This is a genomic window from Pseudoalteromonas sp. MMG005 (assembly GCF_018101015.1).
Lineage (GTDB): Bacteria > Pseudomonadota > Gammaproteobacteria > Enterobacterales > Alteromonadaceae > Pseudoalteromonas > Pseudoalteromonas aurantia.
Genome location: NZ_JAGJEK010000016.1, coordinates 1 through 57,671, shown reverse-complemented (window position 1 = coordinate 57,671; position 57,671 = coordinate 1). Strand labels below are relative to the sequence as shown.

47 protein-coding genes and 1 tRNA gene (1 of these 48 running past the window's edge) are annotated in these 57,671 nt (G+C 41.3%); 27 read left to right on the top strand and 21 right to left on the bottom strand.

Features of this window, described 5'->3' with window-relative positions; translation table 11 throughout:
• The 6 genes from pyrE to J8M01_RS13750 all read left to right on the top strand — a co-directional run.
• Positions 1-275, top strand: partial view of an orotate phosphoribosyltransferase gene (gene pyrE, locus J8M01_RS13775; protein ID WP_211058386.1) — the end only. The gene continues 370 nt to the left of window position 1, outside the view; 275 of the gene's 645 nt are visible here — the last part of the coding sequence; its start codon lies beyond the left edge, outside the window; the stop codon is at positions 273-275.
• Between the two features lie 367 nt (positions 276-642).
• Positions 643-2,025 (top strand): UDP-N-acetylmuramate:L-alanyl-gamma-D-glutamyl-meso-diaminopimelate ligase, encoded by a 1,383-nt coding sequence (gene mpl / locus J8M01_RS13770; protein ID WP_211058385.1) that lies wholly within the window; start codon positions 643-645, stop codon positions 2,023-2,025.
• Positions 2,026-2,053: 28 nt separating this feature from the next.
• Positions 2,054-2,677: a flavin prenyltransferase UbiX gene (locus J8M01_RS13765; protein WP_211058384.1), complete on the top strand. Its 624-nt coding sequence runs from the start codon at positions 2,054-2,056 to the stop codon at positions 2,675-2,677.
• 1 nt (position 2,678) lies between these two features.
• Positions 2,679-3,599 (top strand): ABC transporter ATP-binding protein, encoded by a 921-nt coding sequence (locus J8M01_RS13760; RefSeq protein WP_192506075.1) that lies wholly within the window; start codon positions 2,679-2,681, stop codon positions 3,597-3,599.
• 2 nt (positions 3,600-3,601) lie between these two features.
• A complete protein-coding gene (locus tag J8M01_RS13755) occupies positions 3,602-4,369 on the top strand; it encodes an ABC transporter permease (RefSeq protein ID WP_211058431.1) in 768 nt (255 codons plus the stop codon).
• Complete coding sequence (locus J8M01_RS13750) at positions 4,369-5,034, top strand: SAM-dependent methyltransferase (RefSeq protein ID WP_192505986.1); 666 nt, start codon at positions 4,369-4,371, stop codon at positions 5,032-5,034. Before J8M01_RS13755 ends, J8M01_RS13750 begins: the two co-directional genes overlap by 1 nt.
• Here the strand turns inward: J8M01_RS13750 and J8M01_RS13745 are convergent.
• Positions 5,031-6,896, bottom strand: a complete 1,866-nt coding sequence (locus J8M01_RS13745) for a GGDEF domain-containing protein (protein ID WP_211058383.1) — start codon at positions 6,894-6,896, stop codon at positions 5,031-5,033. The genes J8M01_RS13750 and J8M01_RS13745 overlap by 4 nt on opposite strands.
• A gap of 302 nt (positions 6,897-7,198) precedes the next feature.
• Between J8M01_RS13745 and panP the strand changes: the two genes are divergently transcribed.
• Together panP and J8M01_RS13735 are read left to right on the top strand one after the other, a co-directional pair.
• Positions 7,199-8,824, top strand: a complete 1,626-nt coding sequence (gene panP / locus J8M01_RS13740) for a pyridoxal-dependent aspartate 1-decarboxylase PanP (RefSeq protein WP_211058382.1) — start codon at positions 7,199-7,201, stop codon at positions 8,822-8,824.
• Positions 8,825-9,025: 201 nt separating this feature from the next.
• Positions 9,026-10,066 carry a sensor domain-containing diguanylate cyclase gene (locus J8M01_RS13735; protein WP_211058381.1) on the top strand — a complete coding sequence of 347 codons (1,041 nt, stop codon included), beginning with the start codon at positions 9,026-9,028 and terminating at the stop codon, positions 10,064-10,066.
• Between the two features lie 27 nt (positions 10,067-10,093).
• Here the strand turns inward: J8M01_RS13735 and J8M01_RS24365 are convergent, their stop codons facing one another.
• The 6 genes from J8M01_RS24365 to hisI form a co-directional block, all read right to left on the bottom strand.
• A complete protein-coding gene (locus J8M01_RS24365; RefSeq protein WP_211058380.1) occupies positions 10,094-11,260 on the bottom strand; it encodes a GGDEF domain-containing protein in 1,167 nt (388 codons plus the stop codon).
• Positions 11,261-11,322: 62 nt separating this feature from the next.
• On the bottom strand, positions 11,323-12,339 hold the full coding sequence (locus J8M01_RS13725; protein WP_211058379.1) for a tetratricopeptide repeat protein: 1,017 nt from the start codon (positions 12,337-12,339) through the stop codon (positions 11,323-11,325).
• Positions 12,340-12,460: 121 nt separating this feature from the next.
• Positions 12,461-12,829, bottom strand: coding sequence for an SgcJ/EcaC family oxidoreductase (locus tag J8M01_RS13720; RefSeq protein ID WP_211058378.1), 369 nt, complete (start codon positions 12,827-12,829; stop codon positions 12,461-12,463).
• Positions 12,830-12,841: 12 nt separating this feature from the next.
• Positions 12,842-13,753: a GTP cyclohydrolase FolE2 gene (folE2, locus tag J8M01_RS13715; RefSeq protein ID WP_211058377.1), complete on the bottom strand. Its 912-nt coding sequence runs from the start codon at positions 13,751-13,753 to the stop codon at positions 12,842-12,844.
• The gene (locus tag J8M01_RS13710) at positions 13,740-15,068 is read right to left on the bottom strand and encodes a dihydroorotase (protein WP_211058376.1); all 1,329 of its coding nucleotides are present in this window, start codon (positions 15,066-15,068) and stop codon (positions 13,740-13,742) included. The genes folE2 and J8M01_RS13710 overlap by 14 nt, the downstream gene beginning before the upstream one ends.
• 10 nt (positions 15,069-15,078) lie before the next feature.
• A complete protein-coding gene (hisI, locus tag J8M01_RS13705) occupies positions 15,079-15,495 on the bottom strand; it encodes a phosphoribosyl-AMP cyclohydrolase (RefSeq protein ID WP_211058375.1) in 417 nt (138 codons plus the stop codon).
• A 739-nt stretch (positions 15,496-16,234) separates the two neighbouring features.
• Between hisI and J8M01_RS13700 the strand changes: the two genes are divergently transcribed.
• Positions 16,235-16,420 carry a hypothetical protein gene (locus J8M01_RS13700; RefSeq protein ID WP_211050308.1) on the top strand — a complete coding sequence of 62 codons (186 nt, stop codon included), beginning with the start codon at positions 16,235-16,237 and terminating at the stop codon, positions 16,418-16,420.
• A gap of 267 nt (positions 16,421-16,687) precedes the next feature.
• On the opposite strand, the gene J8M01_RS13695 is transcribed toward J8M01_RS13700, so the two are convergent.
• On the bottom strand, positions 16,688-17,155 hold the full coding sequence (locus tag J8M01_RS13695) for a chemotaxis protein CheX (protein WP_192505975.1): 468 nt from the start codon (positions 17,153-17,155) through the stop codon (positions 16,688-16,690).
• A gap of 80 nt (positions 17,156-17,235) precedes the next feature.
• Positions 17,236-17,670, bottom strand: coding sequence for a transcriptional repressor (locus J8M01_RS13690; RefSeq protein WP_192505974.1), 435 nt, complete (start codon positions 17,668-17,670; stop codon positions 17,236-17,238).
• A 610-nt stretch (positions 17,671-18,280) separates the two neighbouring features.
• Between J8M01_RS13690 and J8M01_RS13685 the strand changes: the two genes are divergently transcribed.
• Entirely contained in the window at positions 18,281-18,772 is a 492-nt protein-coding gene (locus J8M01_RS13685) for a hypothetical protein (protein ID WP_192505972.1), read from the top strand.
• Between the two features lie 744 nt (positions 18,773-19,516).
• Here the strand turns inward: J8M01_RS13685 and J8M01_RS13680 are convergent.
• From J8M01_RS13680 to J8M01_RS13660, 5 genes are all read right to left on the bottom strand, one after another.
• Positions 19,517-19,593 (bottom strand) — tRNA-Ile (locus tag J8M01_RS13680).
• Positions 19,594-19,809: 216 nt separating this feature from the next.
• Complete coding sequence (gene accC / locus J8M01_RS13675; RefSeq protein WP_192505971.1) at positions 19,810-21,153, bottom strand: acetyl-CoA carboxylase biotin carboxylase subunit; 1,344 nt, start codon at positions 21,151-21,153, stop codon at positions 19,810-19,812.
• 24 nt (positions 21,154-21,177) lie between these two features.
• On the bottom strand, positions 21,178-21,633 hold the full coding sequence (accB, locus tag J8M01_RS13670) for an acetyl-CoA carboxylase biotin carboxyl carrier protein (RefSeq protein WP_192505970.1): 456 nt from the start codon (positions 21,631-21,633) through the stop codon (positions 21,178-21,180).
• A gap of 19 nt (positions 21,634-21,652) precedes the next feature.
• Complete coding sequence (aroQ, locus tag J8M01_RS13665; RefSeq protein ID WP_192505969.1) at positions 21,653-22,114, bottom strand: type II 3-dehydroquinate dehydratase; 462 nt, start codon at positions 22,112-22,114, stop codon at positions 21,653-21,655.
• A 207-nt stretch (positions 22,115-22,321) separates the two neighbouring features.
• A complete protein-coding gene (locus tag J8M01_RS13660) occupies positions 22,322-24,112 on the bottom strand; it encodes a protein-disulfide reductase DsbD (protein WP_211058374.1) in 1,791 nt (596 codons plus the stop codon).
• Between the two features lie 400 nt (positions 24,113-24,512).
• On the opposite strand from J8M01_RS13660, the gene J8M01_RS13655 reads away from it, so the two are divergent.
• The 5 genes from J8M01_RS13655 to J8M01_RS13635 all read left to right on the top strand — a co-directional run bounded on the left by J8M01_RS13655 (position 24,513) and on the right by J8M01_RS13635 (position 29,478).
• The gene (locus J8M01_RS13655; protein ID WP_211058373.1) at positions 24,513-25,019 is read left to right on the top strand and encodes an FxsA family protein; all 507 of its coding nucleotides are present in this window, start codon (positions 24,513-24,515) and stop codon (positions 25,017-25,019) included.
• A gap of 111 nt (positions 25,020-25,130) precedes the next feature.
• Positions 25,131-25,418, top strand: a complete 288-nt coding sequence (locus J8M01_RS13650) for a co-chaperone GroES (protein ID WP_010365634.1) — start codon at positions 25,131-25,133, stop codon at positions 25,416-25,418.
• A 47-nt stretch (positions 25,419-25,465) separates the two neighbouring features.
• Positions 25,466-27,115, top strand: coding sequence for a chaperonin GroEL (gene groL / locus J8M01_RS13645; protein WP_210996791.1), 1,650 nt, complete (start codon positions 25,466-25,468; stop codon positions 27,113-27,115).
• A gap of 371 nt (positions 27,116-27,486) precedes the next feature.
• Positions 27,487-28,716 (top strand): AraC family transcriptional regulator, encoded by a 1,230-nt coding sequence (locus J8M01_RS13640; RefSeq protein ID WP_211058372.1) that lies wholly within the window; start codon positions 27,487-27,489, stop codon positions 28,714-28,716.
• A gap of 555 nt (positions 28,717-29,271) precedes the next feature.
• Positions 29,272-29,478: a hypothetical protein gene (locus tag J8M01_RS13635; RefSeq protein WP_119859938.1), complete on the top strand. Its 207-nt coding sequence runs from the start codon at positions 29,272-29,274 to the stop codon at positions 29,476-29,478.
• A 131-nt stretch (positions 29,479-29,609) separates the two neighbouring features.
• On the opposite strand, the gene J8M01_RS13630 is transcribed toward J8M01_RS13635, so the two are convergent.
• Positions 29,610-31,793, bottom strand: coding sequence for a winged helix-turn-helix domain-containing protein (locus J8M01_RS13630; protein ID WP_211058371.1), 2,184 nt, complete (start codon positions 31,791-31,793; stop codon positions 29,610-29,612).
• 542 nt (positions 31,794-32,335) lie between these two features.
• On the opposite strand from J8M01_RS13630, the gene J8M01_RS13625 reads away from it, so the two are divergent.
• From J8M01_RS13625 to J8M01_RS13605, 5 genes are all read left to right on the top strand, one after another.
• Entirely contained in the window at positions 32,336-32,536 is a 201-nt protein-coding gene (locus J8M01_RS13625; protein ID WP_192505943.1) for a hypothetical protein, read from the top strand.
• Between the two features lie 294 nt (positions 32,537-32,830).
• Positions 32,831-33,532 carry a DUF3313 family protein gene (locus J8M01_RS13620; protein WP_211051909.1) on the top strand — a complete coding sequence of 234 codons (702 nt, stop codon included), beginning with the start codon at positions 32,831-32,833 and terminating at the stop codon, positions 33,530-33,532.
• Between the two features lie 9 nt (positions 33,533-33,541).
• On the top strand, positions 33,542-34,612 hold the full coding sequence (locus tag J8M01_RS13615) for an efflux RND transporter periplasmic adaptor subunit (protein WP_192505941.1): 1,071 nt from the start codon (positions 33,542-33,544) through the stop codon (positions 34,610-34,612).
• Entirely contained in the window at positions 34,612-37,680 is a 3,069-nt protein-coding gene (locus J8M01_RS13610) for an efflux RND transporter permease subunit (protein ID WP_211058370.1), read from the top strand. The genes J8M01_RS13615 and J8M01_RS13610 overlap by 1 nt, the downstream gene beginning before the upstream one ends.
• 673 nt (positions 37,681-38,353) lie before the next feature.
• On the top strand, positions 38,354-38,842 hold the full coding sequence (locus tag J8M01_RS13605; protein ID WP_192505939.1) for a DUF3016 domain-containing protein: 489 nt from the start codon (positions 38,354-38,356) through the stop codon (positions 38,840-38,842).
• A 63-nt stretch (positions 38,843-38,905) separates the two neighbouring features.
• On the opposite strand, the gene J8M01_RS13600 is transcribed toward J8M01_RS13605, so the two are convergent.
• Positions 38,906-42,073 carry an HD domain-containing phosphohydrolase gene (locus tag J8M01_RS13600; RefSeq protein WP_211058369.1) on the bottom strand — a complete coding sequence of 1,056 codons (3,168 nt, stop codon included), beginning with the start codon at positions 42,071-42,073 and terminating at the stop codon, positions 38,906-38,908.
• A gap of 176 nt (positions 42,074-42,249) precedes the next feature.
• Positions 42,250-42,543 carry a prephenate dehydrogenase gene (locus tag J8M01_RS13595; protein WP_192505937.1) on the bottom strand — a complete coding sequence of 98 codons (294 nt, stop codon included), beginning with the start codon at positions 42,541-42,543 and terminating at the stop codon, positions 42,250-42,252.
• A gap of 72 nt (positions 42,544-42,615) precedes the next feature.
• Here J8M01_RS13595 and J8M01_RS13590 point away from each other — a divergent pair, with 72 nt between their 5' ends.
• Positions 42,616-42,825: a hypothetical protein gene (locus tag J8M01_RS13590; RefSeq protein WP_210996781.1), complete on the top strand. Its 210-nt coding sequence runs from the start codon at positions 42,616-42,618 to the stop codon at positions 42,823-42,825.
• Between the two features lie 9 nt (positions 42,826-42,834).
• On the opposite strand, the gene epmB is transcribed toward J8M01_RS13590, so the two are convergent.
• A complete protein-coding gene (gene epmB, locus J8M01_RS13585) occupies positions 42,835-43,848 on the bottom strand; it encodes an EF-P beta-lysylation protein EpmB (protein ID WP_211058368.1) in 1,014 nt (337 codons plus the stop codon).
• A 41-nt stretch (positions 43,849-43,889) separates the two neighbouring features.
• Between epmB and efp the strand changes: the two genes are divergently transcribed.
• Both efp and epmA read left to right on the top strand, forming a co-directional pair.
• On the top strand, positions 43,890-44,456 hold the full coding sequence (gene efp / locus J8M01_RS13580; protein ID WP_192505934.1) for an elongation factor P: 567 nt from the start codon (positions 43,890-43,892) through the stop codon (positions 44,454-44,456).
• A 70-nt stretch (positions 44,457-44,526) separates the two neighbouring features.
• The gene (gene epmA / locus J8M01_RS13575; protein ID WP_211058367.1) at positions 44,527-45,501 is read left to right on the top strand and encodes an elongation factor P--(R)-beta-lysine ligase; all 975 of its coding nucleotides are present in this window, start codon (positions 44,527-44,529) and stop codon (positions 45,499-45,501) included.
• A 14-nt stretch (positions 45,502-45,515) separates the two neighbouring features.
• Here epmA and J8M01_RS13570 read toward each other — a convergent pair whose 3' ends face one another.
• The 3 genes from J8M01_RS13570 to J8M01_RS13560 are packed head-to-tail and all read right to left on the bottom strand — an operon-like array spanning position 45,516 to position 48,349.
• Positions 45,516-46,721 (bottom strand): methyl-accepting chemotaxis protein, encoded by a 1,206-nt coding sequence (locus J8M01_RS13570; RefSeq protein ID WP_247671135.1) that lies wholly within the window; start codon positions 46,719-46,721, stop codon positions 45,516-45,518.
• A gap of 60 nt (positions 46,722-46,781) precedes the next feature.
• Complete coding sequence (locus tag J8M01_RS13565) at positions 46,782-47,486, bottom strand: glycerophosphodiester phosphodiesterase family protein (RefSeq protein WP_211058366.1); 705 nt, start codon at positions 47,484-47,486, stop codon at positions 46,782-46,784.
• A complete protein-coding gene (locus J8M01_RS13560; RefSeq protein ID WP_211058365.1) occupies positions 47,486-48,349 on the bottom strand; it encodes a DMT family transporter in 864 nt (287 codons plus the stop codon). Before J8M01_RS13560 ends, J8M01_RS13565 begins: the two co-directional genes overlap by 1 nt.
• A 117-nt stretch (positions 48,350-48,466) precedes the next feature.
• Here J8M01_RS13560 and J8M01_RS13555 point away from each other — a divergent pair, with 117 nt between their 5' ends.
• The 4 genes from J8M01_RS13555 to J8M01_RS13540 all read left to right on the top strand — a co-directional run.
• Positions 48,467-49,570, top strand: a complete 1,104-nt coding sequence (locus J8M01_RS13555) for a sensor histidine kinase (protein ID WP_211058364.1) — start codon at positions 48,467-48,469, stop codon at positions 49,568-49,570.
• A complete protein-coding gene (locus tag J8M01_RS13550; protein ID WP_192505928.1) occupies positions 49,567-50,169 on the top strand; it encodes a response regulator transcription factor in 603 nt (200 codons plus the stop codon). The genes J8M01_RS13555 and J8M01_RS13550 overlap by 4 nt, the downstream gene beginning before the upstream one ends.
• 135 nt (positions 50,170-50,304) lie before the next feature.
• Complete coding sequence (locus J8M01_RS13545) at positions 50,305-52,467, top strand: ATP-binding protein (RefSeq protein WP_211058363.1); 2,163 nt, start codon at positions 50,305-50,307, stop codon at positions 52,465-52,467.
• Between the two features lie 245 nt (positions 52,468-52,712).
• Positions 52,713-57,671, top strand: a 4,959-nt coding sequence (locus J8M01_RS13540) for an SdrD B-like domain-containing protein (RefSeq protein ID WP_211058362.1), incomplete at its 3' end; no start/stop codon positions are given.

Here is a 57,671-nt window from a genome sequence, read left to right as displayed (position 1 = left end):
ATGATGTGATCACTGCTGGCACGGCTATCCGTGAGTCAATGGAAATCATTGCCGCAGCGGGTGCTGACTTATCAGGGGTGTTAATTGCGCTTGACCGTCAAGAAAAAGGCAAAGCCGAGTTATCAGCGATTCAAGAAGTTGAGCGTGATTTTGGTACTCAGGTAGTATCAATTGTAAAACTGGCTGACTTAATTGTGTATCTTGAAGAGCAAGGTAGCATGAGTGAGCATCTTGATGCGGTAAAAGCATATAGAGATCAATACGGCGTAGCATAACCGCTGTTTGCGTGAACTGCCAAGCTTAAGTTAAACACGCAAATTAAAAGTTTACACTGAAAAATGCCAGTCTCTGACTGGCATTTTTTTATGGTTTTTTATCATAAAAAATTGTTGAAGCAGGTGGTGGGCGCAAGCTTTTATAGAAAGCATTTATAGCAACTACTTATAAAAAGCGCTCAGAGAAATCGCAATACACAGCAATAAATACCGGTACTCATCACTAATTCAGCCAGAGTGAGCTATTCTTGCCGTTTTTGCACAGCTGTTTTGCAGTTAGGTTTATGGTTTGTTGACCAGAAATTTGGCATAGTAAGCACCTTGCTGAACAGGGCAGCGTAAATCTTTACATAAGGCACACATTTTCATGGTCTCAACGCTAAATAATAACAAGCATATTTATATTTTGGGCATTTGTGGCACGTTTATGGGGGGCATTGCCGCCATTGCGCAATCGCTTGGTTATAAAGTGACAGGTTCTGATCAAAATGTGTATCCACCTATGAGTACACAGCTTGAAGCACTTGGCATTGAACTCACCCAAGGATACGACGTTGCACAGTTAAACCCCGTCCCCGATGTGGTAGTAATTGGCAACGCCATGAGCCGAGGTAACCCTTGTGTTGAGCACGTGCTTGAAAAAAACATTCCGTATACCTCAGGCCCAGAATGGTTAAAGCATCATTTGCTGCAAGACAGTTGGGTATTAGCCGTTGCAGGGACCCATGGTAAAACCACCACCGCCAGCATGTTGGCGTGGGTATTGGAGTACGCGGGTTTGCGCCCCGGTTTTTTAATCGGTGGTATAGTGCAAAACTTTGGGGTGTCGGCACGGGTCAGTGATACACCGTTCTTCGTGATTGAAGCCGATGAATACGATACCGCCTTTTTTGATAAGCGCAGCAAATTTGTGCATTACTTGCCCCGCACGCTGATCATGAACAATTTAGAGTTTGATCATGCAGATATTTTTGCTGACTTAAACGCCATTCAAACTCAGTTTCACCATTTGTTAAGAACGTTACCCGCCCAAGGTAAAGCCATTTACCCAGCAGACGATACTGCACTGGTTGAAGTGGTAAAGCGGGGGTTTTGGAGTGAGCAGGAAACTTTAAACGGCGATTGGTCGTATAACTTGCTCGAAGCAGATGGCTCACAGTTTGAAGTGTGCTTAAACGGCCAAGTTGAGGGGCAGGTGGTATGGCAAGCAATTGGTGAGCATAACGTAAAAAATGCCATGATGGCCATTGCTGCGGCGCGCCATGTGGGCATTCCTGTTGGCGTAACGATTGACGCGTTAAGTGAGTTTATTTCACCAAAACGCCGTATGGAGTTGCTAGGGGAAGTGAATGGCATCAGTGTGTATGACGATTTTGCGCATCATCCAACCGCGATTAAAACCACGCTGGCAGGGTTAAAAGCCAAAGTGGGTAACGCCCCCGTGGTAGCCATTTTAGAACCGCGTTCAAACACCATGACAATGGGGGTGCATCAACACACTTTATTGGCATCGCTGAGTGAAGCCGATGAAGCCTATTTGTTTGAGCCTGATAATTTGGGGTGGTCGCTGCGAGAAGAAGCCAGCAAAGCTGGGCGTCAGTGCTTTTCGAGTATTGATGAAATCATTCAGCAAGTGTGCGCGCATGCCCAAGCAGGGCAACATATTTTAATTATGAGTAATGGTGGCTTTGGTGGGTTACATCAAAAATTACTTAGCGCGCTCAAAACAACGCGTGTCTTGTCACAATAGTGCGGTTTAATTAATAAGGGTAAATGTCGTGAATAGTTTTAAACCTGCGATTACGCTGGCGTTTAGTGGTGCATCAGGTGCGCCTTATGGGTTGCGATTACTAGATGTATTAGTGGCCATGAATTACCAAGTGTTTGTACTTATTTCCAGTGCTGCACGCGTTGTGCTTGATACTGAGTCAAATGTAAAACTCTCAGGCAATGAGCAAAAAGCCACAGAGCAACTAACGGCCATGTTTAATGCCCAACCTGAACAAATTAAGGTGTTTGGCAAAGACAATTGGTTTAGCCCTGTTGCCTCGGGTTCTGCAGCGCCTAAAAAGATGGTGGTGTGCCCGTGTAGTGCTGGAGCTGTTTCAGCCATTGCCATGGGCGCCTCCGACAATTTATTAGAGCGTGCTGCCGATGTGGTGATTAAAGAACGTGGGCTGCTCATTTTAGTACCCAGAGAAACACCATTTAGCTCAATTCACTTAGAAAACATGCTGAAGCTGAGCCAGTTAGGCGTCACAATTATGCCTGCGGCGCCCGGTTTTTATCATCAGCCAGAGACCATTAATGATTTGGTTGATTTTATGGTGGCACGCATTTTAGATCACCTCAATATAGAGCATACCCTGACCAAGCGGTGGGGTTATGGAGAACAAAAATAACATGACGGTTGCATTAGATATAAAAGGCTTGAAAAAAGTCTATAAAAATGGCGTTGAAGCGGTAAAAGGCATCGACCTACAGGTAGAGCAAGGAGACTTTTTTGCCTTGCTCGGGCCAAATGGCGCGGGTAAATCAACCACCATCGGGGTAATTGCTTCATTGGTGAATAAAACCGCCGGTGATGTTCAGGTGTTTGGGCATTCTATTGATACCGCCCTTGAAGATGCGAAGGCTGAGCTGGGGTTAGTACCGCAGGAGTTTAACTTTAGCCAATTTGAAACCTTAAGCCAGATTTTGGTCAATCAAGCTGGTTACTATGGTGTACCAAGACAAGAAGCCCATAAACGTGCTGATAAATATTTAGCACAATTGGGGCTACTGGAGAAAAAAGACAAACAGGCACGTACGTTATCGGGTGGCATGAAGCGTCGTTTAATGATCGCCCGCGCTTTGATGCATGAGCCAAAGTTACTTATTTTAGATGAGCCCACCGCGGGGGTTGATATTGAATTACGCCGTTCTATGTGGACCTTCTTACGTGAAATAAACGAGCAAGGAGTGACCATTATTTTGACCACGCACTACCTTGAAGAAGCTGAACTGCTGTGTAAAAACATTGCCATTATTGATCAAGGGGTGATTGTCGAGAACACCACGATTAAGGCACTGCTGGCGAAGTTAGACAAAGAAACCTTTGTGCTGGATTTAAAAATGCCAGTACAGCCAGTAGACATTGACGGGTATGCATTTAACTTAACTGACGAGCACACGCTGGAGGTGGAAGTTAGAAAATCACAAAGCCTTAATGAGGTGTTTGCGCAGCTCAGTGCACAAGGCAACACGGTATTAAGTATGCGTAATAAAGCAAACCGATTAGAAGAGTTATTTGTTGGGTTATTAGAGCAAGGGCGCGCGTCATGAGCATTACTCGCTACGGGGTAGCATTAAAAAGTATTTGGATTAAAGAATGTATACGATTTTTGCGTATTTGGGTGCAAACATTGGTGCCACCAGCCATCACAATGACGCTCTATTTTGTTATTTTTGGTAGCTTAATTGGCTCTCGTATTGGTGAAATGGGGGGCTTTAGTTATATGGAGTTTATTGTTCCAGGCTTAATCATGATGTCGGTGATCACCAACTCCTATTCGAATGTGGCGTCGAGTTTCTATTCGACGAAATTTCAAAAAAGCATTGAAGAGCTATTGGTTGCGCCCGTGCCAAACTACATAATTGTACTGGGTTATATGGGCGGTGGTATGGCACGTGGCATACTGGTGGGCTTCATTGTGACCTTGGTATCACTCTTTTTTGTGGATATTCAAATACATAATATTGGCGTGATCGTTGCGACGGTAGTACTGACGTCTGCGGTGTTTGCCCTCGGAGGGTTAATTAATGCGGTATTTGCTAACAGTTTTGACGACATTAGTATTATTCCTACTTTCATTCTGACACCTTTAACGTATTTAGGTGGGGTGTTTTATTCGATCACGCTGTTACCGGAGTTTTGGCAAGGCGTTTCACAAGCGAATCCCATTATTTATATGGTTAATGCGTTTAGATTTGGCTTTTTAGGGGTATCAGATGTCAACATTTACGTGGCATTTACGGTATTATTGGCATTTATTACTGGGTTATTTATCTTGGCGCTTACTTTAATTCGCCGAGGAGTAGGACTACGTCACTGATGACAGAAGCAAATTCGAGAAGTATTGTCTCAAACCAGCCTAGCTTACATGAAAAGCTAGATGAGATTGTAAATAAACACCTAACGGCTGAGTTTAAAAAGCCCATTGCGGCACATACTCAAAAAGCGTTTGATGAAGTTAATGAGCGTGTTCAGGCTTTTACTGGCGGCATTGTTTTAGACTCATGTTGTGGCGTCGGAGAAAGTACCGCTAATTTGGCGAAACTGCATCCAGATGCATTAATTATTGGCATCGATAAGTCGGCACATCGGTTAGACAAACATGATGTTGAATATAAGCAAACGGAGTCAGGACAGTATATTTTGGTGCGAGCCGACTTGAATGATTTTTGGCGTTTGGCTGTGGCGGCCAATTGGCAGCCAACCCATCATTACTTGCTTTACCCAAACCCATGGCCAAAAGCAAAGCACATTGGCCGTCGTTGGCATGGTGCTGGGGTATTCCCTTTTATTGTTAAACTGGGTGGTCGGCTTGAAGTGCGCAGTAATTGGGATATTTACGTTAAAGAGTTTGCGCGTGCTTTACAATTATCAGGGCATCCGACTGCTGTCGAGCCTTATAGTAGTGACCAAGCCATTACCCCCTTTGAACGTAAATACTGGATGAGTGGTCAGTCGAGCACGCGATTAGTCATAAACCTTTAGTGAGTTAGATTACGTGAGTCTGTTTTGATGTGAGGAGTCGCTTTGCCAATATAGCGACCCTGCATCATACTCACACCCGCATCAATAAAACGCTGAAACTGTGTTTCATCTTGCACGGCCCCCACAATCAATCTTATATCTCGGTCACTACATAGCTTGGCCAAGTGAGAAATGAATTCAAACACTTGATCATCTCTGTGCATATGCGCCGAAATACTTTCATCGAGCTTGATGGCATCGATATTGAGTTTCATAACTCGGCTGACGGTTAATAACCCGCTACTTACATCATTAATTAATATTTTCACCCCTTTACTTTTGAGGCCATTAATACAGGTTGCCATTGAATTGAAGTTATTGAGCACTGCCTGCTCATCAAATTCAAAGGTCACCAGCGCAGGTTGCGGGTAACGCCTTAATTCTTGATTAATAAAGTCAATCAGTTGTGGGTCACTTGCATCTTGATAGCTGAGCTTTAAGCTCCATGCTGTATTGGTTTTTCTGAAGCGAGTGACACATTGCGTCAAAATGTTGTGGGTCATTTTGCCTTCCATACGCGAGCGTGTTACAACTTTTTGATACATATCGGCATTGAGAATTGCACCTTGCTCGTTGATAACACGTGCTGTACAAATGTGTTGCGTAATTTGATTTTTTTGTACGTCAAATCGCGGTGTAAAGTAAGCGACAATACGGTTGTGTTCAAAGGCATTTTGTAAGGTATTGGCCATTGCCAGATGACTCGCTTGTTGCTGTTTCGCCTCTTGGTTGTTGGTGGTGTACATACAGACGGTTTTATTTTGTTGTTTGGCTTGGCGACATGCCACATAGGCGTTGTCTAGCAATAAAGCTTTATTACCTGAGGCGATACCTGCACACAATTGAATATATAGGTGTGGGCTATTTATGACAGGATGCGAGCTTGGAAACTCTCTGATCAAATTATTCAGGTAATGCTCTCCTTTATCGGTGTCGCACATGATCACTAATTTAGAGGTGGCAAGACGGTATACCGGATAAGGATAAGTAAACTCGCTAAAATGGCGCATGACCCGTTGAATGACTTGGTCGCCAATACTCGCCCCATAAAAGCTAATGATATCTTCTAACTCACTAACCCACACAATCGCTAGACTCAGGTGCTGGTTTTGGTTTTTAGCCAAATCACGCTCTAAAGCGATGCGATTAGCAAAGCCCGTTCGGGTATCGGAGGTCATGGCTTTACGATAAAGCAACAAGTAGAGCCCAGCGACGAGCAAAGAAATAAAGAAAAAGAAACTGGCGGTGAGCGTTGCCTTTGCCACGCTTGATCTTAATTGACGTTGCACGTTGTCAATGGTGATATCTGCACCGGCTAAGTAAATTGTGCCGTCTGCGCTCACAAACGGCACTAAAATGGTTTTAAAGTAGCCCCACTGGTCTTCAGAGACTTCAAAAACAGGTTCTGTTGAGCGAAATGCCCCTTTATTAATAACGGTGGCTTCTAAATAAGGGTCTAAGAATTGGGTGACACGACCATTTTCTAAATCTTCTTTGGTGAAGCTGGACGATGTAAAGCGCACATATGGCGAGTCGTAGATCATGGTGTAGACATATTCAACACCGAGCGCTTCGCTAAGTTCGGTTAACTTGGCACTGAGTGATTGAAATTGATATTGCTCAATGTTTTCTAATTGGTTATGGAAATCATTACCGACAATAAGTTGTGCGCTTTTAGCCGCATATAATAGGCGCGTATCAATATCATCCATAATGGCTTGGCGTGTTGTATGGTAGGTATACCCAACATAAGCCGCAAGGCTTGCAATAAAGGTAGAGAACCCAATAAATAGCCAAACAACGAGAGAGGTCCTTCTGAGCATATAATTCCCTTTTTAATCCTGTCCCTTAATTTTAAACTTAGAAGCTAAAGCAATGCAAAGGATTGATAGCACATATTGATATTATTTTTACTATTTATAAACTTAAATATACATGTAAATTTCAATAAAGTGTCGTTATATTTGAATGATAATGTCACTAATCATTTAGGTATTTCGCGACTTTTCAGCGTTCAAAGCGAGACAAACCTAGCAACTTGAAGTAAAGTTAGCCATTTCGTCATAACAAACTTACGGGCATTGTGGTAAACGCAATAGATCTGTAGGGGTAATTAGGTAGCAAGATGGGTCCAAAGCGTTGTGCTGTCGCTTCTGAAGAAAGTTTGATGCGTATTTTTACGGTGCCAGAAGCGCCAGATTCGACTCTGAGTAAGATAGAGTTAGAAATCTCTAATAATTTAGCCGGGTTCTTAAATGAGAACATCGCGGCTATTGAGAAGCCTTTACATGAAATAGAAAAGGACTTTCAGGATGCTGTGATCCCTGAAGAGCCAATGTTTGTGTCTGACTATGCGCAGGACATTATGGAGCAGTTGGTTGCCCATTCAGTGCACACTGCCGCACCGAGCTTTATCGGGCATATGACCTCAGCGCTTCCTCATTTTGTGCTTCCACTGTCGAAATTGATGGTAGGTTTAAATCAAAACCTCGTAAAAATCGAAACGTCTAAAGCATTCACCCCATTAGAGCGCCAAGTTTTAGGCATGATGCATCACTTAGCCTATGGTAACGAGGCCAGTTTTTATGATAAATGGATGCACAGCGCGAAAACATCATTGGGCGCGTTTTGCTCTGGTGGCACCATTGCCAACATTACCGCGCTGTGGATTGCACGAAATCGTTTGCTCAAAGCCGATGGCGAGTTTAAAGGCATTGCCGCACAAGGTGTGTTAGCAGGCATGCTGCATTACGGTTATAAAGGGTTAGCAGTGTTGGTGTCAGAGCGTGGCCATTACTCATTGGGTAAAGCCGCTGACATTTTGGGGTTAGGGCGAGATAATTTTATTGGCATTCCAACCCGAGATAACAACAAAGTTGACGTCGAAAAAATGCGTGAAAAAGCGTTGGAACTGCAAGCCAAAGGCATTAAGGTATTAGCCTTAGTGGGTGTGGCAGGCACAACGGAGACTGGCAATATTGATCCGTTGAATGAGATGGCAGATCTCAGTACGGAACTGGGATGCTATTTTCATGTCGATGCCGCTTGGGGCGGAGCAACCTTGTTGTCAGACAATAACCGTCATTTACTCACTGGTATTGAACGCGCTGATTCAATTACCATTGATGCACACAAGCAAATGTATGTGCCAATGGGGGCTGGGCTGGTGTTATTTAAAGACCCAGCCGCCGCGGATGTAATAGAGCATCATGCTGAATATATTCTACGTAAAGGCTCAAAAGATTTAGGCAGTCATACATTAGAAGGTAGTCGTCCAGGAATGGCGATGCTGGTACATGCCTGTATGCGTGTGATTGGCCGTAAAGGCTATGAAATGTTGATTGATAAAGGCATCGACAAAGCGGGTTACTTTGCCGAGTTGATAAAAAATGACCCTGACTTTGAACTTATTTCTGAACCCGAGTTGTGCTTATTAACGTATCGGTATGTGCCCACCCAAATAAAGCGCGCCATTGCACAAGCGGATGAAGCTGAGCGCATTGAAATATATGCAGCGTTAAACCGCTTTACTGCGAGTATGCAAAAGCGCCAGCGTGAAACGGGTCGTTCATTTGTTTCACGTACTCGGTTGACACCACCACAATATGATAATCAACCGACGGTGGTTTTCAGAGTGGTGTTGGCAAATCCATTAACGTCTAAAACAATTTTGAAAGAGATTCTAGCCGAACAAAAAACTTTGGCGCAAACAGATCCCATCTTTAAAAAGTACTTGGCAAAGTACCTGTAGTATTTAGGTATTTTCTCACAATCTAATCTAAGCCAAACCAGCGGATGGTTAGATTGTGCTTAACCCCCCGAAAAGCACACAATAATACGTAAATATACCTTCCATGAATAAAATAGTTCCTACTTTCTTGAATTATTGCGTATGCTTAGTAGAGGTATAAAAAGTGTTTGTTGTGTGTATTCTTAGTGGCTTTGGTGTCTTATGCTCAATGATTTAAGTGAAGTAACGCAACGTTTGAGACGTGTATGTTCTCAAGAAGTTGACGTTTCAGGTAGTTATCAAGCATTTTTACAGGATATTATTGACGAAGGACGAACAACACTTGCGGTTAGCAGGGTCTCTGTTTGGCTGTTTGACGATCATACTCAACCTTGCTTTTTACTCAATGTTGCCAATACCGATTGGTCAAGTAATGTGGATCAAACAGATTATGCAAAATTGAGTTATGAGCGTTACCCTGCTTATTTTGATGCGTTAATGACAGGTGAATCTATTGCCGCCCATGACGCTGAAACAGACGCTCGTACCGCTGAATTCACAGATGAGTATTTACGCCCTAATGGCATAACAACCATGTTGGATACCGTTATTTTTAAAAATGGTGTGCCCCATGGCATTGTTTGCTGTGAAGGCGATGGAGGGCCCCGGCAGTGGCAAATGGCCGAAGTGTCTTATGCGGAAATAATTGCGGATTGTTGTAGCCGTAGGATATTGGTGAGTGAGTTGTGGGCGTTACAACAACAACTGACAGACTTGGCATTTCAAGATGCGCTGACAGGACTAAAAAATCGCCGCTACTTGATGGATTATGCTGATAGAGAAATTAGCCGCCATACGCGAGCGGAATTGCCCTTAAGTATGGTGATGGTTGATATTGACCATTTCAAAGCAATTAATGACACCTACGGGCATGAGGTGGGTGACATTGTATTACAGGCTTTCGCGTCGTGTTGTAAACAAGTACTCAGAACCGAAGACTGCTTATGTCGGCTCGGTGGTGAAGAGTTTATTGCTATTTTACCTCACACCAATGCAGATAATGCGTATCATGTTGCTGAGCGTTTACGTATCGCTCTATCACAGGAGCAAATTCGTTATGGCCCTGAGAAAATCATGATTTCCGTCAGTTGTGGGGTGACGCAAGTCAATTTACAACTGCCTTTTAGTCAATCACTAAAACAGGCCGATCACGCGGTTTATCAAGCCAAAGCTGAAGGGCGAAACCGTGTTGTAAGAGGCTAAATTCACTATATTGCGTTAAAAAGCACATTACTCATTGTAGAGAATAGTTTTGTCTTTGCCGGTTTCTTTGGCAGTATAAAGTGCTTTATCCGCTCGTGCTTGAATCGCATCAAAGCGTTCATTATTCTTTTGATTAATCGCAATACCGATACTGAGTGTGACGCTTTCATGCATGAGTGCTGGGTGCTGCGTACATTTTTCAGTGAAGACCTGACGAATACGCTCAGCGACTTCTAAAGCATGATGCGTATGCATGGCATAAGTCAGTACACAAAACTCTTCTCCTCCCCATCTGGCAACCGCATCACTTTCGCGAATGATGTCTGACAGTGTTTTGCCAGCCAGCTCTAAAACTGTATCACCAACGAGGTGGCCGTGTGAGTCGTTTAACAGTTTGAAATTATCAATATCAAGCATAAAAACATGTATGTTGCTGTGCTGGCGTGCACCAATGGTAAGCAGCGGCTTTATTGCGTAGTAAAAACCACGTCGATTGTATAGACCTGTGAGTGGGTCGTGGTGAGCTGCTTTGTCTAATTCAGCGATAAAGCGGCTGGTACTGAGCAGCATTAAAATCGGTGCTCCGACCATAATGCCAACTAAGGCACCTAACCAAGTAATAACAGCCACGGTACCTGTTTGTTTACCGATAAGAGGCAGCTCACCAAGCGCGCCATTGGTGGTATAAATGATGGTGGCAATGACTTCAATGAGCACAAGCGATGCTGCCACGCGCGAAATGGTTTTTTCGTAGCGATTATTGTTAGCATAGCGCCATAAGCAATACGCAAAGCTTGTTCGGACTACGATCAGCCAGATACCAATGGTTACGAGGCGCACATCGCGTATCGGCATAACAAAGGTAAACACAACGGTGGATGCAAAAATGGTTATAAAGAGCAGGGAAATAGTACGAGGGGGTAAAGGTTTATTCATAAATTGCCAAGTGCCCGCCAGTAACCAAGTGTGACCAGCAATCAACATGGTGTTATAAGTAAAACCCCTAATGGGGTTCCACTCAGATGAAACAAAAACATTAATTGCGTAGGCAATCGCTAAACAGCTATAACCCAGCGCCCACATTCTGGCTCCCAGAGCTGAGTCGCTCATTTTTCCAATGGCAGCGATCATAACGGCACCAATGAGTGCGGCGAGCGTTAATGCAAACATCAACGTAATATCGTGAAACTCCACTTTTTTAGTCACCTTGTGATTATTTTTATCTGTATCTTATTTTCAGTTGCTTTACTTACTCTCTACCAAGTGCATGATTTGACTGTGTCAAACCAAGGTGCAGTGAATACTTTGTTGGGCACCTTAGCCGGTAAAGTCACACTTAAATTTAACCGTGACGCTAAGTGTTGTTTTATTAATGCTTTGAGGCCTCGACTTTCTAGTTGGTAAAACTGTGAAATGAGTTGCTCTTTAGTAGCTTGGTTGATTTTTTCACCTTGCTCAAATTTATAAGTGCTATTTACCCAAAATAAGTAAATTCTTTTCGGTTTATCGGGTAGTTCATTAACGAGCTGCACGATAGGTTCATACAGGCGTTGATAGTTTACAAATTGTTTTTGCAGTAAGAAAACAAAGAGTAAATTGATGCCAGAATTGATATGTCCCGGTTTTTTTCCTTGTAGCTGATGCCCGGCCAATGCAAGCCTAAAATAGGCATTAGCCTGCTCAAGGTTGCCGTTATCTAACGCAAGCACCCCCAAATTATTGGTGATTGTTGCTACAGCGCTTTTTTTGTCTAACTTTTTAGCAATATCCAGTGCCTCTAAATAGAGTGTTTTAGCTCTGCGATAGTGCTCTTGCCGACGCGCAATAATGGCGGAACTGATTGTTAACCCGATTCTCTGAACAGAAGATGAAGGTTGCTTGAGTGCACAATGAAAAGTGAGTTCGGCCTCTTTAAAATACGAAGACTTTCGCAGCCAAATTCCCACCATTCTCAAAATAGCGACGCGCTTTTTTAAAAAGAAAGGGCGTGTAGGGTGTGAAAGCAAGTATTCTATTGATGCACCCGCACGTGCCAGTTGATTGGTGTTAGTGGATGCTCGCGTGTTGATCATATGCCAAAGAATTTGTTGTGGTTGGGTCAACTGGGCAAGATCAAGGTTCGCGTCTAATATATGTAACGTTTGTATTGGGTCAGACGATAGAAAGTATTTTGCTTGTTGCAGCAAATATTCATTCTCAGCTTTTTGGTCACTCGGTGCAGCGGTACATAACTCACAGACGAAAAGGGTGAAAAGAATAAAGGTTTTGTACAATGAAATGTACCCAGTATTAAACAGCGTTATTCAAGTATAGGTTAGCTTGGGATGACACACCAATTAGGGGGCAGGAATAAGAGAAGAGCCTATTCCTGAAGGGGGGGGCGGCGTATTTATCTTATTGTTCAGGCATTTGTGAAGAGTGGTGCTCTACAATAAGCCACTGTGTCTTAATTTTTTGATATACAAAAGTAAACCGTGCTTGTACTTGTCGGTTCTGGTTTAACTGAATATGGTAAATTCCTGAATGAATGGCAATATTGGTATAAGTACGAACATTACTTTCCACTAGATGAGCTTTGGGCTCATTCTTTAAAAATAGAATGAAGTAATCTTTAAACTCTTGTGGGTTGTGGCGCACCAGATCAGAAATAGTGGGCAGTAAAACCGCGTCGTGAGCGTATAACTCAGTAACGCGTTTTGGGTCGCCGCTTTGTAAGGCTTGGTTCCATTGTTCAAATAAGATAAGGACCAGTTCAGAGGCCATATTGCTTCCTATTCAATAGTATTTTTGTTCATAAGCGACGGCGTTGTGCGCATGTAAGCTTTCTTGATGCTCTACTTTAAATTGGTAGTCTTTGACAAAGTCCATGCTTTCTAAGTTTGCTTTTAAACGCCGAGCAGCATCTTCACAAAACATCAAATTTTTGGCATTGAGCCTAGCGAACTCTTGTTCATCTTCACGTTTGACAGCGGTTTGTACTGGAGTGCCTATGACTTCTTCAAATTGAAAAATGAATTTATCTAATGGGTTCCATTGCGCTTGACTGTTGTGCTCTAAATGTAAATGCAGATATGCGTAAGAGCGCTGACTATGAGGTGTTGCAATGGAACCGTGCTCTGATTGTAGCCACTTTAACAGCTGAGCTTTATCAATGTGTGATTGGGTAAATTGCTTATCAATGGCTTGGGCACTAAGTTGGCGCGATAACGATGCCGAGCAAGGGCAAGTGCTTGAATAAGGTATTGTCAGTTTTAGCTCGTAATGAATGCGGCCTTGTTCATTACTGGCGATTAAGCTAATTGGGTAACGCTGAGAACCAGATTCTTGGCTTAATAATGCTGGTTTGTTCAGTGTGATATCAAAGTCTAGCTGTAATTTGGCACAGTCGCTGAGCCCGGCTTGCGATGCAACAGCAAGCCGAAGCAAGGTAGTGATATTGGTTTGATCACATTCTTCAGCACTGAGCTGATTGAGTAATCGATATAGCCGAGACATATGAATGCCTTTGGCTTGAGTGTTAACTAAATTAACAAATATATGGCCTTGCGCACTGGGTTTTTGTGTACCTTGCGCCAAAGTTAAATTCAGTGGCACAGCGATATTTTCCATACCCACCCATTGTAATGGCAGGTTTTTATGGCGGGTATTTTGGCTTTGTATATCTGGGAGTGGATTATTGTTTTTCAAAGGTTAATCTCCGTGCGCTAAGCGGTTGTTCTATTATTTCTTTGCCATTGAATACCAGCTGACCATTCACCCATGTGCTGACAATACTGGCGCTAAATTGATGAGCCATATAGGGAGACCAACCACAGTGATAGAGTATGCTTTCTGGTGTGACCCTATATTGCTCAGTTGTATCAACTAACACTAAATCTGCATAGTAGCCTTCGCGAATATAGCCACGGTCTTTAATGTTGTAGCGAATAGCGGGGTTGTGTGCTGTTTTTTCTACCACTTGCTCTAGGGTCATCACTTGGCGATGAACTTGGTCTAATAAGCTGAGTAAGGCATGTTGCACCAATGGCAAACCGGCTGGCGCGCTTGGGTAAGGTACTTGCTTTTCTTCCCACGTATGTGGTGCGTGGTCGGTTGCGATGATATCGATACGGCCATCTTGTAGTGCACTAAGAAGTGCTTGTCGGTCTGATTCTTTTTTGATTGCTGGGTTACATTTTATTTGATTGCCAAGACGTGCATAGTCGAGCTCTGAAAACCATAAGTGATGTACACATGCTTCAGCTGTAATTTTTTTAGTGTGAATAGCGCCTGGAGTAAACAAACTCAGCTCTTTTGCTGTTGTGATGTGCAATACATGTAATTGGCTATCAAATCGTTTCGCAAGATTAACTGCATAGGATGAAGAGGCGAAGCAGGCTTCGTCATCGCGAATAATCGGGTGATCTTGAATAACGATGTCTCGATTTAGGTTATCCAGTTTGGCTTGATTCTGTGCTATTACGGGGCCGTTTTCACAGTGCGTGACAATTAAGGTCGGCGCTTCACGAAAAATACCTTCTAATGCCGTGGTATTTTCAACTAATAAATTACCTGTTGATGCCCCCATAAAGACCTTTACGCCACAATGTGTGCTTGAGTCTAAGCGCTTTATTTGTTCTAAATTATGTTCAGTAGCCCCCAGATAAAAAGAATAGTTCCCGATACTGCTACGCGCAGCAATATCAAATTTGGCTTCGAGTGCCTCAATGCTGGTGGTCGCAGGCGTAACGTTAGGCATTTCCATAAAACTGGTTATACCGCCTGCCACCGCAGCACGTGACTCACTTGCGATAGTCCCTTTGTGTGTTAGACCTGGTTCACGAAAGTGCACTTGATCATCGATCATGCCGGGCAGCAGGTATTTACCTTTCGCATCTAATACAGGCTCGTTGGCCTTTGGCGTAATTGAAAAGGCGATTTTCTCGATATGCTCGCCGACAATACGCACATCGCTACTGACTATTTGCCCTTCATTGACGAGCTTTGCATTTTTAATAAGCATTATAATTCCTCTATTTTTTGACTTCACCAGTTACCCAAACATGCTCTTCGTTCACATTAAGGTAAAAACAGTGCCGACGGCTGGTGTGACAGGCTGAACCGGTTTGTTTCACTTCACACAACACCGCATCACCATCACAGTCAAAAGATAAATTGACGAGCAATTGCACATGGCCACTGGTCTCTCCTTTAACCCAATAACACTGTCGGCTGCGTGACCAATAAGTGACTCGGCGGGTGTTTAAAGTGCGCTTGAGCGCGTCGATATTCATCCATGCCATCATGAGTACTTGCTTAGTTTCAGTGTCTTGGGTAATTACCGGAATAAGCCCATCTTGATTGAAAGCAAGCTGAACAAGTACTTCATCAAGGGGAATTGGTTGCTCTTTGGGATGATATTCAATGGATTGAAAGTACGTATGCTGCATTGCTTTTCCTCATGTCACAAAGTTAGCTGCCAATACTTGTGCATATATCGTTATTTACCTTCAGATAAATAAGCGTGTTTAGTGGTAAACGAACATGGCCCATTTACTGGTAATTATTTTTTTATCAGTGCTATATACTTTCTTAAAGTGAAAAGCGAAGCATCTCCGGAAAGGCGCAAAGCACGTTCAGAGTGCCATCTCTTTATATTTATAAATAGCATAATTGAATTATGTTATAACATAACATCTGAGGTTTGAAAGTTAAAGTAAAAAGTAGGCACTACTATTTACGATATAGGGCGGTATAGGGCGGTATAGCGCGCTTAAGGTTTTACTTACATCAGGGCTGAGTTCTTACCTTTTAACTCATGCATCTAGTGGGGTAACGCTTCAGGGCATGAGCTTTCTGGCATGGGCTTCGTATTCACATAGAGCGCATTGCATTTTTATGGGGTGGGATGTTGCGGTATAAAATATACAGTGCTAAATTGTCACTGTTCATTATTTGAACATATCGAGTTAACCTTAGGTTTGGATAAGGGTTTTGGAATAGGAACTATTTTGTAAACAAACTTACGTACAACCCAGTGATGATATTTTGTCCAATATCAAGGCACTTTTATGCAGTAATAGCGGGCTATTACAAATGAAAGCAACGCGAGAGTGAGAAAAATAGCTTTATTGGACAAATTCGCTTATCCAGAGCTGAGGTTAGTTACCCTTATTAAGGAAAATAATTATGAAATTAACACTGAATAAAAGTAAGTTAAAAACATTATCTCAGGATAAAAGCGCTTTACCTGAGAATATGACACCAAAAATAGTCGGCGGTGGTTTATGGGACACTCAAGCTGGCTGTGTACCCACTTATAAGGCTGCTTGCAGAACGGTAAACCAATGGTGCGGCCCTTCTGGCGTATGCTAAAACGTAATGATCTTCCCCTAATAATGTACACACCTTTTATTTAGAGAATGAAGTAAGATAAGAGGTTAAAGTGACTTTTAAAGTTCATAAGAACAGTGGGATCTGCATTTCCCTTAACCTAGAGGCTTGCAGAAAGATGTTGAAGAAAAAGGTACATTAGCCGAATGCTATATTGCGATATTTGTGGCAACGGGGTGCTTATTTCATTATTAATTTAACGGAAATCTCGGCTTTTAGCCGAGATTTTTATATCTTGCTGTTGCCAGCTCATAATGTGTCGAAGCTAACTTCAATATGGGCGTTACCGTCGTCTGAGGTAAAAGGCATCATTAATTTTGCGCCTTCACACTTATGTGTAATTGTATGACCTGTACCAGACACAACAATCGGTGTAGCCATTTCAAAATCATAGCCCTTTTCACCTAATAAATTTTTGGCACCACCTGTGACCATGTTGGTTATTTCACCAACCATATCAGTGACTTCTTCATTAATACCCTCAGGGCGCTCACCTAACATACGTTCCATAATTGTGAGTGCTAGGCTTTCATCAAAGGAAATTGAGAAAGAGCCTTTCGTTTGCGGGCCGACCATACCAATTAAACCAGATACATCGCCACGTGCGACTTCGTCTTTTTTGACTTTCGGCTTCCCTGGAGTCAACTCAGTTTGTGCCATGGTTGACAGCACATTAATTAAAGACGCCAAAAAAGGATTGATGAACTCTACCTTCATTAGGGATTCCCTTGTTTTCTCTTATTTAATAATTCATATAACCAATATGTAAGTGTAGTGCGTTTTAGATGTAGTTGCCTCTACTGTTTACATTTTTTGCATTGGCCGTGGGCTTCAATAGTTTGAGCACTGACTGTAAAGCCTTTCTCTGCAGCTAAGTTATTCAGTTCATGAGAAATGATACTAGAATGCAATTCATCAACGTGGCCACAACTGTCACAGATGAGTAGCTGTACAGGGTGAATGTGATCAAAATGGTGACACAACATGAATGCATTCGCGCTTTCAATTTTGTGAATGAACCCTAACTCAGACAAAAAGTCGAGCGCACGATAAATCGTGGCTGGTTTTGCTCCAGATTCCGTTAGTTTAAGTTCTTCTAGTAAATCATATGCTCCAACCCCACCTTGCTTACTTGCGAGTAGCCTAAATACTTTCTCGCGAATGGGGGTGAAACGTGCACCTTTGTTATCACAAACTTGTTTGGCTTTACTCACCAATAGTTCAACATTCATAATTTAGATCCTTACACTGCTTAGCAATACTAACATATTCTTTTTAATAGTCTTGTGTTGTTAAAAATTATTATTAATTTAACAAAGCGGAGTTATATAGCTGCACAGAAGCAGAGCATTGCCGTGGATAGAAACATATTGTAAGTGAATCTGGCTGAATGTGCGAGTTTTAGTGATGTTATTGAAAAAAGCACATGTTTGGTCCTACAAAAGCCTATATATAGTTCGTAATAAAAGACCTCATATTACGACATGCGATTAGGTGATGGTTTTGTTCATAGGTTTAAGGGTAAAGCAAAGATGAACCTAGTGCGTATTAGACAGTCTGAATTAATCTGGGCACTTTTATGTTGGAAATGCGCTTTAAATTTTGTTGCGTAAAAGTAGCAGCGAAGCGATAGGGCTGTGGGGGAAATGTCAGCAAGCCGCCAGTGGGCAATTAATGGACCTTGACACATTAATTATTTTAGAAGAGCCGCACATATGAACATATTAATATTTAAAGATGTATAATTTAACATTATGGTAACGAGGTTTACTTTATTATCGTAGTTCGATTGATATTGAGCATGTTGACGGATCTTTAAAAAGAGACGGATGGGGAGTGGGTGTGTTTACTGATACGCAAGCTAAATTGAAATGTTGGTTTCAGCGCTTAGCCGCAAGGCCGAATTATGGTCGCTATGAAAAAATCGACAAAGAGATGGAAGCTATTGATTTTCAAAATACATGCTCCCAGCAACTGCTGTGCCTTGATGATGTGAAAGCATATCGTGTCCACCATTATGGCGTTGAAGATGTTGTAAAGTATACACGAGATACACAGTCAATTTATGTTAAACATGTCTTTATTGATAAGATAAAAGGTAAAGTAAAGCCCGTAATAACAGCGGCTGATATCGATTTCTTTCGCTCGTTAGATCACCTTTCAATGTACTGTTATGTTTTAGTGTACGTAAAAGATCCCCAGACAAAGTATTACGATAGTGCTTTTTTTCTAGACGATTATGAAGCCATTCAAGGCATAGACAGCACCGAAGCTGAAAAGCGTTTAGCGGGCTTAGATGCGATTTCAAAAATCATCCGCAGTATATTGTTATAAACAAAGTCTGCTAAATTTCGCTCTGAGTTATTGGTAATCGATGATTTTGTGATGATTTAAAATAGGGGCGGCATATATCTACCTCGTACTTTTATTGTGTATTCATTCAGCTCAGTAAGGCTGGTAGCTCAGCTGATTTTTGTCATTTTGTATAAAGGCTTCTTTTATCGTAATGGTTTTTAAGAAGCCCTAAGTGATTGCCAGTTTTTGGTATTAACCATGCTGCTTAGTATCGGCCCCATGGAGGAGCAGATGAACCCCCTTTGGCAGGTAGTGTCGGTGCGGAGTGTGGGTTATTTGATCCACCCATTACTTTACTCAGTGTTTCTTTTGATAGTATGTTCATGGTACTTGCCTTCGATAGTTTTAGTGAAATACTGAGTTTAGAATGTCATGAATTATGCTCTATGTCATGTTGAGCAAGGGACTCTAGTGCTATGTTGTAAAGTAGGAGGTGATGGAAAGTATGTTCATGGGCACATCGTGGTTATGTAGCAGCATCTTATAGCAAGGGATCATTAGTTTTGAGGTGGCGCTTTAAAATAACGACATCGCGAGTTAATCCACCAGCGTTAAGAAGGGTAAATCACTCATGTTGGTATAGGTTAACGGTATTTGGAAAGTGTGCGAAACTGTATTTTTTGACATGCTAGATAGCATGTTCACCAATCAATAGTTAAATATAAAGATAACTGGTTTGAATTAATCAGTATGTGTTACTAGAGGGAGGTAAATATTTTGAAATGGTGGCCCCTCCCAGACTCGAACTGGGGACCTAACGATTATGAGTCGTGTGCTCTAACCAACTGAGCTAAGGGGCCATAGACAATATGATTTAGATTAATCATATTTTATTTCGCTTGAAAGTGTTATCAAGCGGGGTGCAGTATAAAAACTTTTAAAAGCCTTGTCACTAGTAAATGTAATAAATTTAACTATCTGTAAATCAAACGGTTAATTTTTCTTCAATTTCAGCGTAATACCGGTTTTAAAAACAAAAAAGCCAGCATCAGAGCTGGCTTTTTAGGGTGATGAAATTAGGCAATACCTAGTTTCTTCTCTAAATAATGGATGTTAGTGCCACCATTATGGAAGTTTTCATCAGCCAATATTTTCTTATGCAATGGCGTATTGGTTTTGATACCGTCAATCACAAGCTCATTTAACGCATTGCGTGCACGTGCAATAGCCACATCGCGGTTTTCGCCATAAGTGATAAGCTTACCAATCATAGAGTCATAATGCGGTGGTACAGTGTAATCTGCGTATATATGACTATCCCAGCGGATCCCTAACCCACCAGCAGGATGGAATCGTGTGATTTTACCTGGAGATGGAATAAATGAATCAGGGTCTTCTGCGTTGATACGACATTCAACAGCATGCCCACGGATCACCACATCATCTTGAGTAAATGAAAGAGGTTGCCCCGCCGCAATTTTTAGCTGCTCTTTGATCAAGTCGACACCAGTCACCATTTCAGTAACAGGGTGCTCAACTTGAATTCGCGTATTCATTTCAATGAAATAGAACTCACCATTTTCATACAAGAACTCAAAAGTTCCCGCACCACGATAGCCAATTTCAATACATGCACGCGTACAACGTTCGCCAATGAATTTGCGCATTTCTTCGGTAATACCTGGTGCAGGTGCTTCTTCAACGACCTTTTGATGGCGGCGTTGCATTGAGCAATCACGCTCACCTAAATGAACGGCATTACCTTGGCCATCAGCCAGCACTTGTACTTCGATGTGACGAGGGTTCTCTAGGAATTTCTCCATGTAAACCATGCCATTACCAAAGAACTGCTTGGCTTCTTGTTGTGTTAGAGCAATTGAATCAATTAATTCAGCTTCGCTGCGTACCACACGCATACCTCGACCACCACCGCCGCCAGCGGCTTTGATGATAACAGGGTAACCGATGCGTTTGGCTATCTGAACGTTACGTTCTTGATCTTCCGTTAAAGGACCATCTGAGCCTGGTACACAAGGTACTCCGGCTTTACGCATCGCTTCAATCGCGGCAACTTTATCACCCATGATGCGAATAGTATCGCCTGTCGGGCCGATGAAAATGAAACCACTTTGCTCAACTTGGTCTGCAAAATCAGCATTTTCAGATAAGAATCCGTATCCTGGGTGAATTGCGACGGCATCAGTTACTTCTGCGGCTGCAATAATACGTGGAATGTCTAAATAGCTTTCGGTCGCTGCTGGTTTACCAATACAAATGGTTTCATCTGCAAGCAAGACATGCTTAAGATCACGGTCAGCTGTAGAATGCACAGCGACAGTTTTAATCCCAAGTTCCTTGCAGGCACGCAATACACGAAGTGCAATTTCACCTCGGTTTGCAATGACTACTTTATCTAACATAGCGTTTGCCTTCTGAGTGCGTGATTATTCGATGATGAATAGCGGTTGGTCGAATTCAATAGGGTCGCCATTTGCTACAAGGATCGCTTTAACTACACCCGCTTTGTCAGCTTCGATTTGGTTCATCATTTTCATGGCTTCAACGATACAAAGTGTATCACCAACGTTTACTTTAGTGCCTACTTCAACGTATGAAGGTGCTTCAGGGGAAGCGGCTGAATAGAAAGTACCAACCATCGGCGAAAGAACTTGATGACCTGCAGGCGCAGCTGGAGCTGGTGCATCTACTGCTGGTGCGGCTGTAGCAGCTGGAGCTGGTGCCACAGGAGCTGGTGCAGCAAATTGTTGCGGTGCAGCAACAACAGGTGCGCTGCTAAAGCGATTAATGCGTACTGATTCTTCACCTTCAGTGATTTCCAGTTCAGCAATCCCTGATTCTTCTACTAATTCGATAAGTTTTTTGATCTTGCGAATATCCATACAATGACCCGCCTGTTAGTTAATTTGAGTTATTTTCGCTGTGCAATTGGCTAATCGCTGCTGTTAACGCTGCGTGATAGCCCATTGCGCCTAATCCACATATTACTCCCTGCGCCACATCGGAAAAGTACGATTTATGACGGAAGGATTCGCGTGCATATACATTCGTAATATGCACTTCGTAAAAAGGTATCGAGACACTGAGTAATGCATCGCGCAGCGCTATACTGGTATGTGTAAAAGCGGCTGGGTTAATGATAATGGCATCAATGTTTTGCCAAGCGTCATGTATTGCATTAATGAGCTCTGCTTCGCTATTGCTTTGCAGGTGCGTCAGTGTCACATGTTGTTGCTGTGCATAATTCGTTAGGGGCTGCATAATATCGTCTAAAGTCTGCGTACCATATTTATGAGGCTCGCGGCGACCTAACATGTTCAAGTTTGGGCCATTTAAGACTAAAATCTTTAACTGTGTAGACATAATGCGTGAAATTCCCTTAAATTTAAAACTAACGAATAATTTAGCTTATGATGTTAGTTAACTTAAGCTGTTCAACGAGAAATAGCAACTTTTTCTCACGTTCGCAGACTATTATAGAGAGTTCGGGGTAAATAGCAGCAAAATACTGGTCTAATGAGAGAGGCTTGAAGGGAAAAAGGTTAAGCGTTAGCTTAACCTTTAGAGAGTTTATTGTAGCGCGTTACGTACTTTTTTTAAGTGAGCAGAAAATTCATCGGCACCTAAAAAGCCTGTTACTCGTAGTTCGGGCATTTCATTACCATCTTTGTCGAAAAATAAAATGCTGGGTAATCCGAACACCGTATACTCTTCCATGATCTCAATGCTGGTATCATTTGTGTCGGTGAGATCAAGTTTCAATAGCGAGAAATGTTTAAACTCAGCTTGGACGTTATCTGCAGGGAAACTGTATTTTTCAAATTCTTTACAGGCTACGCACCAGTCAGCATACAAGTCGACCATCGCAATTTGGCCGTTATCGTTTGCTTCTTTGGTGGCAACTTTAAGCGCTGCCAAATCAGCGAGTAGGGTAAATCCTTTTTTGTCGGCTACTTCAGTGGATTGTACTGACGCATTTTGACTCGGAAGCACAACGTGCTTGGCTGTTAATACACTTGTTAATAGTAAGCCACTTGCGAGTGCCCAAAGAAGTGTTTTGAGCTTGCCCGCGGTTTGCGTGCTTTGCCAATAATGTAAATACAGCGCTGTTGCGGTCATTAAGCCCGCAGCCATGAGTAAAATAGTGTCAAACGCTAAAATACGCTCAAGCAAGATCAATGGCACCACTAACATGACAAATCCGAATAGGGTTTTGACTTGCTCCATCCAGCCGCCAGCTTTTGGTAATAGTTTACCGCCTGATGTACCGAGTAATAGTAAGGGCAGCCCCATACCTAGGCTGAGAACATATAAGGTTACACCGCCAACAACATAGTCACCACTTTGTGCAACATAGAGTAATGCTGCGGACAAAGGCGCCGTTGTGCAAGGTGAGGCGATTAAACCAGATAATACACCCATAGAAAATACACCTAAATAGCTCCCGCCTTGTTGTTTGTTACTGACAGAGGTCAGTCTATTCATCATACCGCTGGGTAGTTTAATTTCGTACCAACCAAACATCGACATGGCTAATAATACGAACAATAAGCTGAAACTAATTAACACGGCGGGGTGTTGTATATAACCCTGCACTTGACCACCTAGCGCGGCAACCACTAAACCCAAAGCGGCATAGGTGACAGCCATACCTTGGATATAAACAAATGATAATCGAAATGCCTTTTTAGTTGATAGCCCTTGTTGTCCTGCAATTAAGCTCGACAAAATGGGAAACATAGGAAAAACGCAAGGTGTAAATGCCAAACCAACACCAACCACAAAAAAGATCGCCAAATTAGTTAAAAAGCTTTGCTGGGCGAGTTGCTCCGTAAACGATAAATCATCGCTACTGGTGAGAGTGTTGGCATCCTTGAGTGGCGCTTCCTGGGTTGTGTTCGTGGTGTTTGCATCTGATTCAGTCAATAGCGGTGTAAGTGGCACTGTGATGACTTCTGGTGGGTAGCATAAGCCAGCCTCGGCGCAGCCTTGATAGCGAATTTTAACAACAGCATTGTCTTGTATGGCACTAAGTTTAGATACCACTGAGAATGAATCAAAATACACTTGCGTTCTGCCAAAAAATTCATCTTCAATCTCTTGACCTGGTGCGAGCTCAGGCACTGAAATAGACGCCTCTTTGGCAATAATTTCAATCTTTTTTTGATAAATGTAGTAACCAGGTTCAATTTCCCAGCCAATAAATAGGATGTTGCCTTGTTGATCAAAGTCAAACTTGAACGCTTCATCAACGGGTAAAAACGTATCTTGCTTAGGTGCAAGTAAGCTATCCAAGACAGTATTTGATGCATGTACTGGCAGTAACCACAGTAAAGAAAAAAGAAAAACCAACAATCTCATTTATTGAGTACCTCATCTATATCAGTAACGACTTATGCACATTGCGAATGCTTGGCATTAAGGTGTGATGTTATCTGATTGTGTGTGAGTAACAACACAGATGTTATATTGCGTGTTACTTAACTTTTGCCATATCTATGGCAGACCTCAATGTGAAAGAAATGTTCCCTTTTACATTGAATGAAATCAATTATTTATTAAGCCTGCATATGAATGTGGATATGATAGACACAGTGAGTTAAATCATACTCATAAATATGGCATCATAGAGACATTATATTTGGGTCGTTTGAATCAGCCTCATAGTAGCGGATAGACTCAAAATTCCCAAGCAGATTGCGCTGGCTTGAAATGAGACCTTGCCACCCATATTTATCTTTCATAGGAATTAGGAGAAAGTATGTTTCGAATTTTATTTGTGCTGTTTATTGTTGTTCCCATTGTAGAGATTGCGTTGTTGATTCAAGTTAGTGATGTTATTGGTGGCGTCGCAACCATTGCATTGGTGGTATTGACTGCGGTATTGGGTGCCAAGTTGGTAAAAAAACAAGGTCTCAGTGCATTCTCAAATGTGCAAGGGCAAATGGCGCAAGGGCAAATGCCTGCAAGTGAGTTATTCAGTGGCTTATGTGTGATCATTGCTGGCGTATTGTTGATGACGCCGGGGATTATGACTGATGTAATCGGTTTTATGTTGTTAACGCCCGCTATTCGAGTGCACTTAGCGAATGCACTGGTGAAACAAATTGGTGCGCAAATGCATGCAAAAATGTCTGCTCAGCAAGGTGGCTTTTCGCATCATGCGCAACAAAGTCCATTTGAGCAACCACAATCATCGTTTGATAAAACGGAAGGTGTGCAAGAGCAATCAAGCACAATTGAAGGCGAGTATCAGCGAAAAGATTAAAAAAATTACAATTTTTACTTGGATTTTAAAAATGCCATCCCCATTAATGATGGCAACTGAAAATGAACTTTTTTTCTGTTATGTGCAGAAACTGTTAGGAGAACAAATTTTATGAATATTCGTCCTTTACATGACCGTGTAATCATCAAGCGTCTTGAAGAAGAAACAAAATCTGCTGGTGGTATTGTATTAACTGGCTCTGCTGCAGAAAAATCAACGCGCGGTGAAGTGGTTGCTGTAGGTAACGGCCGTGTTTTAGACAATGGCGAAGTAAGAGCACTAGAAGTAAAAACAGGCGACACAGTACTGTTTGGTTCTTACGTTGAAAAAACTGAAAAGATCGAAGGTCAAGAGTACCTGATCATGCGTGAAGACAACATTTTAGGCATTGTAGGCTAACCCTACTTTTCAACTTTCAAAGCATTCAAATTTAGAGGAATTTAATCATGGCAGCAAAAGAAGTATTCTTTGCAAACGACGCACGCACAAAGATGCTTGCGGGTGTAAACACGCTAGCGAACGCAGTACGTGTAACTTTAGGTCCTAAAGGCCGTAACGTTATTTTAGACAAGTCATTTGGCGCACCAGTGATCACCAAAGATGGTGTATCTGTTGCAAAAGAGATCGAACTTGAAGACAAGTTTGAGAACATGGGTGCACAAATGGTAAAAGAAGTTGCATCTAAAGCAAATGATGCAGCGGGTGACGGCACAACAACAGCAACAGTATTAGCACAGTCTATCGTAAACGAAGGTTTAAAAGCCGTTGCTGCGGGTATGAACCCAATGGACCTTAAGCGCGGTATCGACAAAGCAGTTATTGCTGCGGTTGCTGAGCTTAAAACATTGTCAGTGCCATGTGCAGATACAAAAGCCATTGCGCAGGTAGGTACTATCTCTGCAAACTCAGATAAAGAAATTGGTGAAATCATTGCCAATGCAATGGAGCGTGTAGGCCGTGAGTCTGGCGTTATCACAGTAGAAGAAGGTCAATCTCTAGAAAATGAACTAGATGTTGTTGAAGGTATGCAGTTCGACCGTGGTTATCTTTCTCCTTACTTCATTAATAACGCAGAAAAAGGCGCTGTTGAGCTAGATAGCCCACTGATTCTTTTAGTAGATAAGAAAGTTTCGAACATTCGTGAATTACTTCCTACTTTAGAAGCGGTTGCTAAAACAAGTAAGCCATTACTTATTATTGCTGAAGACCTTGAAGGTGAAGCACTGGCAACGCTCGTTGTAAATAACATGCGTGGTATCGTTAAAGTTGCTGCGGTTAAAGCACCAGGCTTTGGTGACCGTCGTAAAGCAATGCTACAAGATATCGCAACTCTAACTGGTGGTACTGTTATCTCTGAAGAGATTGGTCTAGAACTTGAGAAATCAACGATTGAAGACTTAGGTACTGCTAAGCGCGTTGTGATCACCAAAGATGACACAACCATCATTGATGGTGCGGGTGAGCAAGACGGTATCGACGGTCGAGTTTCACAAATTAAAGCACAAATTGAAGAAGCAACGTCAGACTACGACAAAGAAAAGCTGCAAGAGCGCATGGCGAAACTTGCTGGCGGTGTTGCAGTGATTAAAGTTGGTGCAGCGACTGAAGTTGAAATGAAAGAGAAAAAAGACCGCGTAGAAGATGCATTACATGCAACACGTGCAGCGGTTGAAGAAGGTGTGGTACCTGGTGGTGGTGTTGCGCTAGTACGTGTAGCGAACAAGCTTACAGAACTACTAGGTGACAACGAAGACCAAAACCACGGTATTAAAGTAGCACTTCGTGCGATGGAAGCACCACTTCGTCAAATCGTATCAAATGCGGGTGACGAAGCCTCTGTTGTTGTTAACAACGTAAAAGGTGGTGAAGGTAACTATGGTTACAACGCTGCAAACGGTGAATACAGTGATATGATTGCGATGGGTATTCTTGACCCAACTAAAGTAACACGCTCTGCACTACAATTTGCAGCATCGATTGCGGGTCTTATGATCACCACTGAAGCAATGGTTGCGGAAATTCCACAAGAAGCAGCACCAGCAGCACCAGATATGGGCGGCATGGGCGGCATGGGTGGAATGGGCGGCATGATGTAAGCGGGTTTTAACCCAAATATCTGTAGTTCAAATCATGTAATAAAAAGCCCGAATAGTAATATTCGGGTTTTTTATTGCCCAGTCTACACTTACAACTCCCTTTTTTAATTGTTATTAAGCACTAATCACTAATCACTAATCTAAGTAAGCGACTAAATAAACTGCAAAAGTGGTGTGCACTGATTGAGCATCATTAAGGCTGCTCATATATAATGTTTGAGATTGTCATGTTCGCTGAAGGTTGCCTTGGTATAGCTTTTAACTTTTATTGTCATCTTTGACTGCAAGCGTGGACATTTTTATGTTTATTTTAATTAAAATAAATATAATCAGTGCTTTGTTTTTATTGCTATTTTAGTAGGGCGTAAGGTTTGATTGATCCAGTAATACTGGTATTGACTTTAGTAATGGTTGGGCAGGTGTTGTTAAGCGTTCCAGTATTACTTGGGAAGGTGAAGCATTTACCTGTAAATTTACCACTCGCATTGCTTCTATTAGCATGTGGTGTTTTAGCCATGGTGCCGATTGTACGTATTCAATTTTTGGAAGAGTATCAGGTTTTTAGTGCATTGGCGTTTCCTACTTTGTTGTTGTTATGTCCGTGTTTATGGCTTTATGTTGAAGGAATAACTTCGCACCAGCGGTGGAAGCCAAACCGAGGTCATAGCCGCCACTTTGCATTGCTTTTACCTGGATTGTTAGCGAGCGTGATGATGTTGTTTCTATCAAAGGAGGAACATACGGCACTATTTATTGATGATCTGGATGCGACAACCCCTATCGGGATTGTTGTTAGTATTAGCTTATTAGTCATTATGGTGCTTTGGCTCGGGCAATGTATTTATACTACTTACCTTATTGTGCGCCGTTTAATTCTTTATAAAAAGAGATTAAAAGATACTTTTTCAAATCATGAGGGAAAAGAGTTAAATTGGCTGCTTTTCATAGCGGGGAGTATTTGGCTTTTGATCCTGTCGACTGCCTTTTATTCTAATGTAATGAATAGCTTGCTATTTAATGTTAGAGCTGAGGCTGTGTTGTCATTGCTATTAATTTGGAGCGCGGCTCATTATGGTTTGCAGCAAAAATCTGGCTTACTGGAATATGAGGAAGAGAGTGATCGCGAATTGTGTCAAGGTGAAGATAGGCTAGAGTGTAACGAACGCGTTGAAGCAATAAAGGTTAATAAGATAGCGTTAGCAGAGAGAGAAAATAAAAAGTATCAACGTTCAGCGCTGAGTGTTGAGCAGGCTAATCGAATTGCTGTCAAAATGAATGATGTAATGAAAACCGAAGCGCTATATTTAGATTCGACATTATCGTTACAGAAACTATCACGGCATCTTACCATTTCACCAAATTACATTTCTCAAACACTCAATGAAACGTTATCAACAAACTTTTTTGATTTTATTAATCAATGGCGTATTGAAGCAGCTAAGCCTAAAATTTTAGAAAATAAAAGTACCATCTTGGAAGTGGCACTTGAAGTTGGATTTAATGCTAGGTCTTCCTTTTATAAAGCATTTAAACAAGAGGTGGGGTTGAGCCCGAGGGAGTTTCGAAAACAGCATTGTTCATCATTAAAAGCTAGCAAATAGAGAGAGCTTGAACTTTGGAGTTAATGGGGAGGACGCTGTTTATTGAATGACTTAGATGATGAAATATGCGAGCAGTTTAGTAAAATAATAAACCGCCAACTAATAGGCAACAGTCATTTCGCGATATGTTTGGCTGTATCTTAATTAGCTAAAGCGTCACCTACTTATGGCCAGTTTTAGTATTTTGTGGCACCTTGATTTGCAGCTTAGAAAAGGCCATTAAATAATGAACAAACAAAATGAAAGACTGGGTGAATAGGGTAAAAAAAGAAAAATAGAAAATGAAGGACATGGGCCTCATGCGTATTTTTAAGTACACATCGATTAAAAAAGCACCATGATGCAGGCGAGAAAATACATTCAGAAAATAAGAATGATGGCTTTGGAAGCGCTATCCCAAAAAGGTAAAATATTAACTTTATTGCTAAAAATGAAAAAATCGGTAGTAATGAACTTAGTAACTTAGTAACTTAGTGTCGCTGGACTTGAATTGTGCCTATAATGGGTTCTTGAGGGCAGCAATTATAAAGTACAGTTTACTGATGAGAATGTGATATGCAGATTGATGAAATTACTAACCGTATCTCAAACGCGATGAAAGTGAGTAGTGAGCAAGAACTTTCAAGTGTGAGTGTGGTATTTAATAGTCATGAGGTTGAAGAAAAAAAATTGAAACAAGCCCTGACTTTATTTGCGGCCAATGTAGAGCGGGTAAGCATCTGGTTATCAAATGAATCATATTATGTAGAGATAAACTGGTAAGTTTATCGTGAATAGGCTCAGAGACAGTTGTCTTTTAGTCAGTTATTTTACGTATTACTACATATAAAAGAGCCTAAGCTTTTGCTTGGGCTTTTTTACATTCAAGCGTATCGCCTTATACGACGGCTCCATTATTTTAAAAGAAGTTCAGCCACTTCTTTTTTTGCTGAAATTCTCAAAGTCATAAAAAGCTGGGTTTGATTGATATCGGTTAAATAATCTAAGGTTTTAGGTAATTCTCCAATGTGTTTAAACTGGTTTTCTGCAAGCGAGTACGACCACAATTGTAGGTCATCGTTAACGCCATAAAGCGTATTGTTTTGTATTACAAAGCGATAAGTATCGCTACCTTGATTATTCAGGGCGTCAATGGTTGTATCTTCAATAGGTCCGGAACGCCAAAATCGCTCCATATGGTCTAGATAGACAAGGGTACCATTGTCACTCTTTACAGCCCAATAAACAGGTTTATCGGTGAGGATCCGCATTGTCGAGTCGGTTAAATTAAGCTCTGCAAACTCTATGATACCTTTTACTCTTACGAGCGCTAAAGCCTTATGCGCATCGCTGTCCCACTGAAAAAGCTGTCGTACTTGAAAAGGGAAGACATAAGGGTGATGTTCTGAATTAAGCTCGACTTTTACTAAGGTATTATTGGCATTAACCAACAGGCTCTGGCCATCGGCTGACCAATCAATACCATAAATATAGGTGTCCATAGGGAACCGACTGAGTTGTCTTGAGTGGTTGCCATCAGTTACCCAAATTTGATCTTCACCAGAGCGTTCAGAACGGTAGGCTATCAATTCACCATGAGGCTGTTGCACAGCATTTGCTTCTCCGACGTTGGAGCGTTCAATAATGGACGGGTCGTTTTCTTGTGCTATTGGAGACAGTGATTTTGTGGCGATATCACTGTCGTAGTATCCTTTAATGACTAACATACGCTCCCCATTCGGATGGAATATGGGCGTGCCCATCGGTTCATCCAAAGGTAAGCTTACTTGACGTACTTCACCATCATAGCTCAAGGTAAACAATTGCTTACCCGTACTAAAAACGAGTTGTTCTTTAAGCGGGGAGAAGTTTGGGGTAATAAATCTAAAGCTTTTTATTCCAGGTGGCTTTTTAATGCGATGACTGGAAATAAGGTGTCCATCAGTGGCTAAGATTTTTATATAGTAATGACCATCCTCATGCACCGTGGTGACTGCAAAGAGGTCGTCAGCTACAGAGTAATCATAATAGATTATGTTTCCACTTGTGAGTTCATAGATAACTTCAGTGGTATTGTCACTGACGGAATAGTTAATTAACTTCCAACGATCTGACGTTTTTTGTAATAAGGCGATGGCATTATTATTTAGCCATCTTGGCGTTCTTATTTCTGAGTTATTGCATTCCATCATTTGACGGGGCGATTGAGCAGACTTAATGGCTTCGTGAAAATCCAAACTCATAAGCTTATAGCATTTTTTTTGAGTGATAGGTTTGCTGCAGTCAATTTTTTGAATAAAAGCCAATGTTTTACCATCATGGGAAAAACTATGGCTACCAAATGTATCTAAGTTTTTGGTTAACCGAAACTCTTGTTGTGTTTCGATATTTTTAGCCCAAATATTGTTAACGCAGTAGGCTTGTGAATAACGATGAAAAACAATGTATTGGCCATCCGGTGAATAAATACCTGCGCTTTCTTTATTGTCGGTGGCGGTTAATGCGCGCAGCTCAGAAAAAGAGAGTGTTGGGCGTTGCTGAGCAGTATACGAGAAGTATCCGATAGTCATGAGCATGATGATGCAAAGCATAAGTGGTAGAGAAATGCGCTTCAAGCGTGATAAAGGGTGTGGATCATGACTATGTTCACTTGGTTCGTCATGTACTGTGTGCATGCACTCGACATCAGTAATGGGCGATTTATTCACTAATGCGGTATCAGTGTGATTGTCTTGTATGGGGTTTGGGTTACTTACCTGCCATGTTGTGGGTTGAGCATCTTTATGCCACTTTACTTCACATTCTAAACTGTATCCTTGTTTGGCATGGGTTTTAATATAAGCCTGACCTTTACCATCATCCCCTAATGCTTTTCTCAATTGTGCGATACTTCTTTGGAGTGTGTTAGTGGATACAATGGTATCTTGCCAAACAGCGCTTAATAGTGCGTCATGGCTGACAACTTGGCCTTGATTCTCAGCTAAGTAGGTCAAAACAGCTAATGCTTTGGGTGCAATGACTTGAGGTTGCATACTTTTGGTAATTTGATTTCTAGAAACGTCAATAAAGAAGTCACCAATCCAATATTGCTCTGCCATATAGCCTCTATTAAGAAAGAAAATGAATAATTAAAATGTACATTTAACGAAAAATCACTTTAGCATACTTGCAATTACTACCAAGTTAAAGATTGCAACGGTTTGATATTAATGCAATTTTATTTGTTGGTATGGTGTCATGCTAACACTAAGCGTTTGACGCAATACGATTAAGTTTGTCGGTACGACACCATTACGTATCATTTAAAAGTAATCTAACATTCTGAATATTAAGGGGGTGTAGTCCCACACTCTATATTCAAAAGGTTACCATTAATAAATTATCATTGCAGGTTAAAGCAAACTGGAAAGAAACGGGATAATACAATTCATATCGATATGATCAGTTTGGTTGCGATGTTAGGGTATTGATAATAAAAAAGAGGGGTATGATAAGTGGCTAGCTGATAGAGGATGTGACGGCTAGGTGTTTATTTGTACTAGTTGTATATTTTTTGTTGTTTTTTGTTCCTTTTATCTGTAATTTTGAATTGGGGGATATGAAAATATTTATATCCAAGGAAAAATAAAAGGAATAACAAATGAATATCAAACTAAAAAAAACGCAATTAAAAACCTTGACCAAAGATAGCACTGCAATTGCAGATCATATGACACCGAATATAGCCGGTGGTAGCAGTTACCAATCTTATCGCTGTCCAGTTGAATCACAAGCTTGTTCAGCTGATTGCTTTTCGGCACCAGGGCCTGATCAAGTGTGTAATATTACAGGTATCTGTTAATTCATTTACTAAGGTTTGGGCAGCTCAATAGAGCTGCTTTTTGGTAATAAAAGTGGTAATACTCGAAGGTAAACACACGATCACACTGGGGATCAATTTGCAGTACATACTCAACCCATACTAAATATACTCATAGACTTCTCGTCTCTTTTTTTCTACCTTATCTCTATACTTACAATTTAATCGACTAGGTTACATTTATTTGCAAATACGTACATTTACGTCATGTATGGATAAGCTAATTGATGTTTTTATAGTGCAATTGTTATTAAGTGTTCTAAATGGAGCTTTTATATGCCTCTCATTCGTATGATATGTATCATTCTTTTTGGCTTGTTGGTTAGTGCATGTAGTTCAGTGCAACACACACAAACGGGATTCTTAGAAGATTATCAATTACTTAAACCAAATGAAGAATACCCTGATGTGTTAATGTACCGTTCGCCTCAACTGAATAAAGCGCGAATGCAGCAAATCAAAACCATCTACTTGCCGAAGTTTGAAGTGTGGCTAAACGCGAATGATAACGCAGAATTTTTATCGATTAATCAATCTCATATAATTAAGTTAAGTCATTATATGCAATCTCAGTTGCAAAAGAAGCTGTCACCATATTACCAAGTCGTTACCGTTAAACCGTCGGTACTTAGCGAGAATACATTGGTTGTAAAAGGTGCCTTTACGAATATTGATTTTCAAGAAACATCGTTAGATGTGCGAGATTTTGTTCCCGTTAAGCTTGTTTACAACGCTGGTAAAAGCGCGTACTTAGCTGCGACAGAGCAAACCGAAGTGGTTACTTCAGTATCTTTAGAGTCAGCTTTCTATATTGCTGAGCAAATTGAACCTGTATTTATGATGACGGCCAGCAAGCAACTTGAAGCGGTCATTAAAGCGAATGGCGAAGAAAATGTCCAAGCGGTGAAAGCTGTATTGGATATTTGGGTTAACAACTTTGTTAGCAGTATGACAAAAAATAAAATGGCGCAAAACTAGGAGCCCAATATGAATTATAAACGAACTAAACACGTGTTGTTTTCCGGCATTTTATTAGCGATGGTTAGCGCATGCAGTGAGCAAGTGACTCAACAGAGTGACGAACCGGTACTTAGACCTGTGCGAGTGATGACTGTGGCTGTTCATCATGATGGTCCTCTGCAAGAGTTTCCAGCAGTGGTGGATGCGGCAAATACGGCTGACTTATCTTTTAAAGTCGCGGGAGAAGTTATCTCTTTATTGTTCAAACAAGGTGAGGAGGTTCAAAAAGGCGACGTGATTGCTCAGTTGGACGATACCAACTATAAATTAGCCTTAGATGAAGCTCAAGCAGCATTTGATAAAGCTGAAGCTGATTTTGGGCGGGCAAAGCAACTCATAACTTCGGGTACTATTTCTCAAGCGGATTATGATCAGCTAAAAGCACAGTTTGCCAGTGCAAAAAGTAAGCTGGCAACAGCGAATAATAATTTGGACTATACGATGTTGCATGCCTCGTTTAGTGGGGTGGTGGCACGAACACATATAGAAAAATTTGAAGAGGTCCAGGCGAAGCAAACAATCGCAACGTTACAGGATATTGAGCGTATTAACCTAAAAATTAATGTGCCAGAAAGTATGATGGTGAGAGTATCAAAAGAAACGCCAGCACAAATATTTGCTGAGTTTGCTGCGATACCTGGGAAACAGTTTCCGTTGAGTTTTGTTGAAGTAAGTACACAAGCCGATGATGTGACTAAAACCTATGAGGTGACATTGAGTATGCTTCCTCCAGCAGGCTATAACGTGCTCCCAGGCATGACAGCTCGAGTCATGGCCAGTGTACGAAAAGGTCAGAAAAATAAAATTTATGTGCCAATTAAAACGGTATTAAAAGATAGCAGCGGTAACTTTGTTTGGACAGTAACAAGTGTTGAGCAAGGTAAAGGAAAAGTAGTTAAAACACCTATAAATGTTGGTGATATTACACCATTTGGATTTACGGTAATTTCCGGTTTGACGGAAGGTGTGCATGTAGTTACTGCAGGTATGAGTAAAGTAACGCAAGGGCAAATTGTAAAATTCAGTGAGGGTGTATAGTGAATATAACGCGTTTAGCATTAGAGAATAACCGAACTGCGTGGGTTATTTTTGCCGCATTGTTACTATTTGGCTTATCGGCTTTTAATAACATGCCAAAAGATTATGACCCTGGTTTTATCATTCGTACTGCACAAGTGGTTACGCAATTTCCTGGTGCGAGTCCACAGCGTGTTGAAGAGCTGGTCACTGATCAAATTGAAAAGGTGGCGCAACAAATCCCCGAGTTAGACTTTATTACCAGTACTTCAAAAACGGGTGTGTCAATTGTTAGTGTGAATATCAAAGAAAGCTACAAGGATATGCGGCCTATTTGGGATAACCTACGACGAAAAATTCAAAGTATTGAAGGAGATTTACCCAATGGAGCGCAAACTCCTATCGTAAATGATGAGTTTGGGGACGTCTTTGGCATCGTGATAGGTTTAACGGCCGAAGGATACAGTTATCGAGAAATGGAGGAAGTAGCTGAGCAAGTCAGAGATGCTTTTTTACGCCTACCAGAGGCGGCAAAGGTTGATATTTACGGTACGCAAGAGCAACGTGTATTTATAGAGTTTGAAAATACTAGATTGGCGGCCCTTGGGTTATCGGCAAATCAGTTAAAAGACCAATTGTCGGCGAGAAATATCGTTAATCCAGGTGGGTCATTGTATATTGATGATGAAACGTTAGCCCTTGAACCAAGTGGTAATTTTGAGTCCATAGAAGATATCGCACAAACGATTATAAATATTCCAGGCAGTGATCAAGTTATTTCTTTGGCTGATATCGCTAAGGTGTACCGAGATTACGTTGATCCGGCGAAAAGCAAAGTACGGGTAGGAACAGACTCTGGACTCACATTGGCTATCTCAATGCGGGCAGGTGGAAACAATCTAGCGTTAGGTGAACAAGTTCTTGAAAGTATACGCTATTTAGAGGGGGTTTACCCAATAGGTGTTGAGTTTAAGCTGTTGTCTTTCCTGCCACAAGAAGTGGAACAAAAAGTCAATGATTTTGTCTCTAACCTATTTCAAGCTATTTTAGTTGTGACCTTAGTTATGTTGTTTAGCTTAGGTTTTCGTACTGGTTTGATTGTTGCTAGCTTGATCCCCATGAGTATGGTATTTGGCATATTAGTGATGTCGTTCTTCGATATCTCGATTGATCAAATATCGTTGGCTGCATTGATCATCGCGCTGGGAATGTTGGTAGATAATGGCATTGTTATGTCAGAAAATATCATGGTTCAAATGGAAAAAGGCAAGCGAGCCATAGATGCTGCTGTGGATTCTGCCAACGAATTAAAAGTCCCTTTGTTGGTCTCTTCACTGACTACCGGTGCGGCATTCTTGCCAATCTTTCTTGCTGAATCATCAACGGGTGAATATACAGCCTCACTCTTTAAAGTTGTGACGATCACTTTACTGTGCTCTTGGTTATTGGCGATGACGATGATCCCGATGCTGTGTGTCTATTTTACCAAAGTGAATATTAAACAAGATGTTAACCCATATGCGGGGGGGATTTATAGTAGTTACAGGCGTATTCTATATACGCTACTGAAGTTTAGGTGGCTAACAGTTGCCGTTTGCATTGGCATGCTATTGTTGGCCATTCAAGGGTTGAAGTTAATTCCAAATGTTTTTTTCCCTCCCTCAGATCGCGCTTACTTCAAAGTTGAGCTGGAATTGCCTGTAGGTACACGGTTGCAGACGACTGAAGCATTGGTTTCTGATATGGAAGGTTATTTACAATCGCAACTGCAAGTGAATGAAAAGCAACCAGTAGGTGTCACTAAATGGGTAAGTTATATCGGTAATGGTGGTCCTCGCTTTTTGTTAACACACACACCAGAGTCAACAAGTTCAAATTACGCTCTGATGATAGTGTCAGTGACTTCTTATAAAATCATCGATGAAATGATGGCGAACATTGAAGGCTATGCGCTAGCACGTCACCCTGATTTATTACTGAAGCAGCGGAAAATTGAAAATGGCGCGCCTATCGCAAACCCTGTTGAATTTAGAGTGTCTGGTAGTGATACCGCGGAAGTAATGCAAATTGTTGCCCAGTTAAAAGATAAAATGCGACAAACACCTGGTTTGAAGTCAATTAGCGATGACTGGGGGATGCCGATAAAAAAACTACAGATTGATATTAATCAAACAAGAGCACGCAGAGCGGGTGTATCAAGTAAAGATATTGCGACATCACTGCAAACCGGCTTAAGTGGTTTAGAGCTAACGCAGTATCGAGAAGGGGATGATATCATTCCCGTTACTTTGCGCTCAATTGCAGCAGATAGACAAGATATTAGCAAACTTGAGGCGATGGTTGTTTATTCACAATCATCTGGAAACTCGGTTCCGCTTAAGCAAGTTGCCGATATTCATGTGGTATGGGAAAACGCGCAGATATTCCGCCGTGATAGATTAAAGTCAGTGGTCGTAGGTGCACAAGTTGAAGGGATCACGGCAAGCGAAGGGTTTGCTGCAATTACTCCTTGGCTAGATGAGCAAAAGCAACAGTGGCCGTTTGGCTATGATTATGCGCTAGGTGGTGAAGCTGAGTCATCGGGGAAAGCAAATCAATCCATCGCAGATAAGCTACCAATTGCAGTTCTAATTATTGTTATATTGCTAATCGGTCAATTTAATTCACTTCGCAAATCGGCAATGGTGTTAGCCACCATACCACTTGGGTTCATAGGTGTTGTTGCAGGGTTGTTGATTGGCCAATCTTTCTTTGGCTTTATGACATTGTTAGGGGTTATTTCTCTCGCTGGTATCGTTATTAATAATGCGATTGTGTTGTTAGAGCGGATTAAGATTGAATTGGATGAGTTACCAGATTCACCCATAGAGGCCATCGTTAATGCAGCACAGGCGCGTATGAGGCCTATTCTATTGACGACTGCCACAACGGTATTAGGTCTGGTTCCTCTTTATTTAGGTGGAGGGGAAATGTGGGAGCCGATGGCATTGAGTATTATGGGGGGGCTATTGTTTTCAACACTATTGACGCTTGGTGTTATCCCCGTATTGTACGCACTGTTTTTCAGGCTACCTCATAAGCCGGGGTAGTGATTGCATTCTTGATGTAATTTTAATAAAAGAATGAGCGCAAAGCGCTCATTTTTTCTGTATCAGTGCTCATACTTTATATTTAACTTATTGTAATTACTCTTATTAAAAAAAGGTATTAGTTATTTAGTGTGGTTTCGTCATTTAGTTGCATGTTGTTGTGCGCTAGATTTAGTTGATGCTCTGTCATTCACTCGGGGCTGTTGATCTTTCAGGTTCATTTTTGCAGCAGTTTGATTGGATTTTATACAAGACAGAGGCTGCGTAGCATGGTTATTCCATGTGAGTCAGCCGATAACATAGTAGAAAAGCCAATCAAGCGCTGCCTACCGGTTCTTTTGAGCACCCCTTTCTCTTTGTTGCTTAATATTCGCTTAGATTACTAGGCCACATATTAAGCGCCGCGATAAAAGCATGCTCAAAGAGAACAAAAATAGAACAGCAAAGATCTACAGCCCCTAATACAGGCGGCAATTTATTGAAATATTTAAATGTGTGACGTGTGAATACTTTTTAAACTTTACGCTGTCTATTTTATGGTAGGGTAATATTTGCGTTTACACATACGATGAAAATGTAAACGCAAGTAAAGCTAAGTAAAAGCACAAAAAGTTAAGTTTTCGTTCAGTAAAATTTGGGCAAACTGACTGTGTTAGCTTAATAGGAGAAAGAGATGAACAAACTATGTTTAGTGATATTAATGACTTGTTTTCCACTTTTTGTAAGTGCGGGTGAAGTGTCAATAAAGTGGTTAGATTTCAATGACTATAGAGATGTCAGACCGGCAAATGAAACAAAAGGGGCATTCCATAAACGTGTGCAAAGGCAACTAGATAAGCATGTAAATAAGCTCGTCACGCGCTTACCGCAAGGGTATAAATTAAATATGACATTTGAAGATATCGACCTTGCAGGCGATGTACGTTTTAACATGCATGATATCCGGGTTATAAAGTCGATTCATTTTCCTCGTATGAAGTTAACTTACAAGTTAACCAATAAAGCGGGTGAGGTGCTTACTCAAGCTGAATCCAAAGTGATTAAAGATATGGGTTTTATGGACAGAGTTCGTATTGGTCGAGACGAAGTATTGTACTTTGATAAACGATTAATAACAGAATGGTTTAAAGAGGATATTGAATCATATATCCAACAATCCTGATATGTACACGTGTTTTTTGAAAGTGATAGAGCTGAGTCTCTATCACTTTTGCATTTTGTGGGGCTAATTGAAGCGAGCGCTTTTTTGGTCGTGCTCGTTAATCGTCAGTAGTGCATTAATGTCGACATCGTCAATTTGTTCTGGCGGTAAGAATTGACGTGCGTAATCTAGATACACGCCACTGGTAATAAACAACTCAAATACATCAATATCAATATGTCGCTGGATAGCCATGGTATGCAGTATTTTCAGTGCCACGCTTAGAGGCTTGGCTTTTTTGTATGGTCTATCCGCCGCTGTTAGTGCTTCAAAGATGTCAGCTAAGGCTAAGATTCGCTCGGGTATAGAGAGATCCTCTGCGGACAGTTGCCTAGGGTAACCATCGCCTCGCATTGTTTCATGATGCGTTGAAGCGATACGTGGCACATTGGCCAATTCAGGAGGAAACGGTACGCTATCGAGTATTTTTATGGTGCTTATAATATGTTCATTGATTTTAAACCTATCTTCAGCAGTTAGTGTACCCCGAGATATACACAGATTATATATTTCCCCTCTATTGGCCAGGTTATCAGGAACCGACATTTTAATATTAAAATGTTCAGCACACTGATAAGGTTCAAGTCGTTCGACGATATGTATGTTCTTATTTGCTAATAATGACTCTACCGCAGGGAGTTCTGAGGGGGGGGAACGTTGATAGCGAAGCGCTTCTAATGGTGCTAGACCCAGACTATCATCAAAATGACGCACCCAAGTTTGTGCGGCCAATGTGTGTATTTTTGCCTTGTCAGCGTCACACATAAACTCACTGCCAATATTGGCGTTCGCGATAAAAGCGAAGTCGTCAAATAGCTGTTGTTGTGTTTGTGCTTTTTGGTGTGCATAGTTAATGGAATGTTCAGGGTCTTTTGCTGATAAGGTAAGGTATTTTATTTCTGCATCGCGATATAGCACCTCAAAGCGCATTCTAATTTCATGAATACGATTATAAATACATTCAAGTTTTGATCCTTTATCTACGATATGCTCAGGCGTGGTTATTTTTCCACAGTCATGTAGCCAAGCTGCAGTTTTAAATTCTCTCCATTGTTGCGCATTATTAAAAGAGAAGTGCTTAAAGGGTTTAGCATGGCTATCACACGCAGCTTGGGCCAACATTTCACCTAATTCAGGCACTCGTTTACAATGTCCAGCGGTATATCGTGATTTTTCGTCAATAGCTTGCGCTATCAACTTAATGATAGAATCAATTAAATTACGCTGCGCGTATTCATGACGTTTGAGTTCATCAGCCATACGCTTCATTGCCAATGAGAGTCTCGTTACTTCGATGACTTTACTGGGGATCACTTTAACCTGAGAATAGTCATGAGCTCGAATAAAGTGAGTCATTTCAAGTAACTCAGTAATGGGTTTAACAATGGGCGATGCACACAACCAAGTCAGTGGTAATAACATAGTAACAACGAGCAGAGTAATGAGGCTGCTGGTGGTGACACTATGATAGACTGGTGCAAATAAAGTTTGTTGATCGATAACAAAAACAATCAATTGCTCTGATGACATCGCACTTTTAAGCATATCAACATAGATTAATTTCTTCTTACCTTGATGGATAAAGTGGTGCAATGCGCCAAATTGCGTGCTTTGCATCGTATTGATATAAGATAAGTAAGGTACAATTCGACCAATTTCATGACTATTCGCTTCTTCATTAAGCCACTTTTCATCGAGTCGAGCTAAATAGTCAGGACTGAGATGAGCAATCGCTAAATTAATGAGTGGCATCAATTCTGCTTTGTTGTGTGAAAGTAGTAAGTGAATGGAAGATTTCACATTTGCCTGAGCAAATGAAAATGCATTACTGACCTTGAGGCCGCTAAGCGCATATTCATTGAGTAAGTTACGTACGATTATATCACTTTCAATACCGACATCCGCTTGACCATTTAGCACTGCGTTAACTACATCGATGGTCGTGTTAACTTCAAGTATCTCTATGGTAGGGTAAGCATCTTTAATCGGTTGAATAACAGACCAACCTTCAGCAACTGCCAATGTTTTACCGCCTAGCTGTGCAATAGAAGTAATATCCATAGCGTTGTTGGGCCAAATTAAAGCAAATTTTAGATTACCATAAGGGTTACTCACTATACCGAGTTGCTGATTTTCTGGATTATCAAAAGTGGCGTTTAAAGCGTGGATATTGCCTTGTTTAAAGCGATGAATGAATTCAGGCCAGCTATAACCGTTGATAAATTTAACATCTAGCTGCAGTAATGCAGCAACTTGTCTCATAACTTCTACCGCATAGCCGTTTGGTTCGCCCGTAACGGCATAATCAACTGGGAACCAATCCGTTTCATTAGAGAGGGTTAATGGCGAATGGCGTGCGATAATCTCTTTTTGCTGGTGAGTGAGTTGCATCGGGGGCATGGGCGTCATTTGCGCTTTATTATTTAATCGATTAGTGGCGATGATGTCCCCTTGTGGTTTTATCAAATAGGCTTCACCAGCAAACCCTTTGACTTGGCGCTCTAAGCTACCAGCTAAAGCATGAAGAGGAATATCAAGGCCAATAACACCGTTTTGGTTGAGCAACTTTCTAAAGTAAGTAACACCAGGTATTTGGGTATATTGAAACAAATAAGGCGTGCTTCGCTGACTTACGTTTTTAGCATTAATATACCAAGGGCGTTTAGTGGGGTTATAGTTTGTTGGCTCAATACGTGTTGAGCTCAATTCGAATTCGGAATTAAAAAATGACAGTTTACGCTGATTTGGACTACGTAGCCCATCAATGTGCATGATCACCCAGGCATCGTTTTCTAAGGCCCGATAACTTTGTTTTAGGGTTTTATTTTTGAGATTAATGACCTCGAAAAAGCTTCCACTGTCGTTTGCAAAGTAGATACCCTCTACTGCAGGGTTAGTAGCGATGAGTTCTGCGAGAAGGCGTAATTTTTGTGAGTCATTTAGCCGTTCTATATTGGGTGTGAGTGCCAACATATCAACCATTCTACTTGCCGCTAAATCATTTTGATGAATTGTTTGCTTTGCGCTCGTGGCAAATAGATCAAACTGCTGAACGGTTTGCTGCTCTAACTGGGCAATACTGTTGTAGTACTGAAGTGTAACTGTGAGGGCGGCAACAATGCTACAGACCACGGCAAATAATGTGACGACCGTGATCCGTACAGAGAAGCGCCAATGCTTACGACGTTGCATAGTCCTTCCGTGAAAATATAAATTGATATACCTCACATAGCGTAGATGGATATTTAATGATTACCAATAAACACTTGAAGTTGTTAACGGAATCTTTTGAGCAAGGTTTTGCGTAACTGGGAAGGAAGATGAAAAAGGCCTAGCGGCCTTTTACGGTATTAAGCGACTAACAATGATTATTTAAACGTAGCAAGCAGCTTTAATAAGTTCTGTAATTTAGTGACCGCAAGGGTGAGCTTGTGTTGATCAAGTTCTTCGTGATGACTTAATGCTTCAACATCGGCGGCAACATCTAACACATAAGGCTTAAATCGCTTCGCTTCAAAAGTAAAGCCGGCTTCTTCAGTGAATAAAGCTTTAAATTTACCGTGACCTTGCTGCTGCAACTCATCTAATTTTTTGTCTGCATCAAGTGCTTGACGATAAACCACTTTTAAATTTTCATTGAGTTTTTCAATAACAGCGTGCATATTTTTCCTAAAGTTGTTGCTTAAACGGCCGATAGTCTACGTGGATTCACTTAAAAAGTCAGGTATATGCCAATGAATATTTCTGGAAATAACCTTCCTGCGATGTCTGGAGCAGGCCCTAGTGGCGAAGTTTACAGCGCTTCTATGGCCAAAAAGCAACAGCAAGCAGATGGTAAAGCTGCCCTTGCTTTGATTGAAGCCGCAGGGTCAAGTGCTAGCGCACAAAGCCCCGCAAAATCAACCACAGCAACGTTAGGTAATAACATTAATACATATGTGTAAACGATGAAGTTACTGTAGCTGTAAATCAATCGGTGTCTTACTTGTTTTGCCACCGATTTCTCTCACAAGCTTAGGCATTAGAAATCCGGGTAATTCTTCAAGCATACTCGCCATTATCTCTCGCGCATGGGCTTGTTCAATATCAAAATGGCTGGCACCTTCAACTTTATCTAATACATGTAGATAGTACGGTAAAATATGCGCTTCAAATAATCGTTCACTTAATGCGACTTGTATCTCACTTGAGTCATTTATACCTTTTAGTAATACAGCTTGGTTTAATAAAGTGACGTTTGCGGCTTTGAGCATTGTCATCGCGTCGATAAAGTCATCGTCAATTTCATTCGGGTGATTAATATGGTTAACGAAGATCACTTTTAAGGGGCTAGCAGCGAGGCGTGTACAAAGCTGAGATGTTATTCGACTCGGTATTACCACGGGTAACCGACTGTGAATTCGGATGCGTTTTAATTGGGGAAGTTGTTCCAGCTCATTTAATAGCCAATCAATTGTGTCATCTTTCGCCATAAGCGGATCACCACCACTGAGAATCACTTCATTTATTTCAGGGTGTGCTTTAAGGTAATCAATGCAGTCGAGTAGGGTTCGCTTATTGAGCTGATTCTCTTGGTAAGGGAAATGCCGTCTGAAACAATAGCGACAATTTACAGCGCAACCCGTTTTTAACATCAGTAAAAGACGAGAGCGATACTTGTGCAACAATCCTGGTTGGGCACTTTGTTGCTCCTCTAAAGGATCTTTATTAAAACCAGCCTTGGTTAAAAACTCCTTATGTAGTGGCATCACTTGTAGCAATAGAGGATCACTAGGATCACCATAGCGCATCTTTTTGATAAAGGGTAAAGGAACTCGAACTGGAAATAAGGACCTAGCTTCCAAGTCATTTGCATTAAAATGCGCCTCTAAACCCAGCATTTTTACTAGTGATTTAGGGTTTGTGACCACATTTGCCAATTCTTTTTGCCAGTTGCTCTGCAAATTTACTTCATTTGTTTGTATCATTAGCAAGTTTACTTACTCGAAAAAGACAGTTAGAGGATACGATGGCGAATTATAGCACCAACGAGTTCAAGGGCGGCTTAAAAATTATGTTAGATGGTGAACCATGTGCCATCTTAGAAAATGAAATGGTTAAACCAGGCAAAGGTCAGGCGTTTAACCGTGTTAAGATCCGTAAATTGATCTCTGGTAAGGTATTAGAAAAAACCTTTAAATCTGGTGATTCAGTGGAAGGTGCTGATGTGATGGATACAGAATTAGCTTATCTATATACAGATGGTGAGTTTTGGCACTTCATGAACAACGACACATTTGAGCAAATTGCTGCGGATGAAAAAGCCGTTGGTGAGAATGTAAAGTGGCTCGTAGAAAATGATGTATGTACCATTACATTGTGGAATGGCAGCCCAATTGCAGTCACTCCCCCCAATTTTGTTGAACTAGAAATTACAGAAACAGACCCAGGTCTAAAAGGTGACACTGCCGGAACGGGTGGCAAGCCAGCGACACTTTCTACAGGTGCCGTAGTACGAGTGCCTTTGTTTGTGCAAATTGGTGAAGTCATTAAAGTTGATACGCGTACTAATGAATATCAAGGTCGTGTTAAGTAATACACGATATTAATGATAAAAATCCTAGCTTTGGCTGGGATTTTTTATGCACGTAAATAAAGGAAACACCATGTCTGATAATATGTGGGCCCCGAGTTGTGAAATTCAAACACTGCAGGAACGAGCCAAAATACTCGGAAAAATTCGTGCGTTTTTTAACGTACGATCCGTGATGGAGGTTGAAACGCCAAGCTTGTGTGCTGCCAGCGTAACCGATGTTCATTTGGCGACTTTTACCACGGAGTTTGTTGGGCCGGGAAATAGCACCGGATTACCTCTGTATTTACAAACATCTCCTGAGTTTGCTATGAAACGGTTGCTTGCCGCAGGCAGTGGAGCTATTTATCAAATAGGCAAAGCATTTCGCAATGAGGAGTCGGGTAAACACCATAATCCTGAGTTTACGATGTTGGAGTGGTATCGCCCAGACTTCGACGAGTTTGCTTTGATGGCAGAGATCAATGATCTGATGATACACATTCTTAATTGTCAGCCATGTACGTCGATTTCTTACCAACAAGTGTTTATGGATATTATAGGTATAGACCCATTATCGGTGAACTTAGATGAGTTGAAATCGATTGCAGTAAAGTATGGTTATGCTGATATAGCTGATACCGAAACGAATTTAGATACTTTATTACAGCTACTGTTTTGCATGGAGATAGAGCCCAATATAGGTCAAATAGCTCCTTGCTTTGTGTATCACTTTCCAGCATCGCAAGCTGCGTTGGCGCAGTTATGTACTAAGGATCCTAGGGTCGCCGGGCGTTTTGAACTTTACTATCAGGGAATGGAACTGGCGAATGGTTTTAATGAACTGACGGATGCAACAGAGCAAACGGCCCGTTTTGAACAAGACAATAAATTAAGAAATGAAATGGGGTTAACACCTGTTGATATTGATAAACGCTTTTTGGCAGCATTAACACATGGACTACCGCGATGTTCTGGGGTGGCATTGGGTATTGATAGGTTAGTCATGCTTGCAACGAAGAAAGCATCAATTAAAGAAGTCATCGCATTTGATATAGCGCGTGCTTAGCGCGATATCAAATGCTATACAAAGCGTTCTAATTCATTTTGCGTGGCTTCAGTACGTAATTGTGCTTGTTGGCACTGCGTGACTGCATCATCTATTTGTGCCTTTGATTGTTGGCCTAGCTCAACAATTTTCTGCACGGTTTGATGAGTGCGATTTTGTGTTGCTTCCAGTTGGTGTACCGCACTAACAATGTCTTCTAATTGTGCCTGATTCCGTTCAAATTCACGGCTCATATCAGTAAAGCCTTGAGACGTTTTACTGATCGCTTGCTCAGCTCCCTGAGAGTGGTTGATCAGTTGCTCCGACTCTTGGTTTGTTTCCCCTACTAGAGTATTCATTTGATTGATGAAGTCACTAATTTGCCGAGTCGCTTCATTTACTTTAACTGATAATGTTCTCACTTCGTCGGCAACCACGGCAAACCCTCGTCCAGCTTCGCCGGCACGCGCTGCTTCAATAGCAGCATTTAGGGCTAATAAATTAGTCTGATCTGAAAACTCTTCAACCATTTTTAAAATGCTACGAATGTTCTCACTATTTTCTTTTAACCCTGAGACCGTTGTAGAGAATTTACCGAGTAACGTGGTAATTTGCTTTACTTCACCGACTAGTGCGGCCAGTGAATTTGACGATGTTTTTACGAATTTTAAACTTTCAGTATTCGCCTGATAAACCTGATCTGTATTTCCAACAATACTTTGTAGGCTATGGGTCACCTGATCGCTGGCAGCAATAATAGAGTCACTGTTCTGTATTTGTTGGGCACCAAATTTGGCAGTGTGTTCCATTGAATGTGTGACATCTTGATTACTGCTCGCTGCGGTTTGAGCACTTTCGTATGTAGTGGCAAGTAATTGGCTCAAGTTATGGGTGAAGGTATTGTATTGCTCGCTCAGCTCTCTAAATTCATCATAGGTAAAGTGCGGTAATTTTGCATTGAGGTTACCCTCTTGACGGTTTATTTGTTGAAGTGTGTCTCGCATGGCTCGAACAGGACGAACGATTAAAAACCGCATATAGAATAAGGTGAAAATAAAGCCAGCAACAGCACCAAATGCCATTATCCAAAACCAGTTTAATGCTTGGTCATTATCATTGATTTCATGGTACAACCAAAACAAAGTGAGGATCTGAAAAGAAAAGACGAAACTGAGGTTGCCAAATATCTTGCGAGATAAAGTAAAGAAAAAAGATTGTTCGATTTGATTATATATACTCATATATAGACTCATTTTAGGCTCTTCACTGTGCCATTTTCTTTTATTATAGAACAGTGTGGATTATTTATTCATTGAACGCGCTAAAATCATTTTCGCATAACAAGGATAATTACTGAAAATACCGTCGACACCGAGATGGAGCATATCTTCGATATCTTGTTGCTTATCGACAGTATACACATAGACTTTTAGACCTCTTTGTTTTGCATCGTGAACAAACTCATGATTAATAAAGTTTTTATCAATATGAATACTATAGGCATTTAACTGTTGAGCAAATTGTGCATACTGTAATGGGATTGAAGCTGTCAGTGCTCCAATTTTAACCCAAGGCAGCTGCCGCTTTAACCACAATAATTGATGATGGTCAAAGGAGGATATGAGAAGTTGGGAACGTGTTAATGTGCCATTGCTAATGTTATGCTCAATGCATGATACAAATTTGTTTAGCTCAAAGGTATGTTTGAGTTCTAAATTGATAATTGTTCTGGTGCTTATGGTGCTGAGTACTTGCTGTAAACTTGGGACTGTTTCACCCATACCTGCGTCATATGATTGAATTGTTTCGAGCGAAGTTGTATTAACCTTCCCCTGACCTGAAGTGGTTCTATCTAACCAAGTGTCATGAATAATGGCGTAATTATCTTGGCAACTTTGTACATCTAATTCGATACCATCAACATTGGCTTGTAAAGCAGCCTCAATTGCACATAGAGTATTTTCTGGGTAATTGCCACTGGCACCGCGATGAGCAAAAATATGCATTATACTTTTTTCCTTGTAACAGACCAAGTTTCAAAAAAAGCAGTGCTAACAACAAGTAAGCCACCAATTAAAGTTGCAACACTGGGGGTTTCTAGTAATAGAATAAAGGCCAAAAGCGTTGCATACAAGGGCTGTAAACAAGAAATCAACCCAGCGGTTGTTGCAGACAAATGGCGTAAACTACTAGAAAAAAGAGCGTGCGGTAGTGCCGTAAAGACTACGCCCGCTAATAAAATTAAATATAAGTCGATCTGTTCGAGCTCAACTGGGGGCACACTCACAAAAGCGCATAACATGACGCTGGCGACCAGCGTTTGATATAGCATAGTTTGTGGGCCACCATAATGAGAAAAATAGCGTTTTTGTAGTAAGTTCCGCAGTGAAAATAGTGCGCCTGAACTGACGCCTGTTACGATACCTAATGTAATCTGGTTCCCTAAACTGGCTTCTGGTACTAGCAGGTAAATACCACTTAATACGACAATGGCACACACAATATCTTTTTTCAGAATTTGTTTCTTGGTAAACAGGGGTTCTAAAAAGACGGTGATTACAGGGTAGGTAAAAAAGGCAATAATGCCAATGGTTATTCCCGCCATTTGCATACCTGCAAAATAGGTGAGCCAATGCAGGCCAACAACTACACCCAACAAGGTGGCGACGAGATAATCCTGGTTGTTTTTAAGCTTAATGCGTTTACGTTGTACGATTAATAAGGCTGTGAGGGCTATAAAAGCAACAGCGGTTCGGTATACAGTGATATCGAGTGCGGATAGGTTAATTAATTTTGAAAATAATGCCGTACCACCAAATAAAAGTACTGCTGTGTGCAAATAAAGTAGGGATGTTTGTTCTGGGCGCATAACCAGTCTGTCTATTTTTGTTTAGATTATTACGAACTAGGTGACCATTGTCACTAAACGTTTTATGTTATTTTTGATATGTTACTGACTCTTTGAATCTTAATAAAAAGTTGGGTTATGGAACCTGTCTTCCCTGTAGATAAAATGACACTTGCAGATCCGAGTAAGTTTTTTCGTAATCTTGGTCCGTTGATATTTTCATTGTTTTACTTTTTACCAATAATAGGTCAGTGGAGTGAGATAGGTTGGCAAAATTTACTTGCACAATTGCTTATATATATAGGTTTTGTTGCTCTATATTGTGCAGGTCTACATACACCAGGAACTAAGGTTACGCCCATTATTATACTGATGTTGCTACTGACGAGTTGTGGCACGCTTGTTACATCAGGAACGAGCACTTTGTTTGGTTATATAGCGCCGCTGTGTGGTTTTAATTACCGGCGTCCGTATAATTTCTTGATGTTGGGGGTGCTATTTCTCTTTATTTTTTTCAGTAGTGAGTTTTTAATAACCACTGAGCCATTTTATTTTTGGGCACCTTCGGCTCTCATTGCTGTTGGTTTATTTAGTTTTGGATTAATGGAGCATCGGGAGCGCGTCCATCGACTATTACACCAAAAAAATCAGCAAAAATTAGAGCAATTGGCAGCGATTGCAGAACGGGAAAGGATCGCGCGAGATTTACATGACACGTTAGGCCATTCTTTATCTAGCATTGCACTTAAAGCTGAGTTAGCAAGTAAGTTGTGCCATGCGGGGTTGCAAGAAAAAGCCAGCGATGAATCTCAACAAGTAGCGACTTTGGCGCGTGCGCTACTCAGTGATGTACGAGAAGCGGTATCTGGATTAAAGCAAATTGGTTTATACGCGCAGTTGAATTTGCTAGAGCAGCGTTTGAAAGAGGCACAATTTAACGTGGTTCAGCAAGTGGAGTCGGTAACTATGGGGGCAGAGCAGGAGAGTGCTTTATGTTTTATTGCCAAAGAATTGGTGACAAACATACTGCGCCATAGTAATGCAAGAGAAGTAAATTTAAAATTAACTCAGCAAAACACAGTGCAACTATGCATAAGTGATGATGGTAAAGTTGAATCTTTCACCCACGGGAATGGGCTTTCCGGGTTAATTGAACGAGCACAACAAGCCGGTGCTATTGTGGACATTAATATTGAACAAGGGTTCACCGTGAAGGTAGAGTTTTCAGGAGCTGTGGCATGATTAGAGTGATGGTAGTTGAAGATCAAGCTCTTGTACGCGGAGCGATCAGTGCATTGCTGAGCTTAGATCGTGATATTGAAGTAGTTGCAGAAGCGGCTGATGGGCTCGAAGCTATCAAGCATTTATCTGTTGTGACTCCTGATATTGTATTAACCGATATTGAAATGCCAAATATGACAGGGTTAGAATTACTAGAGTATATTCAAAAAAAGGAAGAGCAGTGTCATACGGTCATTATGACGACCTTTTCTCGTTCTGGCTATATTCGAAGGTCCATGGACAGTGGTGCAAGAGGATTTGTGTTAAAAGAAGCGCCAAGTGAGTATTTAATTAGCACTCTAAAAAAAGTCATATGTGGCCAGAGGGTCATAGATCCTGAATTGGCACTCACCGCTTTGGATGAAAAAGATCCGTTATCAAGTAAAGAAAGAAAAGCATTACGTTTGGCAAGCGAAGGGTATAAAACAGCAGAAATAGCCAATACGTTGTTTTTGAGTGAAGGCACAGTCAGAAACTATTTATCAGACGCGATCGCTAAACTCAATGCAACGAATCGCATTGATGCTGCTCGAATAGCGCAGCAAAAAGGTTGGTTATAGGGAAAGTTGTTGCTAATTTGTACGGTTTGGTTTTGGGAATGTTAATTTAAAAGCGACCTTTTTATTAAAATACCTTTTTATTGGTATGTTTTTTGATAGTATACTCATCCTTAATTCTTAACTATTAAGTGCTAGATGTTAGAACCAAAATTACTTTTACCAGTATTAGCACTCACAACTTCGGTTTGTGGGGTGTTTATGTTATTGAATTGGTTAATTCATCGCACGATTGCAGGCACCAAACAGTGGATGCTATTTGTAACCAGCGTTGCGATAGCTTGCATATTGATTTCTCAACCACAATTAACAGACTTTTGGCGTATTTTTGTTGCTAATCACCTGATATTGCTAGGGTTAGTTTTTTTGACTCTTGGAACTGAACGGTTTTTTCAAATAAAATCAAAATATTGGCCGTGGGTATTATTGTCGTTAATTCACCTCGCTGGATATACTTGGTTCACTTTTATTGATCCAAACTTCATAGTGAGAGTGTGTTTAAATTATTTGGTTTGGGCATTGTCGCTCGGGTTATGTATTCATGCTCTTTTTCAAAGTAAAGTCAGCGAGCTCACGGAAGCAACTATTGCACGGTGGACATTTTTACTAGCATGTATCGGCATGCTAGTTATTTTTACGTTACGTTTATTGATGCTGGATGGATATCAGCCATCAGATAGCTTACAGACCAATAATTTTGGTAATCAGCTCTTTACCATAACAGTGATTGCAATCCCTTTATTACTCTGCTTTTCTCTGAGTTTATTATGTAGTAGTCGACGTGCCGAGCAGGTAGAACAGACAAAACAAGCGGCTGAAAAAGCATCTATGCTAAAAGGTCGCTATTTGACCTTACTTAGCCATGAATTAAGAACACCACTCAATGCGATTGTGGGTCATGCTGAAATGCTTAAAAGCGTACCTAGAGAACCCCTTAAGCACGCCCAGTTATGCGATATTATCACTGGAGCTGCAATGTCATTATCAGATTTGGCTAATCAAGTGCTGTTACAAGCAAAAGGTGAGACCAAACCTCATGAGCTCACGATTGTTGATATTCAACAAGTATCACAAGAAATTATTGATTTATTATCACCTTTAGCGAAAGAAAAGCACTTATCCGTCGCGTTAGATACAAGCGCATTGTCTGTAAAGAGTTATTTAGCAGATAAGGAATCATTGACGCTTATTTTGAAAAATTTACTCTCAAATGCAATTAAGTATACGGTTGAGGGGGGCGTTACTGTCACCGTTAAGTCTGAACAAGTAGGAAGTAACCATCACAGTGTGCAATTCTTTGTGTCAGATACGGGGGTTGGTTTAAACGATGATGATTTAGTTAATATTTTTGAGCCTTTTGTGACGGTGTCGACAGAGCAAACGGTTGCACAAGGGGCTGGGCTAGGTTTGTCCCTATGTAAGCAATTAGTTGAAAATATGAATGGAGAGCTGCGGGTTCGTAGTCAAGTAGGGTGTGGTACCGAGTTCTTTTTTGAATTGTTACTGGAGCGAATTGATCCCACCATTAATATTGGCATAACAGAGCGTTATACTAACCATCAAAATGGTCTGCTGGCTTGTAATATCTTGGTTGTTGAAGACAATCTATTAAATAGAGAAGTGCTTAAACATTATTTAACGGAATTAGGCGCACATTTTGTATTTGCTCATAATTTAGCACAGGCAAGTAAAAAAGTTGTTCAGCAGCCGTTCGATATTATTCTTCTAGATATGCACTTACCAGATGGTCATGGTTTATCCTGGTTTGTTGATGAGTTTAGCTTGATGAATTTATCAGTGTCGCCCACTGTGATTGCACTCACTGGAGATGCTGATGAACAGGCTCAGCAAGCTTATCTTGAACATGGCATTACGTATTGTATTAGTAAGCCCGTATCGCAAAGTACTTTATCTGCTGTGTTAGAACAAGTTTGTACAGCTCAAAGTACTGAAGTGCTGGATAGCGCACTAGTTGATGAAGATGTATTACGTCAATTAAGCACATCGTTGGACGTCAAGTTTTTAAGTACCAAATTACAGTACTTACCAGACACCTTTGATTATGAGTTTGCTCAATTACAAGGCTTGGCGGATATCAAAGCGAACGATATATTGAATGATAAATTAATACACGTAGGGCAAGAGAGCAAAGAGCTTGGCATGATAGCACTTAGTCAAGAGTTAAAGTTGGCCAGTGAGTTACTGCAACGAGGAGAAAAAATTGACTGGCAAGCGTTGCATAGTTTCGCTAAAGAAAGCATTGTTGCGCTTCAGGCAGTACACTCTAAAGTTGTAGCCTAAAAAATACAAACACGTCTTAAGTAGGGCTTTTATTCTAAAGCCTTATTCTTTTCTTACTAATATCCATAAAAACGCAAAATTACACTGGATTACAGTACCTATAATCAATAAAATCTACGCCGTTTTTCGTACTTTAAATTGAAACACACAAATGTGTTCAAAATATGTAGTATCTAGGGGTAGTTAACTTGAAGAGATTGTTTTGTGCATTGTGGTTGATACTTGTCAGCGTTCAGGTATTTGCTGTGGATTTGCAAATATCTACCTTTATTGACCTAGATACTAAGGTACCACGCGGCGCACAAATACGTTATCAAGTTGACTTTGAAAATGTCGAGCAAGATGTCGCTAACAATGTCCAACTGATTTTTCCTATTCCAGTCACCACTTCTTTTGTTTCGAGTGACAACGCTGTCTGTAAGTTTAATGCAGCTCAAAGTCGTCTTGAGTGTAATTGGGTCAGTATTGACGGCACTGATGTGCTTGATAAGCGAAAACGCGTTCAATTTACGATAAAAACCAGTAAAGATACCGCACAAACCATTGCGTCCGAGGTGTCAGTTTCGGCATCGAATGAGGATGCGAGTAAACTACAAAATAACGCAGAAACTCAGAATACCTCTATTGTGGCGGGTACCGACCTACAGATTGTATCGTTACGCTCAGAGCCTCAACAAGTCTATATTAATGAAACCTATACCTATACCCTAAACATTACTAACAATGGCCCAGATGAGGCAACGAATGTTGCCGTAAAGCATGTGCTTCCCAGTTATGCAACTTGGGTTGAAGCGTCGGTGAGCAATAGTAATGGTTGGTCATGTAGCGGCTCACAAACTTTAACCTGTAGCTTAAATAAGCTTGCAGTGAGTGCATCACAATCGTTGGTGATCAAAGCAAAGTTATCTCAGTTGGGCAGTGGTACGGTAACAGCGACATCCAGTGTAAGCAGTGCAACGGCAGAAATTAATAGCGCGGACAATCAAGCCAGTGTAAGCAATCAAGTTAAAGAACATGCAGATGTGGCAGTAGAGCTTAAAGCGTTAAAAAGCAATGGCACACCTTCTTACTGGGGGCCTCTTTCGTTAACGCCAAATGAAGCGCACCAATATCAAATTGTGGCGAAGAATAATGGACCAAACACGGTTGCTTCTGCGCGATTTGTTTTAACACTCGCCGCAGGAATCAGTGATGTGGCAGTGGCACAAGCCAGTGGTTGGAGTTGCTCGGTTAATATGGCTGGGGCGCAACCTAAAATTACATGTGATAAAACGGCGGTTGCCTCAGGAGTGAGCGATACGCTTAAAGTTACCGCCAAAGCACCAAATACCGAGGCAACGTACACAAATAATGCGTTGGTATCGGCGAATCTCACAGATCGCAATCAAGCGAATAATACCGCCAGTGCACAAATCAAAATTGTCAAAAGCACTGCCGCGAAGATGACCTTGACTAAGTCTATTAGCGCAGCAAAATCAGCATATTATGCTCATGACACCCTCACTTTTTTATTAACTGCACGCAATGCTTCAGCACAAACTTTGACGGTAAAAACACTGACTGACGCCTTGCCTGATAGTGTCGATTTTGTCAGTTACTCTTCAACGGCTTTTATGTGTAGTTATCAAGTTGCAGGCAGTCAGGTTGTGTGTACGCCAAACACAGCGCAGTTAGCAGCTAATAATACTATAAGCGCCACAATTGTGGCCAAGGTAAAGGCCTCGGTCTCTAATGCCAATGTTACTAATCGCGCCAATATTGTCTTTGATTCAAACGACAGTAGTAATGAGTCGGTGGCAGCCTCAGCTGTGTTTAAAACGGTTGCTGCACAACCGGCACTGAGCGTCATCAAGTCGAGCAATTTGCAATGGGACAATAAAAATTACATGGGGAAACGCTTTGAATTTAAGATCAAAGTAACGAATTCAGGTGGTGCGAAGGCGGTTGGTGTTGAAGTTTCCGATACATTACTTAATGGTTATAAAGCAGAATCAGTTACCGTTATAAAAAGTAATAATAGCGATAGTTGGACGTGTCCAAAGCAAGGCCCTGATGAGGTGAAGTGTACGGGTGATATCAGTGGTAGTGCAAATGCTGAAGTGGTGATCACTGCTCGTAGCCCTTATGAGAATAAACGACCTCGAAATGTTGCAGTGGTAAAGCATGGCTCATTGGCAACGGATTTAACCGCTACTTACGAAGGTTGGGGCTATGGATCTGTTAACCCTATGCAGCTCTCTGTCACTAAGCATAAATTTGCATCGACGACAAAAAATACCGCTTTGGTTAGTCGAGGTGAGAATATTAGTAGTGAAATCAAAATCTTCAATATGACAGATCATCCAACGCAAGGAACTTTAAAAGTTGTGGATGAGCTAGATAATGGTGAACACTTCGTTGAAACTGGGGATTATGGACCAAATTGGCATTGTAGCCTTCCAAATAAAACGGCCAAAACACCAGTAACTTGCCTATATCAAAAATTTGTTTCCGGCAGTTGGCAGGGGATCCCAGTCAATAGGGTAAATCCACCATCCGTGCTAACCATTACCACTAATGCGAAACAGTTAGGGGATTTAAAGAATACCGCAACCGTGACGGATCACAATGGATTACCGGGTAGTGCTCAGCAGTCAGCAACAATTCGCTCAGCGGTGTCTGCAGATTTAAAAGTCACTAAAACAGCCAATCTGAGTCAATTATCAGCGGTGCAAAATGAGCTAAGTTATCAAATAGTGGTTGAGAATATCAGTGGTGACACCATCACGGGTGATGGGCTCAGTGCGTTATTAATTAAAGATACTTTTGCGGGTACATTTAAAGCAAAAAAAGGCAATGTTGAAACAGGTATTCGCTTTGCAGCGAGCGCAAGTAGCCAGCTTGGCGCAACATTTAGTTGTGCAAGAAGTGATGCTGGTCAGTACCAAGATACCGTAAGCACCATAACTTGTCGGCTAGGTAATAGCCAACAGTTTAAAGTTGGCGACAAGTTAATTTTAACCATGTATGTGAGTCGACCCGTCGTTACCGTCAATGGCAATTTAAACAACCTTGTTGAGGTCAGTTCTTCAACCCATGTCGATACAGATACCAGTAATAATAAAAGCAATGCATCTGTGTCGGTTGTGCCGAAATTTGATGTAGGTATTACACTCGCCTCGTATGCTACAGCTCCTATTTTAAGTGGCGATGAGGCTTTGTTAACCCTCGAAGTGTCGAATATGAGTGCCACGACAGCAACTGACGTGGTGCTAAAGCACACCTTTACGCCGCCATTTGGGAGAACGTTTCAATTTATAAGTAGTGTATTCTCGCGGGCAGGACAAGTGAATATATGTAGCTTTAATGCCAGTAATGTACTGAGTTGCCCGATAGGCACTTTGACTGGAAATGAAGTTCAAACTGTCACGATTAAACTGCGACCAAAAAGTTACCATGACAGAAAAAGCTGGATATTGGCCAGCACATCTAACATTACAGCGGCCAATATTGATAACGATATTAATATAGATAACAACACAAAAGTAACCTCACTGCAGGTCAATGTGCGAAATGCCAACTTAAAAATTGAAAACAATGATGTTACGGATCCTGTGGCATGGTACCCGGTTCCTCGTGCCTTTCCGAGCTCTTTAGATAATGTGTTGGTTTATAAAGTTGATCTTGAATATTTGTTTGATAATACCGGCGATTTATCGGTTGCCAGTGGTGTAGGTTACGATTTTACCATGACACCATCAGGTGCAGATAAACAGCTTCAGTTTTTATGTGATGGGAGTGCAAAAACGGGGTGTACTGCGGCACAAGCACGATGTAATAGTATCAATACAGTGATTTCTTCTGCACACACCATTACCTGTAAAGGACCTGAAAACTCAGGGAATGATTTGGCTGAGTTTGAATTACGCGAAAATAGATATGGCTCTGAGGATAATATTTATACGCGATATCTGTATTTTAAAGTGTTATCGCGGCCAAAAACAACCGGTGAAGTGAGTGCGACCACAGCGCGTATTTTCTCTAATGAAAATGACCCAATCACTGCAAATAATAGTGAGGCTGAGCAAACTTCTATTCGAGTTGCAGTTGATTTATCTTTAATAAAACGGGCCTCACTGAGCAAAGTCGCTGTGGGCAGCGTTTTTAATTACTTTCTCGATGTGGGAAATGCGGGTCCTGGTGATGCCGCAGATAATATCATTTATGATTATTTAAGCCATGACCTTGAATTGGCTGGCACTCCTTCAATTGCTGGTGGACGTTGTGTGACCGACCAAGCGATTAAATCAGGCGAATCGAGCGCGAAAACCCGGGTAAGGTGTACTGTCGATACAATCGCAAAAGGGCAATCTTTAACAGCGACCATCCCCGTTAAACTAATATCAGTGCCTGCCAGTAACACTCTATACAACGATGCATGGATTGAAACCAAAGGGTTTGATGTTAACTCTAGCAATAATCGAGATGACTTAACACTTCCTTTGAGTAAAGGAAATATTTCTGGGCAGGTATTCTTCGACGCAAATAATGATGGCGTATTACAAGCGGCAACAGACTCGGGGATTTCAGGCATCACTATTGAATTAAGTGGTACCGAGAGCGCAGGTAAAAACATTGGCCCGTTGTTAAAAAGTACCGGCACTAGCGGCGAATTTGTTTTTGAAGATTTATCAGCAGGCACTTATCAATTAAAACAGTCTAAGCAAAGTCAATTATCGGGTTATCAAGATGGGTTTGATAGTCGCAATAACAGCATTATATCTGGAAGCAACAACAGTGATGTGATCAGTAATATCACGCTTACTGCAAATCAATCATCGTCTGGAAATTTATTTGCTGAAACGTCACTTGCAGGTGACGCAAGTGTTGAAGGCGTAGTGTTTGTCGATGGCAATCAAAATGGCGTGAAGGAAAGTAAAGATCTGGCGATCACCAACCTTGCTGTCACGCTGAGCGGTAAAGATAAGTTCGGCAACGCTGTTTCATTGAGCACCAACACCGACCGTAATGGTGCATTCAAATTTGGCGCACTGCGCCAACCGGATGCAGACGGGTATGTGGTGACGCGCGCAGACACACCCAGCTATGAAGATGGTCTAGATTACCTTGATGGCATAAAGAATGCTTATGCGGGTAAAAGCGCAGTGAAGATAGCCACAGTAGGCAAACCAAGCAAGGTGATCTTTACTGAACTACCAAATGTG

Bases quoted from the DNA above. Each gene is read 5' to 3' on its own strand.
- mpl (WP_211058385.1), top strand. From the start codon at position 643: ATGGTCTCAACGCTAAATAATAACAAGCATATTTATATTTTGGGCATT.
- J8M01_RS13760 (WP_192506075.1), top strand. From the start codon at position 2,679: ATGACGGTTGCATTAGATATAAAAGGCTTGAAAAAAGTCTATAAAAAT.
- J8M01_RS13750 (WP_192505986.1), top strand. From the start codon at position 4,369: ATGACAGAAGCAAATTCGAGAAGTATTGTCTCAAACCAGCCTAGCTTA.
- J8M01_RS13745 (WP_211058383.1), bottom strand. From the start codon at position 6,896: ATGCTCAGAAGGACCTCTCTCGTTGTTTGGCTATTTATTGGGTTCTCT.
- panP (WP_211058382.1), top strand. From the start codon at position 7,199: ATGGGTCCAAAGCGTTGTGCTGTCGCTTCTGAAGAAAGTTTGATGCGT.
- J8M01_RS13735 (WP_211058381.1), top strand. From the start codon at position 9,026: ATGCTCAATGATTTAAGTGAAGTAACGCAACGTTTGAGACGTGTATGT.
- J8M01_RS13720 (WP_211058378.1), bottom strand. From the start codon at position 12,829: ATGGCCTCTGAACTGGTCCTTATCTTATTTGAACAATGGAACCAAGCC.
- J8M01_RS13710 (WP_211058376.1), bottom strand. From the start codon at position 15,068: ATGCTTATTAAAAATGCAAAGCTCGTCAATGAAGGGCAAATAGTCAGT.
- hisI (WP_211058375.1), bottom strand. From the start codon at position 15,495: ATGCAGCATACGTACTTTCAATCCATTGAATATCATCCCAAAGAGCAA.
- J8M01_RS13700 (WP_211050308.1), top strand. From the start codon at position 16,235: ATGAAATTAACACTGAATAAAAGTAAGTTAAAAACATTATCTCAGGAT.
- J8M01_RS13695 (WP_192505975.1), bottom strand. From the start codon at position 17,155: ATGAAGGTAGAGTTCATCAATCCTTTTTTGGCGTCTTTAATTAATGTG.
- J8M01_RS13690 (WP_192505974.1), bottom strand. From the start codon at position 17,670: ATGAATGTTGAACTATTGGTGAGTAAAGCCAAACAAGTTTGTGATAAC.
- accC (WP_192505971.1), bottom strand. From the start codon at position 21,153: ATGTTAGATAAAGTAGTCATTGCAAACCGAGGTGAAATTGCACTTCGT.
- accB (WP_192505970.1), bottom strand. From the start codon at position 21,633: ATGGATATTCGCAAGATCAAAAAACTTATCGAATTAGTAGAAGAATCA.
- aroQ (WP_192505969.1), bottom strand. From the start codon at position 22,114: ATGTCTACACAGTTAAAGATTTTAGTCTTAAATGGCCCAAACTTGAAC.
- J8M01_RS13660 (WP_211058374.1), bottom strand. From the start codon at position 24,112: ATGAGATTGTTGGTTTTTCTTTTTTCTTTACTGTGGTTACTGCCAGTA.
- J8M01_RS13655 (WP_211058373.1), top strand. From the start codon at position 24,513: ATGTTTCGAATTTTATTTGTGCTGTTTATTGTTGTTCCCATTGTAGAG.
- J8M01_RS13650 (WP_010365634.1), top strand. From the start codon at position 25,131: ATGAATATTCGTCCTTTACATGACCGTGTAATCATCAAGCGTCTTGAA.
- groL (WP_210996791.1), top strand. From the start codon at position 25,466: ATGGCAGCAAAAGAAGTATTCTTTGCAAACGACGCACGCACAAAGATG.
- J8M01_RS13635 (WP_119859938.1), top strand. From the start codon at position 29,272: ATGCAGATTGATGAAATTACTAACCGTATCTCAAACGCGATGAAAGTG.
- J8M01_RS13630 (WP_211058371.1), bottom strand. From the start codon at position 31,793: ATGGCAGAGCAATATTGGATTGGTGACTTCTTTATTGACGTTTCTAGA.
- J8M01_RS13625 (WP_192505943.1), top strand. From the start codon at position 32,336: ATGAATATCAAACTAAAAAAAACGCAATTAAAAACCTTGACCAAAGAT.
- J8M01_RS13620 (WP_211051909.1), top strand. From the start codon at position 32,831: ATGCCTCTCATTCGTATGATATGTATCATTCTTTTTGGCTTGTTGGTT.
- J8M01_RS13615 (WP_192505941.1), top strand. From the start codon at position 33,542: ATGAATTATAAACGAACTAAACACGTGTTGTTTTCCGGCATTTTATTA.
- J8M01_RS13605 (WP_192505939.1), top strand. From the start codon at position 38,354: ATGAACAAACTATGTTTAGTGATATTAATGACTTGTTTTCCACTTTTT.
- J8M01_RS13600 (WP_211058369.1), bottom strand. From the start codon at position 42,073: ATGCAACGTCGTAAGCATTGGCGCTTCTCTGTACGGATCACGGTCGTC.
- J8M01_RS13595 (WP_192505937.1), bottom strand. From the start codon at position 42,543: ATGCACGCTGTTATTGAAAAACTCAATGAAAATTTAAAAGTGGTTTAT.
- J8M01_RS13590 (WP_210996781.1), top strand. From the start codon at position 42,616: ATGAATATTTCTGGAAATAACCTTCCTGCGATGTCTGGAGCAGGCCCT.
- epmB (WP_211058368.1), bottom strand. From the start codon at position 43,848: ATGATACAAACAAATGAAGTAAATTTGCAGAGCAACTGGCAAAAAGAA.
- efp (WP_192505934.1), top strand. From the start codon at position 43,890: ATGGCGAATTATAGCACCAACGAGTTCAAGGGCGGCTTAAAAATTATG.
- epmA (WP_211058367.1), top strand. From the start codon at position 44,527: ATGTCTGATAATATGTGGGCCCCGAGTTGTGAAATTCAAACACTGCAG.
- J8M01_RS13570 (WP_247671135.1), bottom strand. From the start codon at position 46,721: ATGAGTATATATAATCAAATCGAACAATCTTTTTTCTTTACTTTATCT.
- J8M01_RS13565 (WP_211058366.1), bottom strand. From the start codon at position 47,486: ATGCATATTTTTGCTCATCGCGGTGCCAGTGGCAATTACCCAGAAAAT.
- J8M01_RS13560 (WP_211058365.1), bottom strand. From the start codon at position 48,349: ATGCGCCCAGAACAAACATCCCTACTTTATTTGCACACAGCAGTACTT.
- J8M01_RS13555 (WP_211058364.1), top strand. From the start codon at position 48,467: ATGGAACCTGTCTTCCCTGTAGATAAAATGACACTTGCAGATCCGAGT.
- J8M01_RS13550 (WP_192505928.1), top strand. From the start codon at position 49,567: ATGATTAGAGTGATGGTAGTTGAAGATCAAGCTCTTGTACGCGGAGCG.
- J8M01_RS13545 (WP_211058363.1), top strand. From the start codon at position 50,305: ATGTTAGAACCAAAATTACTTTTACCAGTATTAGCACTCACAACTTCG.